The organism is Cytobacillus sp. MT66 (assembly GCF_058792595.1).
In genome coordinates, this window is the sequence record NZ_JBXAFB010000007.1 from 1 (window position 1) to 57671 (window position 57671).

Below are 57671 nucleotides of genomic sequence, written 5' to 3' on the forward strand. Positions count from 1 at the left end.
GCTACGCATCGTTGCCTTGGTGAGCCGTTACCTCACCAACTAGCTAATGCGCCGCGGGCCCATCTGTAAGTGATAGCAGAAGCCATCTTTCAGCTTTTCTGCATGAGCAGAAAAGTATTATCCGGTATTAGCTCCGGTTTCCCGAAGTTATCCCAGTCTTACAGGCAGGTTGCCCACGTGTTACTCACCCGTCCGCCGCTAACCTCTGGGAGCAAGCTCCCATTGGTTCGCTCGACTTGCATGTATTAGGCACGCCGCCAGCGTTCGTCCTGAGCCAGGATCAAACTCTCCAATAAAGAGTTGATATAGCTCACTTTTTAGTCCCATACGGGACAAATGTTTTACGTTGGCGTTTCTGTTTCGTTTAGTTTTCAAAGAACTTAGCTTCTTAAAAGCGACTTTATTAATATATCACTCACAGCACTTAATGTCAACATTTTTTTAAAAAGGTTAAATTTAAGCAACTGATAAATGATGACTTGAATTATTATAACAACCTAGGCTTTTCATGACAAGTACTTTTTTAAAATAATATTCTGTTGTCTAACTATTTTATAATTTCCTCTATAAATAACTGTCTATTCTTTTCTAAATGAAAGATTTCTTCTGTTTTTATCAATTTGACTAATGGTCTGGTTGGAGACTTGTCATCAATAAAAATAATTTCAGCAACCTGTCCATCTGAGAGCTTAACCTTGCTTCCAATAGAAAATGTCATAATACCCGATCCCAATGCCTGCATTGCTTGGATATCATATTTTCCGAACATATCCTGCATCATCATTTCCAATACCTTAAAAGGTGATTGTTTTTGACGATAAAGTCTGTTGGATGTCATAGCATGGAAGGTATCAGCAACAGCAATAATTCTGGCAAATCTATTTATCTTATTCCCTCTTTCGCCAAATGGGTACCCGCTCCCATCTAATCTCTCATGGTGCTGGAAAATACCTATTTTAATGCTGTCTCTTAACAATGAAATAGATTGGACCATTTTATAGCTATAAACTGTATGCTTTTTAATCTCTTCAAATTCCTGTTCTGACAGCTGGCTGGTTTTATTTAAGATGACTGGCTTTATTTTTGCCATCCCTGAGTCAGACAGACATCCGCCAATGGCCAGCTGTGCAATGTCTCCTCTTTTAAAACCTAATTTCTTCCCGATAAACGCACTAAGAAGTCCAACAGCAATTGAATGCTGGTATAAATACTCTGCTTCGTTAGATAAACGATGAAGAAAGAATATCTCTGAAGGAAAGGATAAAGATTTTTCTACAAGCGGAAGCATAATGCCTCTAATTTTTGAAATATCAATTGGGAGCCCTGATTGCCAATTTTTAAACTCGCTTTTAAACTCCTTTGCTCCCATTAAAAATAACTCTTCTAACCTTACTTCTTCAAAAGAGGCTGCTTCGTGCTCTGCTGGTTTGCCTTCTTCAATCTTTTCTTTTACTGTAATTGGCGAGCCGTTGACAAGCAGCTTTTCTACCGCAATCTCTTTAATTAAGAACGCTTTTAAGACCTTAATTATATCAGCAGTTAGAACCGTTTTTTTATTAACTATTGGCCGATTGGTCAGACTGTATACATCCTCAGATAGGATGCATCCTTCCTGAATTTCTTCAATTTTTATCCGCATGGTTTCCACTCCATTATCCCTGAGCCTTTTATACTATATTACTCCAATTTACACAAAAAAAGGAACACAAATTTGTGTTCCTTCCTTGAAACTATTCTTTTACTCTTCACTGTCTGTGTCTATTAGCTCTTCTTCCGGAAGAGAATCGGCATTTTCAATTGGTTTTGTCAATTCTTCTTCCTTGTCTTCTTCTTTTTCAACCTTAGCAACAGTAGACACTTGCTCTTCCGTTGATTCATCCAGACGAATAAGCTTAACACCCTGCGTATTACGCCCCATCGTTGAGATATCGTTTACATCCATACGGATTAGGACGCCGCCTGTTGTAATAAGCATTAAATCCTCTTCCCCTGTTACCACTCTCATTGAGACTAGTTCACCGTTTTTCTCAGTAACGTTGCAGGTCTTGATTCCTTTTCCGCCTCTGCCCTGAATACGATACTCCTCAGATGGAGTACGTTTGCCATAGCCATTTTTCGTGACAATGAGGACTTGGCTGTCTTCTTCAAGAACTTCCATTCCAACTACTTCATCGTTATTACTTAAGCTTATTCCTTTTACTCCCGTTGCTGTCCGACCCATGGAACGGACGTCTTCTTCGTGGAAACGGATCAGCATGCCATTTTTCGTACCAATAATCATTTCTTTTTGGCCGTCAGTCAGGCGAACAGATATAAGCTCATCATCTTCTTTAAGATTTAATGCAATTAACCCATTATTTCTGATATGTGCAAATGAAGTTAAAGGGGAGCGCTTTGAAATCCCCTGTTTTGTTGTAAAGAACAAGAACCAATCATCCACAAATTCCTCAATTGGGATAATGGCATTTACCCATTCATCCTTTTCAATTCCGCCTAGAAGGTTAATAATCGGGATTCCTTTGGCCGTACGGCTAAACTCTGGGATTTCATATCCCTTTGACCGATAAACCTTACCCTTGTTCGTAAAGAAAAGGATTGTGTCATGGGTAGATGTAGTCATCAAATGCTCTACAAAGTCATCTTCATTTGTCCCCATTCCCTGTATTCCACGGCCACCGCGTTTTTGCGAACGGTAGGTGGAAACTGGCAGACGTTTGATGTAACCTTTGTGCGTCAATGTAATGACGATATTTTCTCGAGGAATAAGATCCTCATCCTCTATATGTTCAATTCCGCCGGAAACAATTTCTGTACGGCGTTCATCATTGTATCTTTCCTTAATTTCCGTTAGTTCCTCACGGATAATTTCCAACACCTTTTCTTCATCCGCTAAGATTGCCTTTAGCTCTGCAATTAGCTTAACAAGGCTTTGGTATTCTTCTTCGATTTTCTCGCGTTCCAGTCCTGTTAAACGCTGGAGGCGCATATCTAAGATTGCCTGAGCCTGCTTTTCGGAAAGATTGAAATTGGTCATCAATCCTTCACGGGCAATATCAGTTGTCTGCGAGCTGCGGATTAGAGAGATTATCTCATCGATATGGTCAAGCGCGATGCGCAAACCCTCGAGAATATGAGCCCGTGCTTCTGCTTTTCGCAATTCAAACTCAGTTCTGCGGCGAATGACTACCTTTTGATGATTAAGGTAGTACTCAAGGCATTGTTTTAAACTAAGTACCTTTGGTTCTCCGTCAACTAATGCAAGTAAGTTAATTCCGAAGCTTGTCTGCATCGCCGTATGCTTATAGAGGTTATTTAAGATGACGCTTGCGTTGGCGTCTTTGCGGACCTCCATAACAATCCTCATTCCCCTGCGGTCCGACTCGTCGCGCAGGTCTGTGATGCCGTCGATCTTTTTATCTCTGACTAGCTCTGCGATTTTTTCTATTAACTTTGCCTTATTCACCTGGTAAGGTATTTCATTGACAATGATGGTTTCCCGTCCATTTGCCTTCTGTTCAATCTCAACTTTTGCCCGTATAGTAATAGATCCTCTTCCTGTTTCATAGGCTTTGCGGATCCCGCTCCGGCCAAGAATGATTCCAGCTGTCGGGAAGTCCGGCCCAGGGATAATATCCATAAGTTCCGGAAGTGTGATTTCAGGATCCTTACTGACCTCTAATACTGCGTCAATGACCTCGCCGAGCTGATGCGGCGGGATATTTGTTGCCATCCCAACAGCAATTCCAGAGGTGCCGTTTACTAATAAATTCGGAAAACGGGAAGGAAGAACCACTGGCTCTTTTTCCTCTCCATCGTAGTTATCCTGATAATCGATGGTATCTTTATTGATATCTCTTAAAAGCTCCATAGAGATCTTCGACATCCGTGCTTCGGTATAACGCATAGCGGCAGCGGAGTCACCGTCAACAGAGCCAAAGTTCCCATGCCCGTCCACTAGCATATAGCGATAGTTAAAGTTTTGAGCCATACGCACCATTGTTTCATAAACAGCGGAGTCCCCGTGAGGGTGGTATTTACCAATAACATCTCCGACAATACGAGCAGATTTTTTGTAAGGCTTGTCTGAATGCATGCCAAGGTCATGCATCGCATATAATATCCGGCGATGAACAGGCTTTAATCCATCCCGCACGTCTGGCAATGCACGAGAGACAATAACGCTCATTGCATAGTCCAGAAAGGATGAGCGCATTTCCTTGCTTATATTTATTTCTCTTATCTGAGGCTTTGGAGTTTCGGCCATTATTTGAACCTCCCTTATAAGTGAAGCAATCTTTTATTTATAAAGTTTCTGTTTTCTTATCCTAAAAACCAGGATAGCCTACTATCCTGGTCACTATGGAAATTAGCTATTTTAGCTTAATATAATTACAGGGTACTTCCTTTAAATATCCAAGTTTTTAACATATAACGCATTTTCCTCAATGAATTGACGGCGAGGCTCTACTTTGTCCCCCATCAGGATTTCAAACGTTTCATCCGCCTCAATGGCATCTTCTAGATTAACCTGTAAAAGAGTTCTTGTTTCAGGATTCATTGTTGTTTCCCAAAGCTGTTCAGGGTTCATTTCCCCAAGACCTTTATAACGCTGTACATTTGGCTTAGGCTGGCTTGGGAGACTGCCCATAACTGTTTGAAGCTGCTGTTCATTATAAGCATACTCAATCCTTTTTCCCTGCTGTATTTTATATAGAGGAGGCTGAGCAATATAAATATATCCTGCTTCAACAATTTGTCTCATATATCTGTAAAAGAAGGTTAATAATAATGTTCGAATATGTGCTCCGTCAACATCAGCATCTGTCATGATGACGATTTTATGATATCTTGCCTTTGAAATATCAAAGTCATCGCCAATTCCAGTGCCGCAAGCAGTGATCATAGCTCTTACTTCATTGTTTGATAGAATTCGGTCCAGACGGGCCTTTTCTACATTCAGAATTTTACCTCTAAGCGGAAGAATCGCCTGGAAGTGACGGTCGCGCCCCTGCTTAGCTGAGCCCCCCGCAGAATCACCCTCAACGATAAATAGTTCGGAAATGGACGCATCTTTTGATGAGCAGTCAGCAAGCTTTCCGGGAAGGCTTGATACTTCTAACGCACTTTTCCTTCTTGTTAATTCACGGGCTTTTTTAGCAGCTAAGCGTGCCCGTGAGGCCATAAGGCCCTTTTCCACAATCTTTCTACCTACCGATGGATTCTCCATTAGGAACTTTTCAAGAGATTCCGAAAAGACGGTATCTGTAATGGCCCGGACTTCACTGTTTCCAAGCTTCGTCTTTGTCTGCCCTTCAAATTGCGGGTCCGGATGCTTAACAGACACAATCGCAGTAAGTCCCTCGCGCACATCCTCACCGGATAGGTTGGAATCTGCTTCTTTAATGAGGCCGCCCCTGCGGGCATAATCGTTAATCACACGCGTTAAGGCCGTCTTAAAGCCGACCTCATGGGTTCCGCCTTCATAAGTGTTAATATTATTGGCAAAGGAATAAATATTGCTGGTGTATCCATCATTATATTGAAATGCTACTTCGATGGATATCCCGTCACGTTCACCCTGAATATCGATAGGCTCCTCATGGAGCGCTTCCCTTGAGCGGTTTAAAAGCTCTACATAGGACTTAAGGCCGCCCTCATATTGGTAGACTTGTTTTTTCCCTTCCGGGCGTTTATCCTCAATCGTAAGCTTTAGCCCACGGTTTAAAAAGGCTAACTCTCTTATACGATTGGCTAATGTATCAAAGTCAAATTCAACTGTTTCTGTGAATATTTCCGGGTCAGGGACGAAATGAGTAGTCGTTCCTGTATGGTCCGTTTCACCAATGACTTTAAGCTCTTCTACTGTGTTGCCCCGTTCGAACTTAATATAGTGTACATGGCCATCACGATGAACAAATACTTCTAATTCTGTTGAAAGTGCGTTGACAACAGAGGCACCGACGCCATGCAGGCCGCCGGAAACCTTATAGCCTCCGCCGCCAAATTTTCCCCCGGCATGAAGAACAGTCATAATAACCTCAACAGCAGGGCGGCCCATTTTCTCCTGGATATCAACCGGTATTCCCCGACCGTTATCAACAACAGTAATACTATTATCCTTTTCGATGTACACATTAATTTCTGAACAATAACCGGCTAACGCTTCGTCAATACTATTGTCTACTATCTCCCAAACAAGGTGATGCAAACCTTTGGCACTTGTTGATCCGATATACATCCCAGGGCGTTTTCTAACCGCCTCAAGACCCTCAAGAACCTGTATCTGAGTCGCATCATAGGACTGCTCCTCCACTGCCTTCTGTTCCATTGACACATCGATCACCTACACTTTCATTGACAATAATTATCTATATAAAAATCGGTCTGTAACGATTAAATAAAAATATCGCACAAGTTAAATCTGTTTTAATGCACTTAAGTATTATTAAAAATCTTGGGCAGCGGCTGATTTATCGGAACGCTTTTTTAGGGTTCCGGAAGCCAATGGGGAAAAATAGACTTCATTTCTGGTGATAACTACAGATTTATAAGACCCTTTTGAGAGGTTAATAATAGATTCTTTATGCTGCTCGATAAATTCCTCAGCAAGCCTGGAGGAGTTTATGCTTTGCTTATCAATAATTGCAATAATATCCTTGGATCGAACTAGAATATCTTCTCCGACATGGATGTACAAATGACCACCTCATTGAATCTTATTCATTTTTCCCGCTTCAACACTAAATGCTGCAGCTTCCTTCAGGGTCTGATGATCAATTCCTTCTACACTTGTCGTCGTAACAAAGGTTTGCACCTTCCCCTGAATCGTATTTAATAAGTGCGATTGGCGGAAATCATCAAGCTCTGAAAGCACGTCATCAAGAAGGAGAATAGGGTATTCGCCAATTTCAGAATGAATCAGTTCTATTTCCGCAAGCTTAAGGGATAAGGCTGTTGTCCTTTGCTGGCCCTGGGAGCCAAATGTTTGTACATCACGCCCATTTACAAAAAAGACTAGATCATCCCTGTGAGGGCCGAACAGGGTAACTCCGCGCTCTACTTCCCTTATTTTCACCTTTGCAAATTTATCCTCGTATCCTTTAATCATTTTCGACAAATCTTGCTCTTCTGATACATCTGCAGAGGCTTTATACTCTATTTTCAAAGTTTCTAGTCCCCTTGAGATCCCCTCATGAACCGGCATTGCCCAATTTTCAAGCAATCTTAGAAATTCAAAGCGCTTGGCCACGATTTTAGCAGCTGTCTGGATGAACTGTTCCGTTAATATTTCCAGCATAGTTTCATCAGTCTGCTTTTTAAGCTGAAGCAGCTTTAAGTAATGATTTCTCTGCTGCAGGATCTTTTGGTATTGGCTGATATCATGCAAATAGACAGGCGAAACCTGCCCAATTTCCATATCAATGAAGCGCCTCCTGACTTGAGGGCTCCCTTTTACAAGATTGAGATCTTCAGGTGCAAACATGACAACGTTCATATTCCCAACATATTGGCTTAGTTTCTGCTGTTCAATATGGTTGCATTTTGCCTTTTTCCCTTTTTTTGATATAACAAGCTGCATGGGCATGGACCCATGATCCTTTTCAACTCTACCTTCTATTTTAGCATATTCTTGGTCCCAGCGAATAAGTTCTTTATCGTTTGAGGTTCTATGTGATTTAGCCATGGCAAGAACATAGATAGATTCCATTACATTGGTCTTGCCCTGGGCGTTTTCCCCCAATATGACATTGACCTTGTCTTCAAAGGAAATCTCTAATTCCTCATAATTTCGATAGTTTTTTAATTGCAACTGTTTTATAAACATATTAATTGCATCCTCATCATTCGCTTCTTTTCAAGAATTAACGGTTTATAAACCGCTGATTTCCGCTGCAATCAGCTAATAAGAAAAGACCCAAATCCAGGGATTTCTACTTTATCCCCGGCTCTTAGCTTTCTGCCTCTTCTTTGATCCAGTTCTCCGTTGATATAGACCTCATATTCGCTTAAGAACCATTTGGCCATTCCGCCTGATGAAATGACGTCAGATATTTTAAGAAATTGGCCTAATGTAATATATTCTGTATCAATTTTAATTTCTGTCATCGTTTCACTCTTTCCATTGGTTTGATCTCTTGCCTTTAGTAAAACCAAATCAATTTTTAGAATGTGCTCCAATATTTTATTTTACTAAACTTTTTGCCAATACACAAAGAAAAGCTAAAATGAAAAGCTGCCGGTGGCGGCAGCTTATTTTTAGAAAGTAAAAAATATAAATGTTCAGCCCCGAGAAGTGTCTAGCGCAAGCGCATGCAAAAAAGGCTGCCTGTGCTCTTCTTAGTACGTTCTTACAGGTAAAATGAGCTGCAAGATTGATTCGTCATTCATTGGTCTAATAACAAATGGCCTCATAGCGCCAGTGAAACTGATTGTAATTTCAGATCCCTCAATCGTCTTTAGCGCATCCATCATAAATTTTGCACTGAATGAAATTTTCAAATCCTCACCTTGGACCGATTGGCCCTGCACTTCCTCAATAACATTTCCAATCTCAGGAGTGTTTGAAGAAAGCTCCACGACTCCATCCTCTTTCGTAAGAAGCTTAACAACGTTATTCTTGCCCTCTTTTGCTAATAGAGATGCACGATCAATCGCATGCAGGAAATCCTTCGTAATGACAACAATATCCGTTTTGCTTTCTGACGGAATCAGTCTTGAAGTGTCAGGATAATTTCCTTCCAGGAGTCTTGAGAAAAACAGTAAATGCTTCGCTTTAAACAAAACTTGATTTTCAGTAATAACAATATCTACTAATTCATTGCTGTCATCTAGAATTTTACTCAATTCATTTAAGCTTTTTCCAGGAATCACGACATTGTACTGTTCGTTTGTTTCTGTTTCAATCCTGGCCTTTCTCAGTGCCAGCCTATGACTATCTGTTGCAATACAGGTTAATTCGCCATTTTCCACCTTCCAGTTTACACCTGTCAAGATGGGGCGTGTTTCTGAGGTGGACACTGCAAATACTGTCTGGCGGATCATCGCTTTTAGCAGGTCGGTCGGGACTTTAAAGATATTTTCTTCAGTGATTTGCGGCAGCAGCGGATATTCCTCTGCATCCTGCCCGTTTAATTTAAATTCTGATTTTCCAGAGCGAATAACAGCCTGCAGCTGATTTTCTATACGGATCTCCACTGTATCAGTAGGAAGTTTTTTAATGATTTCACTGAAGAATCTTGCTTGGAGAACAATGGATCCAGTCTCTTTAATTTCAGCAATTTCATCTCCAGCCTCTTCCTTTGGGATAAATGATTCGATAGAAACGTCTGAATCACTTCCTGTTAAGGTAACCCCTTCTGAATCAGCAACAATTTTTATTCCTGTTAAAATTGGAATGGTTGTACGGCTGGATACAGCCTTCATGACATCCTGCACGCTTTGAACTAAGCGGTCCCGTTGGATTATAAATCTCATTTCTTAATCCTCCGTTTTTTTAGCATTTATAGTTATATTTTTCTTTTAAAAAAATAATAGAAGTACTAGTAGGGCCTGTTAATATGTGGATAACTGCCTTTTTCGAAAGGAAACACAGCCTATCCACATGTGGACAGACTGTGTGTAATTCATGCAGAGTTATACACATCAGATTTTCAGAATTTCATTTATTTCTTGGAGCTGCCTTTGCAGCTGAGCGTCTGTTTGCAATAATTTAGAGATTTTTTCGTGGGCATGGATAACTGTCGTATGATCTCTACCTCCGAATTCCTCTCCAATCTTCGGCAATGAAAAGTCTGTTAATTCTCTTGATAGATACATGGCAATTTGTCTTGGAAATGCAACAGATTTAGTTCGCTTCTTCGCCTTGAAATCTTCAAGTTTGACATTATAGTGTTCTCCAACCACCCGCTGAATATCAAGAATCGTAATAACTTTCGGCTTTGAGCTCGGGATGATATCCTTTAGGGCTTCGGCAGCCAAATCTGCATTGATATCTTTATTAATTAAGGATGAATAAGCAACCACGCGAATGAGTGCGCCTTCCAATTCCCGTATATTGGTATCAATTTGATTGGCAATATAAAGCATGACTTCGTTTGGTATGTCTAAACCTTCCGCTTTTGCCTTTTTCCTAAGTATGGCGATCCTTGTTTCCAGGTCTGGAGGTGTAATGTCGGTGATTAGCCCCCATTCAAACCTTGACCGCAGGCGATCTTCCAATGTTGGAATTTCCTTTGGAGGACGGTCACTGGAAATGACAATCTGCTTGCTTTCCTCGTGAAGCGTATTAAAGGTATGGAAAAATTCTTCCTGGGTTGATTCTTTTCCAGCTAAAAATTGAATATCATCAATAAGGAGCACATCTACTTTACGATATTTGTTTCTGAACTCCTCTGCTTTATTGTCCCTAATGGAATTAATAAATTCATTCGTGAATTTCTCTGATGATAAATAGACAACCTTTGCGGACGGGTTGTGGTCTAAAACGTAATGGCCAATAGCATGCATAAGGTGGGTTTTGCCAAGCCCAACTCCCCCATAAATAAATAAAGGATTGTATGCTTTTGCCGGAGCCTCTGCAACTGCCAAGGATGCAGCATGAGCAAATCGGTTTCCTGAACCAATGACAAAGGTATCAAAGGTATATTTCGGATTGAGCATACTTCCCAGCAATTCATGCTGGTCCTCTTCCTTTTGAACTTTTTTTGGCGGATTAGGCAAATCATGTTCCTCATCTCCGCTGTTTTGGGGAATGATAAATTTTACTGCTAAGCTTTCTCCAGTAATATCATAGAGAATTTCAGCGATCAGTTGGGAATATCGCTGCTCCAGCCAATCACGCGCAAACTCATTCGGGGCTGTAATCACTAAAGTATCGCCTTGCAGCGAATGAGCTTTTGTTGATTTCATCCACGTTTCGAAACTCGGTTTGCTGATTTTTTTCTCTATATTGGCCAGAGCTTTATTCCAAAGATCCGCAATGTTCTCCAAATCATGACCCTCCTTTGCTCATTTCCTTTTGAAACGAACGGTACTTTATGATTGGATTTGTTTTCTTCCAAAGAAAAATATAGGTTATACGGCTGTACAACCTATACTTTTTAAACCGCCAAAGCGGAGTTTGTATTTTTATTCAAAGCTGTAAATGTGGAAAAGAATATAATAAGGAATAAAAACGGAATTTCGACAATATCCACCAGATGTGGACAAGTTTTATTAACTGGTGTGGATTTATTATCCACAGGTTATCCACATTCTGTGGATAATATAGTTATGCACAAGAGTTTATTAAGTGTGAAAACACAAATATGATAACAGATAATCCTAATAAGTTCAACGGTTTTTATGATATTGTCCACAAGCAAAACAGCGTGTGGATAGAAATTGTCCACATATAGTGGTTGTGTGAAAAAGCTGTCAATATCTGTTGTGGATAATAAAAAAATGTCGATTAAAATATCCACAACGGAAAAATGGGGATAAGGGGGGTTTTAGAAAAATAATTTTTTTCCATATGACAAGATAAAGAAAATAAGGTAAAATCACTAAGTGGGATTTTTTAGTCGTAGTTGACAATATTCCTATAACATCTTTATAATTAGTAAGACTGTCCTTAAAAGCTATCCTCAGGGAGGTGTCATATAGTGAAAAGAACTTATCAGCCAAGTAAACGTAAAAGAAGTAAAGTTCATGGTTTCCGCAAGCGCATGAGCACTTCTAACGGTCGTAACGTATTAGCTCGTCGCCGTCGTAAAGGAAGAAAAGTATTATCTGCCTAGGCCACTGAAATGTCAGTGGCCTTTTTTTCCAGGTAAGAATATACAACTTTCTACTTCGAAAACTGTCCAGCTCTATGCGCCAGCGGCGAGACGACTTCGCTCACCTCCCTACGATAAGTCAAACACGAATGCGCTGTCGCTCTTCGTGTTTCCTTTATCTCGGTCGGAGGGCTCCAGTCCATACGCCGCTAAACGGGCGCATTCCGCTTTTCTTAAAAGGAGGGTAATTGGCGTGAGGAAGGAATATAGGGTTAAAAAAAATAATGAATTTCAAGAGGCTTTTAAAAAGGGAAAATCATTTGCAAATCGTCAATTTGTAATCTATTCATTAAAAAAACCGGAGCAGAGCCATTTTCGCATTGGTCTGTCAGTTAGCAAGAAGATCGGAAATGCAGTGACAAGGAATCAGGTTAAAAGATATATCCGCCAAGCCTTTCTTGAGCTGGAAAATGATATTGAACATGATTATGATTATATCATTATTGCAAGGAAGCCAACCGCTGATATGGGATTTCATGACATAAAGAAAAGCCTGATACATGTTTTAAAACTTTCAAAGGTATTTAATAGACCCAAAAAAGGCAATAATGCATTACCGGAGATCTAAGAAATTTGTCTCTTTTTTGACGCCTTTATTTTAAAGACATAACATAGCAAAAATGTTAAAATACATATTAGGTTTCCATAATCTTCTGTAATTTTAAGGTCCCTCTTTTTAAAGAGAATGAATAATGAATGTAAGCCTTTATTTAGAAGTGGACAAGCATGGGAAAAAAACAAAGCAGCGAGGAGGAAAAAACGTTTGAAAAAAAGAGTATTTCTTGTAATCGGCCTTATTTTTATCATCTCAGTTTTATCAGGCTGTACACAGGTTAATGAACCGATTACTTCTGAAAGTGAAGGCTTTTGGAACCAGTATATTGTCTATCCGCTTTCACTATTTATTATAAAATGTGCCGAATTTTTTGGCGGCAGCTTTGGTCTGTCAATTATTGTAGTAACACTTATTATCCGCCTGCTAATCCTGCCATTAATGATTAAGCAGACAAAAAGCTCGAAGGCTATGCAGGCACTGCAGCCAGAAATGCAAAAATTAAAAGAAAAATACAGTTCAAAGGATCAAAAGACACAGCAGAAGCTCCAGCAGGAAACTATGGCATTGTTCCAGCAGCATGGGGTGAATCCATTAGCAGGATGTTTCCCATTGGTTATTCAAATGCCTATTCTAATTGGTTTCTACCATGCAATTGTTCGTACACAAGAAATTAAGGCTCATGATTTCTTATGGTTCCAGCTTGGTGCTCCAGATCCATTTTATATTTTGCCGTTAATTGCTGGTGTAACTACTTTTATTCAGCAGAAAATGATGATGGCTGGAACAGCTAATCAAAATCCGCAAATGGCTATGATGCTGTGGCTGATGCCGATTATGATCATTATTTTTGCGATTAATTTCCCTGCAGCACTTTCCTTGTACTGGGTAGTGGGGAATATCTTCATGATTGTCCAGACTTATTTTATTAAAGGACCGGAAATTAAGGCAGCAGCCGCCGGGAAATCAGGAGGAGCAAAAAAGTGAAACAAGTAACTGCAACGGGAGTTACGGTCGAGGAAGCAGTAAAATCTGCTCTGGAACAGTTGCAAACTACTGAGGATCGAGCAGAAATTACGATAGTCGATGAAGGTAAAAAAGGGATTTTTGGAATTTTTGGATCCCGTCCAGCTGTTGTGAAAGCAGTCATGAAAATTAATCCAATTGAAGAAGGAAAGAAGTTTTTGCTTGATGTAAGCGAGAAGATGGGTGCATCTATTATAGTTGATGTCATTGAAGATGGACGCAATATCGAATTCAATCTTTCCGGCGAGAAAATCGCTCTTTTAATTGGAAAGCGGGGACAAACACTCAATTCCCTGCAATATTTAACACAGCTGGTTATGAACCGCTTTTCTGAGCAATACTTAAATGTCCTTGTTGATGCCCAGGAGTATCGGAAGAGAAGGAATGATACGCTCATCCAACTGGCAGGGCGGCTGGCACAAAAGGCCATTAAGACAGGACAGGATATTTCTTTAGAGCCAATGCCATCTTATGAAAGAAAAGTCATTCATACAGCACTGGCAGAAAACAAAAGGATCAAGACTTATTCGCATGGAAATGATCCGCATCGTTATCTAGTAATTTCGCCAAATACCAAATAAATAAGACACTAAAAAGACCTAACGGATGTTGGGCCTTTTTTTTATGGTTCGGAAGACATTCGGAAATGTATTCGGAATGTCTTCGGAAGGGAGTGTCCCAAATATTAAGCTATACGGATTCTCCATCTTCATAGTCCAGAAACAGCGTTTTATTGTTATTCACATGTGGATAAGTTAAAATAAAGCATAATTTTATTTTTAAGTGTGGATAATGGTAAGGCTAAAAAATCAACGAACAATGTGGATAAGTCAAATCTAAGTTCTTTTTAAAAGAAAAATGATGTGATATTCTATTATTTTGGAGAAATAAAAATAGTTCATTCGTTATTTCATAGATTGGATTCAATTTTGGAATGGAGAGAGGTGGGAAAATGGAACTTGATACAATAGCTGCCATTTCAACGCCAATGGGCGAGGGAGCTATCGCCATTGTACGGTTAAGCGGTGATAAGGCCATTGCCATAGCTGATCAGCTGTTTAAAGGCGTTGGGGGTAAAAGGCTGTTAAATGTTGTTTCGCATACGATTCACTATGGGCATATCCTTGATCCAAAAACGGAGAAGGTAGCTGAAGAAGTTATGATTTCAGTAATGAAAGCGCCGAAAACCTTTACAAAAGAGGATGTTGTTGAAATCAACTGCCACGGCGGACTAGCATCTGTAAATCGCGTCCTGCAGCTGTGCTTAAGCCATGGAGCAAGATTAGCTGAGCCCGGTGAATTCACAAAGAGGGCCTTTTTAAATGGGCGCATTGATTTGTCTCAGGCTGAGGCTGTAATGGATTTAATCCGTGCTAAAACAGACCGGGCGATGAATGTGGCCCTTGGACAGATGGATGGGCGATTATCGAGATTGATTCGAAGTCTGCGCCAGGAAATTTTAGAGACTCTAGCCCATGTGGAAGTGAATATAGATTATCCAGAGTATGATGATGTGGAGGAAATGAGCCATCATCTTTTATTAGAAAAGTGCACTTTGGTTAAAGAGGAAATTGAAAAGCTTCTGCGCACCTCACAGCAGGGGAAAATTTTGCGTGAGGGACTGTCCACGGTCATTGTCGGGCGTCCGAATGTTGGAAAATCTTCCTTGCTCAATAGCCTAGTGCAAGAAAATAAGGCGATTGTTACGGATATCCCAGGAACTACGCGAGATGTCATTGAAGAATATGTGAATGTGCGCGGTGTGCCGCTGAGGTTGCTTGATACAGCAGGAATCCGTGAAACAGAGGATATTGTTGAAAGAATCGGCGTAGAGAGATCAAGAAAGGTCCTTCGCGAGGCGGATCTAATACTATTAGTTCTTAACTATGCAGATGAATTGACGCAAGAGGATGAAAATCTGTTTAAGGCAATTGAAGGCATGGATGCCATTGTTATCGTAAATAAGGCCGACCTTAATCAAGTGATAGATATGGAACGTGTAAAAAAGCTTGCAAGCAGCCATAAGCTAGTGACAACTTCTCTTTTAGAAGATAAGGGCGTTGATGAGCTTGAGGAGGCCATTGCAGAGCTATTTTTTGAAGGTTCAATTGAAGCGGGGGATATGACGTATGTCTCCAATTCCCGGCATATTGCCCTTTTGAATCAGGCCTTGCAGTCGATTGATAGCGCCCTGAATGAGATTCAAATGGGTACACCGATTGACATCGTTCAGATTGATGTAACAAGAACATGGGAATTGCTCGGGGAAATCATTGGCGACAGTGTCCATGAAAGCTTGATAGACCAGCTATTCTCGCAGTTTTGTTTAGGGAAATAAATTTGAAAAGGAGGCAGCATCATGCCATATGAAGCAGGAACATATGATGTCGTCGTAGTTGGAGCGGGTCATGCTGGCTGTGAGGCTGGCCTTGCCTCAGCCCGGATCGGCGCAAAAACACTAGTTATTACAATCAATTTGGATATGGTTGCCTTTATGCCTTGTAATCCGTCAATAGGCGGCCCTGCAAAAGGAATTGTAGTCAGGGAAATTGACGCACTGGGCGGGGAAATGGCAAAGAATATTGATAAAACCTATATCCAAATGCGTATGCTCAACACCGGAAAAGGCCCAGCAGTGCGGGCTCTAAGAGCTCAAGCAGATAAATTTATGTATCAGCATGAAATGAAAAAAGCGCTGGAGCAGGAACAGAATTTAACACTCCTTCAGGGAATGGTTGAAGAATTAATTATTGAAGACGGCGTTTGTAAAGGAGTTATTACAAAAACAGGAGCTATTTACCGCTCCAAAGCAGTCATCCTTACAACAGGCACCTTCTTAAGAGGAGAAATTATTTTGGGCGAACTGAAGTATTCAAGCGGTCCAAATAATCAGCAGCCTTCCATTAAACTTTCTGAGAACCTCGAGGAAGTAGGTTTTGAATTAAACCGTTTTAAAACAGGTACGCCTCCAAGGGTGAATAGTCATACGATTGATTACAGCAAAACAGAAATTCAGCCAGGGGATGAAACGCCAAGGGCTTTTTCCTATGAAACAACCAAGTATATAACCGATCAGCTTCCATGCTGGCTAACTTATACAACAGAAAAAACGCATCAGATTATTGATGCCAATCTTCACCGTTCGCCCATGTTTTCCGGAATGATTAAAGGGAAAGGGCCGCGTTACTGCCCATCCATTGAGGATAAAGTAGTACGTTTTCATGATAAACCGCGCCATCAGATATTTCTTGAGCCTGAAGGAAGAAATACAGAAGAAGTATATATCCAGGGCTTGTCAACGAGCCTTCCCGAGGAAGTGCAGCATGAGTTGATTAGAAGTGTTCCAGGCCTTGAAAATGCACAAATGATGCGTGCAGGCTATGCAATTGAATATGATGCAGTCACGCCAACTCAGCTATGGCCAACGCTTGAAACCAAAAGGGTGAAAAACCTTTATACAGCTGGTCAAATCAACGGAACATCCGGATATGAAGAAGCTGCCGGCCAAGGCTTAATGGCAGGAGTTAATGCTGCTTTAAGAATTCAAGGAAAAGAGGAAATTATTCTAAGCCGGGCAGATGCATATATCGGGGTTATGATAGATGATTTAACCACAAAGGGGACTGTCGAGCCTTACCGTTTATTAACATCCCGTGCGGAATACCGCTTATTGCTTCGCCATGATAATGCAGATTGGCGCCTGACTGAGCTCGGCTATTCCATTGGCCTAATCAAGGAAGACCGCTATCAGGCATTTATTGCGAAAAAGCATGCGGTAGAAGAGGAAGTCAGCCGTTTGAAAAATATCATCATCAAGCCATCAAAGGATGTTCAGGAACTCATCAATAGCTTAGGCGGCAGTGAACTAAAGGATGGAATCCGTGCATCCGATCTGCTTAAGCGCCCTGAAATGACCTATGAACATATTTGGCAGCTCATCCCCGGCGAAGAGCGGCTTGATCATGAAATAGAAGAGCAGGTTGAAATTCAAATAAAATATGAGGGATATATTCATAAATCATTGCAGCAGGTAGAGCGCCTGAAAAAAATGGAGGATAAGAAGATCCCGGAAAATATTGATTATGATGCCATTAATGGCATTGCTTCAGAAGCAAAACATAATTTAAAAGAGGTAAGACCGCTATCCATCGCACAGGCTTCGCGGATTTCTGGCGTGAATCCTGCTGATATTTCAATTTTGCTTGTCTATATTGAACAAGGACGGATTGCAAAGGTTACGAATGAGTAAGATGTGATCATTTGAGACGGAAAGGATTGTCCAATGAATACAGAACAATTTAAAGATATGCTTGCGGCAAAGGGAATTGCCCTTTCACCGCAAGCAATCAGCCAGTATGAAGCATATTATTCGCTGCTGGTTGAATGGAATGAAAAAATGAATTTAACGGCTATTACAGATAAGCCTGAGGTGTATTTAAAGCACTTTTATGATTCGATTACAGCTGCATTTTATTTTGATTTTAATCAGCCCCTGCATATTTGCGATGTTGGAGCGGGAGCGGGCTTTCCGAGCCTTCCTATTAAAATTGCCTTCCCTGAATTAAAGATAACGATTGTCGATTCACTAAATAAACGCATTGGCTTTTTAGAACACTTAACAAAAGAATTAGGATTAGAACATGTGCAGCTGGTACATGACCGTGCGGAAACCTTTGGGCAGAAAAAGGAGCATCGGGAAAAGTATGATGTTGTGACAGCTAGAGCCGTTGCCAGACTGTCGGTTCTTAGTGAATTATGCTTGCCTCTTGTCAAAATTGGCGGAACCTTTGTTGCGATGAAAGGGGCTAGTGCCAAGGAGGAGTTGGATGCTGGAAAAAAAGCTTTGACGATCCTGGGGGGCAGCCTTGAACAATCTCATACTTTTAAATTGCCGGAAGAAGAAAGTGAGCGGAATATTTTAATAATCAAAAAAGAAAAGGCAACTCCGAAGAAGTACCCGAGAAAGCCAGGTACTCCGAACAAAACTCCTATTGAATGAGGTTACGATTTTTTAAAACTTGTGGCATAATGAAAAGTAAATGGCCATTTTGTTTCTTAAAAGAGTAAAAAAGCTATTTTTTATTGAATAATGCAATCTATTCGGCAGGATTTGTCAATTATATATAGAATATTTAACTTTATTAAGCAGAAGTCTCCCACTTCTGTAAATGGTGAGATGTATAAAAGGCAATAATTTAAGAAGGAATATATCCTTGGCTTAATAAAGTTAAAGCCTCCAGCGGATGCCTCAGGTTTTTTAGAGGAAATGATTGGGTTAATGCCCGATAAAAATCTGGGCGCAAATCCACAAAGGCGGATTTGATTTAGGGAGTTTCGTAAAGGTGGTGCAGGGTGATGAAGCATTCTTTCTCACGCTTTTTTGGCCTAGGCGAAAAGGAAGAGCAAGCAGAAACAGAAAAGCTGCAAGAACAATTAGAGGAAGAGAAGATTGGGGATTTCGAAGAGATTCGCAAAATACCAATTGAACATATTGTTCCAAACCGTTTTCAGCCAAGAACGGTATTTGATGATGAAAGAATAGAGGAACTGTCACGGACAATTCATACACACGGCATTATACAACCGATTGTTGTACGGGAACTGGAAAATGGCCAATTTGAAATTATTGCCGGTGAACGCAGATGGCGCGCAATGAAAAAGCTTGGCTGGGAGGAAGCTCCAGCCATTGTAAAAAACTTAAATGATACGGAAACCGCATCAGTGGCGCTAATTGAAAACTTGCAAAGGGAAGAATTATCGCCGATTGAAGAAGCGATTGCCTACGGAAAGCTGCTTGAGCTTCATAATCTTACCCAGGAGGCTTTGGCTCAGCGTTTAGGTAAAGGTCAGTCTACGGTTGCAAACAAGCTCAGATTATTAAAGCTCCCTGAGCCTGTTCAGGATGCATTATTATGTAAGGCAATTACAGAGCGCCATGCAAGATCTTTAATCCCGCTTAAAGATCCGGAAAAGCAAGTGAAACTGCTGAGTGAGATTATCGAGAAAAATTTAAATGTAAAGCAAACCGAAGATAGGGTTGTTAAGCTTCTAGAGCAAAATAACCCAAAACCAAAGCCAAAAAGAAAAGCATTCAGCAAGGATATGAGAATTGCCGTAAATACCATTCGTCAGTCATTATCGATGGTGAGTGACAGCGGAATTAACTTAGACTCATCTGAAGAGGAATTTGAAGATTTCTATCAAATAACTATTAAAATTCCTAAGAAGTAGACTACTTTCATAATAGAGAACATCAAATGAGAAATTAAAACGATCTCTTTCGTTTAATTTCTCTTATTTTTTTCTTAAAAAAGTACTTTTCATGATAAAATAGAGTACATGACTGCAGAAACTCTTTTACTTGATTAATAGAAGGCTATTTTAAGATGAAAGTAGGTGACATCGTGGGCAAAGTGATTGCAATTGCGAACCAGAAAGGCGGAGTAGGCAAGACGACTACTTCGGTGAACCTCGGTGCTTGCTTAGCATACATAGGGAAGAAGGTTTTATTGGTAGACATCGATCCTCAGGGGAATGCCACCAGTGGGGTTGGAATAGAAAAGGCTGATGTGGATCAGTGTATTTATGATGTGTTGGTAGATGATGTAGAGGCGCCAAAGGTAATTCATCCAACACGGGTGGAAAATTTATATGCGATTCCTGCCACCATCCAGCTTGCTGGTGCAGAAATTGAACTAGTGCCAACAATCTCAAGAGAGGTGCGGCTTAAGAGGGCTCTTGAAGAAGTCAAAGATGACTATGATTATATCATTATCGACTGTCCTCCATCATTGGGATTGCTGACGTTAAATTCTTTGACTGCTTCCGATGCAGTTATTATCCCAGTTCAATGTGAATATTACGCTCTTGAAGGGTTAAGCCAGCTCCTTAACACGGTACGGCTCGTTCAAAAACACCTGAATAACGATTTGAAAATAGAGGGCGTTTTGCTTACCATGCTCGATGCCAGAACGAATTTAGGTTTGCAGGTCATTGAAGAAGTGAAAAAGTATTTCCAGGACAAGGTTTATAAAACCATTATTCCGCGGAATATCCGGTTAAGTGAAGCACCAAGCCATGGAGAACCAATTATTACTTATGATCCAAAATCACGCGGAGCTGAGGTTTATCTAGAATTGGCAAAGGAAGTGGTTTCGAATGGCTAAAGGTTTAGGAAAAGGACTTAACGCTTTTTTTACAAATCTTGAAGTAAAGGAAGAAGCTGTTCAAGAGATAAAAGTAAAGGAGCTAAGGCCCAATCCTTATCAGCCGCGCAAAATTTTTGAAGAGGAATCGATTGAGGAGCTAAAGCAATCGATTCAGGAACACGGAATTCTTCAGCCCATTATTGCGAGAAAAAGCATTAAAGGTTATGAAATCGTTGTTGGTGAAAGAAGATATCGTGCAGCAAAAGCTGCGAAATTAGAAACTGTTCCAGTCATCATTAGGGAATTGAGCGAACAGCAAATGATGGAACTTGCTGTATTGGAAAATCTGCAAAGGGAAGATTTAAGCCCAATTGAGGAGGCGGTGGCCTATCAGCTTTTATTAGAGAAACTGAATATTACGCAAGAAGAGCTTGCCAAGCGTCTAGGGAAAAGCCGTCCTCACATTGCTAACCATATCCGACTTCTGTCACTGCCGCCCAAGATCCAAGAGTTAATCTCTGAGGAAAAAATTTCTATGGGCCATGGCCGAGCACTTTTAGGATTACGAAACAAAGAAAAACTAATGACTTTAGCAGATAAAGTGATAAAGGAAGGGTTAAATGTCCGGCAGCTTGAATACTTGATTCAGCAATTAAATGATGTTTCACGTGAAACGAAAAAGCCAGAAAAACCGCAAAAGGATGTATTTGTTAAAGAACAGGAATCCATCCTTAGAGAGAGATTTGGAACGACTGTTAATATCAGGCAATCTAAAAATAAAGGGAAAATTGAGATTGAATTTTTCTCAAAGGAAGACTTAGAGCGGATTTTAGATATGCTGGAATTAAATAAGCATTCCTCTTAAGCCATCTTTTTCGATGGTTTATTTTTTTTGCTGGAATTTACAAAAATAAGATTGTCTGAAATACGTTAAAGTGTTACTGTAAAACACATCGAATACGAATTTTTTGAAAATAAGGTGAATGAAATGTTTTTACTTGGAACAATCGTGAATGGAGTATTAATTATTATTGGTACTTTATTTGGGAAGCTGCTGAACCGGATTCCGGAAGGGATGAAAGGAACAGTGATGCATGCGATTGGTTTGGCTGTGATGGTTCTTGGACTGCAAATGGGCTTTAAAAGTGACAACTTTTTGATTGTTATCCTAAGCTTGGTCTTTGGTGCTGTAATTGGAGAATTTTTCGCTTTGGAGGATAAGCTGAATTCACTTGGGAATTGGCTGGAGAGGAAGATTGGATCTAATGGACAAGGCAGTATTTCACAAGGCTTTGTTACAGCGACTTTAATTTTTGTTATCGGAGCTATGGGTATTATTGGCGCTCTGGACAGCGGAATCAGGAATGATCATGATGTTCTTTATACAAAGGCTATTATAGACGGCTTTACTGCACTTATATTGACAACAACACTTGGAATTGGTGTTTTGTTTTCAGCTGTGCCGGTGGTGATCTATCAGGGCCTGATTGCCCTTTTTGCTACGCAAATTGATCAGTTTGTTCCGCAGGTCCTAATGGACAGCTTTATCAAGGAAATGACCGCTACAGGCGGTGTTATGATCTTTGCAATCGGGCTAAACCTTACTGGAATAATCAAAATCCGCGTAGCCAACCTGCTCCCAGGTATACTAGTAACCGGAATCATCGTAACGATTATGCATTACTACGTGCAGTTTTTTTGATTTAGGACTTTAAAGCACCGGGGGACAGTCCCCCGGTGCTTTAAAGTGATACAGAGATCTAGGTTGTTTGTTCCTCGTTTAGGTCCCAGTTCAGGGTGGTCAGGAGACTTTTTCTTTCGATAGACCTGCTTGCTTCGTGAATTCCGCTGGCAATGGTTTTGGCCATATTTAAGACAAGATGCAAACGGGTGTTTTGGAGTACGAAGAACTCCATAAAGCCGCTCACATTTACTATTCCAGTAATATGCATATGGCCAACCTCAGGCAGATCTTTGTTTACTCCTGCTCCAGGCTTTACAGGGCCTTCTCCGATTTGAATGACTCCGACACTTTTCATGCGGCCTAAACAAGCGTCAATCCCAATAATAAAGGGATTTATATGCTTCCTTTTGATATCACTCAGCTGATCAGCTAAGTTCACCGCGTGGATAGGGTTTTCCAGGGTTCCGTACACGTAAAAGGGGGAAATGTCCTTCTCTTTAAGCAATGTGCCTACGAGTGGACCCAATGAATCACCTGTTGAACGGTCTGTTCCGATGCATACAAACACAATTGGCCGCTGACTTATACCCAAAGGCATATGTTTGCCGATTTCAGCTGCCAGCTGCTTGGCTGCTGCCGGCTCATCATGCATGATTCTTGGTGAGCTGGCTTTATTATGATCGAATAATTGAGGTTTGAATTTCATTGGTTACACCCCTTTTGATTAGTAGTAACAGTATACGGAAATATTTACTAATCTATACATCTCTTTTAAATTAACGGGAATCGGTTGTTCCTTTATCCATTTTTGAGCCTAGGCAAAGGGTCTTTGAGTTGGAAAATTAACAGGGAAGTAAAAGTTAGAACAGGTAAAAAACTGTAAAATGGCAGGGGAACTTGTTAAAATGAATTTGTTTAATGATTATTAAAAATCTAGGGTTAGTGATAGATGATATTTTTTAAAGAAAGAATACATATAAAAAGTGCGAAAATATGGAGGGGTAAATGTGGAACAAAAGGAATTTAATCTGAATGATATTGTGGAGATGAAAAAGCCTCATCCATGCGGAGTCAATCGCTGGAAGATTATTCGCATGGGTGCAGATATCCGGATTAAATGTGAAGGATGTGCCCATAGTGTGATGATACCCAGAAGAGAGTTTGCAAGGAAAATGAAAAGGGTCCTTGTTAAACATGAGGAATAGCAGATACACCCACAGATAGCTTCTTGCGCTTTTCAATCCTACTATCTATAATTGTGAGGGGCTTATAGGAATAGCGCAAGGCGCACGCGCCTAAAAGCGGGACAATTCCCGAATCGGACTATTTATATTTTCTTATTAAGAATTGATAGATATTTTAATAATAGAGGAGTGGCAATAAATGGCCTTAACAGCTGGGATTGTAGGTTTGCCGAATGTCGGAAAGTCTACATTATTTAATGCAATTACCCAGGCGGGAGCGGAATCTGCAAACTATCCGTTCTGTACGATTGATCCAAACGTCGGCATTGTCGAAGTACCAGATCAACGCCTGAATAAATTGACTGAACTTGTTCAGCCAAAAAAGACGGTACCAACTACATTTGAATTTACGGACATTGCGGGAATTGTGAAAGGCGCAAGCAAAGGAGAAGGGTTAGGGAATAAATTCTTATCCCATATTCGTGAAGTAGATGCCATTTGCCAAGTTGTCCGCTGCTTTGCAGATGATAATATTACGCATGTTGCCGGGAAGGTTGACCCGATATCTGATATTGAAACGATTAATTTGGAATTGATCCTTGCAGACCTTGAGTCTGTTGAAAAGCGCATCAGCCGGGTAGAAAAGATGGCTAGACAGAAAGATAAAGACGCCATGGCTGAACATGAAATCCTTGTGAAGCTTAAAGAGGCCTTTGAAGCGGAAAAGCCTGCCCGTACAGTTGAATTTACAGAAGAGCAAATGAAGATTGCCAAAGGACTTCATCTGTTGACCATTAAGCCTGTTCTTTATGTAGCTAATGTAGGGGAAGATGATGTTGCAGATCCTTCCTCTAATGAATATGTTCAGAAGGTCAAAGAATTTGCCGCACAGGATAATGCAGAAGTCATTATCATCTGTGCAAAAATTGAGTCTGAAATTGCTGAGCTTGAAGGAGAAGAAAAGGAAATGTTCCTTCAGGAGCTTGGCATTGAGGAGTCAGGTCTTGATCAATTGATCCGTTCTGCATACCATCTTCTTGGACTGGCAACCTATTTCACTGCTGGCGTTCAAGAAGTACGCGCATGGACCTTCAGAAAAGGAATGAAAGCACCGCAATGTGCAGGAATTATTCACTCCGACTTTGAAAGGGGATTTATTCGTGCAGAAACGGTTTCTTATGAGGACCTATTAGCAGGCGGAAGCATGAACGCTGCGCGCGAAGCTGGAAAGGTTCGCTTAGAAGGAAAAGATTACGTTGTACAAGATGGGGATGTTATTCATTTCCGTTTTAATGTGTAGACTCTGTTAAGGATTAATGTTGATTTAATAATCTAGTTGATTGGAACAAAAGGCGCGTAGACTCCTGCGGGAGAAGCGTGTTCAGGGGAGACCCCGCAGGAGCGGTAGCGACGAGGAGGCTCCCGAACCGCCCTAAGGTGCGCGAAACGCCTGGGTGGAAGTCAACGGCTATATTTAACATGCCATGTTTAAAATTAAGCTCTGCAGTATATTCACTGCAGAGCTTTTTGCATTGACATTGCAATATCAATAATTATATGCTATACTTTCAACTTGTGAGTAATGAATAATTGCTCCTTGCCCGTTAAACGCGGGCCGTTTAGTCCAAAAGGAGGTGAAAGTGATGAAAAAGTACGAAGTTATGTACATCATCCGCCCAAATATTGAAGATGAGGCAAAGAAGGCTCTTGTTGAGCGTTTTAATGCGATCTTAACTGAAAATGGAGCGGAAGTATTAGAATCAAAAGAGTGGGGCAAGCGTCGTTTAGCATACGAAATCAATGATTTCCGTGACGGCTACTACCAACTTATGAACGTTAATGCTGGTCCTGAAGCTATTGATGAATTCTCTCGTTTAGCTAAAATCAGTGAAGACATTATCCGTCATATCGTTATTAAAGACGAAAAATAATAGACAAGCACTTTAACCAAAATGTTCCATGTGGAACATTGGCAAAAGGAAGGAGTTGATTCTGATGATGAACCGTGTTGTTCTTGTCGGACGTTTGACAAAGGATCCTGATTTAAGGTACACACCTAATGGAGTAGCTGTGTCTTCGTTTACGCTTGCTGTAAATAGAACGTTTACAAACCAGCAAGGGGAAAGGGAAGCTGATTTCATTAACTGTGTTGTTTGGAGGAAAGCTGCTGAAAACGTAGCAAACTACCTGAAAAAAGGCAGTCTTGCAGGTGTTGACGGCAGAATTCAAACGCGCAGCTTTGAAGGCCAGGATGGAAAACGGGTATATGTAACAGAAGTTTTGGCTGAAAGTGTTCAATTCCTTGAGCCGCGTAACAGTTCTGGCGGCAGAGGTGAAGGCGGAGGTTTCAGCTCTCCTAAAGAACAGGATTCTCCTTTTGGAAATAACAACAATCAGAATCAACAATATAATCGTAACAATCAAGGGTATACGAGAGTGGATAATGATCCATTTGCAAATGACGGCCAAATCGATATTTCAGATGATGACCTGCCATTCTAATATCCGATAAGCAACGATTTATAAATAAAAAAGGAGGGAAATGAACATGGCTCCAGGAGGACGTAGAGGAGGACGTGCAAAACGTCGTAAAGTTTGCTATTTCACTGCAAACGGAATCACACACATCGACTATAAAGATGTGGATCTTCTAAAGAAATTCATCTCTGAGCGCGGTAAAATCTTACCTCGCCGTGTAACAGGCACAAACGCTAAATACCAACGTAAATTAACAATTGCTATTAAGCGTTCTCGCCAAATGGCTTTACTTCCATATGTTTCAGGTGAATAATAATTGTCAAAAAAGCACACTTCGGTTGTGCTTTTTTTTATGCACATATTTAGTTTTTAAATAATGGCGGTAAAGTTGAACATCCCCTTCATTCTAGTTAAAATATACCTTATGGGATTAAGGAGTGTTGAAATGAAAAATGTGCATAAACTGACTGAAGGAGCATTGCTGCTGGCAGCCTATACTGTTTTAGTGCTGATCACAGTCTATTTACCTATTATTGGCATGGTGAGCAATTTATTTTTAGCTGTCCCGTTTATTCTATTTGCGGCTAAAAATACCAAATTGAATTCTTTTGTCTTTTTTATAGCTGCTGTTATCCTTTCGGTGATTGTCGGTTCGGTATTTGCTCTTCCGCTAACCCTATCGTATGGATTAACAGGACTGGTAATCGGCTATTTCATCCAGACTGGCAAAAGCAGATCTGCAGCCTATCTTGCTTCTACTCTTGTCTTTCTCGTTACTCTTTTGCTGCAGTACGCTGTCGCAGCTGTTCTGTTTAATATGAATATCATAAAAGAGTTAATGAGTTCGGTAAGAGAGTCTTTTGACATGTCAAAAAATATGCTGGAATCACTGGGGCAAAATGTGGATGAGCAAATTTGGGAGCATTTTGATGCCATGTTTCAAACCATTGAAACATTAATGCCAAGTCTGTTTGTACTGACTGCCTTATTTGCTGTTTTCTTAATTGAGATTGTTTCCCTTCCAATTGTAAAAAGATTTGGTGTAACGGTAAGCAGATGGGGACCGTTTAGGGAGCTAGTTTTGCCAAGAAGCATCCTTTGGTATTACTTAATTACTATCATTTCTTCCTTTGCTTTTAAGCCTGAAGAAGGAAGCTACTGGTACATAGCACTGGTTAATCTTGGGTTTATCCTTCAAATGCTGATGGTATTACAGGGGTTATCGTTTATTTTTTACTATAGTTTTAAGAAGGGCCTGTCGAAAGCAATACCAGTGATTGCATTGGTCCTAACATTTATCATCCCGTTTTTCCTTTCTATTGTCAGGATATTAGGTATAATTGACTTAGGGTTTGATTTAAGAAAGAGAATGGAAAAAAGTTAGTGAAATTTGGGAGCTGAAAAAATGCCTGCTTATTTAGAAAAGCGGTCTCTTCGCTATCCTATCTTTGGGTTGATAGGCATAACCATAGTGCTTCTCGGATTGTTGGCGTACTATAATTGGATATTAAGTCTGATTGGCATAGTGCTCGTTATCTATCCATTTTACTCAATGTTTAAAAGGGCTGAGCAGCATAGAAAAGAGACAGAAGAGTATATATCCACTTTATCCTACCGGGTAAAAAAGGTAGGCGAAGAGGCGTTAATGGAGATGCCCATTGGGATTATGCTTTTTAATGATGACTATTATATTGAATGGACAAATTCCTTTCTATCTTCATGCTTTGATGAGGATTCCCTGGTAGGAAGGTCACTCTATGATGTCGGTGATTTTCTGATTCCTCTTATTAAGCAGGAGGCAGAGACAGAAATTATTACATTGCATGACCGGAAATTCCGAGTCATTTTGAAAAGTGAAGAGCGTCTGCTCTACTTTTTTGATATAACTGAGCAGGCAGAGATAGAGAAGATGTATCAGGAAGAACGTTCGGTACTCGCGATTATCTTTTTAGATAACTATGATGAGCTCACTCAGGGGATGGATGACCAGACAAGAAGCGGTCTGAATAATACAGTAATCTCTATCTTGAACAAATGGGCAAATGATAACGGAATCTTTTTAAAGCGAACATCCTCGGATCGATTTATTGCTGTCTTTAATGAACATATTCTTGGCACTCTTGAAAAAGGGAAGTTTTCCATCCTGGATGAAGTAAGAGAGACAACCTCTAAGCTGAATGTGGCTCTCACTTTAAGCATTGGTGTAGGAGCGGGTGTGTCTTCTATACCGGAGCTTGGCGCGCTTGCTCAATCTAGCCTTGATCTGGCTCTGGGCAGGGGTGGGGATCAGGCTGCTATTAAGCAGATCAACGGAAAGGTCAAATTTTATGGAGGGAAAACAAATCCGGTTGAAAAGAGGACAAGAGTTCGGGCAAGAGTTATTGCCCATGCCTTAAAGGAGCTTATAGGTGCAAGTGACAAAGTTATTGTCATGGGGCATAAAAATCCGGATATGGATGCAATAGGGGCCTCTATCGGGATACAAAAAATTGCCCAAATGAATCAAAAGGATGGTTATATTGTTGTTAATCCCCAGGAAATAGATATTGGCATACGAAGACTAATGGCAGAGGTGCGGAAGAATGAAGCGTTATATTCGAGGTTCATTAGTCCGGCGGAAGCTTTGGAAATAGCTACCGAGGATACGCTATTAGTTGTTGTTGATACACATAAGCCTTCTATGGCGATTGAGGAAAGGCTGGTTCATGAACTTGACCATGTTGTAGTCATTGACCATCATCGCCGCGGTGAGGAATTTATTCATAATCCGCTTCTGGTCTATATGGAGCCTTATGCTTCATCTACGGCTGAACTTGTCACAGAGCTTTTAGAGTATCAGCCCAAGCACGGGAAAATTGAAATGCTGGAAGCCACTGCTTTATTAGCTGGAATCATTGTCGATACAAAAAGCTTTTCCCTAAGAACCGGGTCCCGCACCTTTGATGCTGCTTCCTATTTGCGTGCACAGGGGGCAGATACCGTATTAGTCCAGAAGTTCTTAAAAGAAGATTTAGATACATTTATAAAACGTGCAAAATTGATTGAAAAGGTGTATTTTTACCGTGAAGGCATTGCTATTGCTAAGGGTGAACCAGATATAGAATTTAATCAGGTTCTTATCGCCCAGGCAGCAGATACCTTATTAGCGATGGATGGTGTGATTGCCTCCTTTGTGATTACAAAGAGGTCAGAACACTCGGTTGGCGTCAGTGCCCGTTCCCTGGGCGATATAAATGTGCAAGTGATCATGGAGAGTCTGGAAGGCGGAGGGCACCTGACAAACGCTGCAACCCAGCTTAAGGACACCTCCTTAGACGAAGTAGAAGAGCGCCTGCAAAAGATAATTGATGAATATATGGAAGGGAGAAAAAAAGAATGAAAGTTATTTTCTTAAAAGATGTGAAGGGCAAAGGGAAAAAAGGCGAAGTTAAAAACGTTGCGGACGGCTATGCACAGAACTTCCTCATCAAGCAGGGATTAGCTGTAGAGGCAAGCCAAGCCAATGTCAGTTCATTAAACGCACAAAAGAAAAAAGAGGAAAAGCTTGCAGCAGAGGAACTGGCAGAAGCTAAAAAGCTAAAGGAAGTTATGGATAATATTACACTTGAATTCTCAGCAAAGTCCGGCGAGGGCGGCCGTTTGTTCGGCTCAATTACAAGCAAACAAATCGCTGAAGAGCTGCAAAAAGCGCATAAAATTAAAATTGATAAACGTAAAATTGAGCTTTCAGATGCGATTCGTTCACTAGGATATACAAATGTTCCTGTTAAGCTTCATGCAGAAGTAACTGCTACATTAAAGGTTCATGTTAAGGAAGCAAACTAAATTTGGAAATCCCTTTTTTCACTGAAACATGTTAAAATAAAGATGTCGGAAATGTGATCGGTTGCTGCTGGTCACATTTTTTCTAGTCTTATAAAGCAAATAGAATTGATATAGATAATTTTTGAATGATATCCTCTAACAAATAAAGGAGGTTTTACAGGTGAGTGAATTATTTGCAGATCGTCTCCCACCACAAAATATTGAGGCGGAGCAGGCGGTTCTCGGTGCCATTTTCCTTGAGCCTTCTTCTCTCACTCTAGCTTCTGAAATCCTAATTCCTGAAGATTTTTATCGTGCATCCCATCAAAAGATTTTTAATGTGATGCTCAAATTGAACGACCAGGGCAAAGCGGTCGATTTAGTAACAGTAACGGAAGAACTTAGTGCAGCGAAGCTGATAGAAGATACAGGCGGTGTCAGCTATTTAAGTGAATTAGCTGGCTCCGTTCCTACTGCAGCTAATATTGAATATTATGCGAGAATCGTAGAAGAGAAGTCTTTGCTGCGCAGGCTGATCCGGACGGCTACCGGAATTGCTCAGGATGGCTATTCACGTGAGGATGAGGTCGAGTCACTATTAGGCGAGGCTGAGAAAAAGATCCTTGAAGTTGCCCAAAGAAAGAACGCAGGTGCTTTTCATAATATTAAAGATGTACTTGTCCGGACCTATGATAATATTGAAATTATGCATAACCGGAAAGGGGATATTACCGGGATTCCAACTGGCTTTGCGGAGCTGGACAAGATGACAGCGGGATTCCAGCGGAATGATTTAATTATTGTCGGAGCCCGTCCATCAGTGGGTAAAACGGCGTTTGCCTTAAATATTGCACAAAATGTAGCTACAAAGACAAATGAAACGGTTGCCATTTTTAGTTTGGAGATGGGGGCGGAGCAGCTTGTCATGCGTATGCTGTGTGCTGAAGGCAATATCGATGCGCAGAGACTGCGTACCGGTTCATTAACGGATGAGGACTGGGGAAAGCTGACGATGGCGATGGGCAGCCTTTCGAATGGGGGCATATTCATTGATGATACTCCAGGTGTCCGGATTCAGGATATCAGGGCTAAGTGCCGCCGCTTGAAGCAGGAGCATGGACTTGGCATGATTCTTATTGACTATTTGCAGCTGATTCTAGGGAGTGGACGTTCCGGAGAAAACCGCCAGCAGGAGGTTTCGGAAATTTCCCGTTCATTAAAGGCGCTTGCCCGTGAATTGCAGGTTCCTGTCATTGCCTTATCACAGCTGTCCCGTGGAGTGGAGCAGAGACAGGATAAACGGCCGATGATGTCTGATATTCGTGAATCAGGGAGTATTGAGCAGGATGCGGATATTGTAGCTTTCCTATACCGTGATGATTATTATGATAAAGAATCGGAGAACAAAAATATTATCGAAATCATTATTGCTAAACAGAGGAATGGTCCTACTGGCACTGTTTCGCTGGCGTTTGTTAAGGAATATAATAAATTTGTAAACTTAGAGAGACGCTTTGATGATGCATCCGTGCCGCCTGGCGCTTAATTGGCTATATGAAAAGGGTTTGATTTATTCGGCAATACTGCTGTAAAAAATCAAGCCCTTTTTATTATTTTCATATTTTCATATTTAAACGAATGATAAATAATAATTCGCTATAAATATTCGTGTTTTATTGACGCGTGCGCATTTTAATTGCTAAAATGAACAGTGTTGTTAGAGAAAAATTAAATAGAAAATGTCGGAGGTGCTTTTAGTATGACATCTGTTGTGGTTGTTGGAACGCAGTGGGGAGATGAAGGCAAGGGGAAAATTACTGATTTTCTATCTGAAAATGCTGAAGTAATTGCGCGGTATCAGGGAGGAAATAATGCTGGCCATACAATTAAATTTAATGGCGTGACCTATAAACTTCATTTAATTCCATCCGGAATCTTTTATAAGGAAAAGGTTTGTGTCATTGGAAATGGAATGGTTGTGGATCCAAAGGCTCTGATAAAAGAGCTTGCCTATCTGCACGAACAAGGCGTCACAACTGATAACCTCCGTATAAGCAATCGTGCCCACGTGATTTTGCCGTACCATTTGAAATTGGACGAAGTCGAAGAGGAAAGCAAAGGGGCAAATAAAATTGGCACAACCAAAAAAGGTATTGGTCCAGCCTATATGGACAAAGCTGCCCGTATTGGCATCAGAATGGCCGATTTATTAGACCGTGAAGTTTTTCAGGAAAAGCTTGCGCGTAATTTGGAAGAAAAGAATCGCTTATTTGAGCGAATTTATGATACTGAAGGCTTTAAAATCGAAGATATACTAGATGAGTACTACCAATATGGCCAGGAGATTAAACAGTATGTATGTGATACGTCTGTTGTTCTCAATGATGCTCTTGATGATGGACGAAGAGTACTGTTTGAGGGTGCACAAGGGGTTATGCTTGATATTGATCAGGGAACCTATCCTTTTGTTACATCTTCCAATCCGGTTGCAGGCGGCGTGACAATTGGCTCTGGAGTAGGACCATCAAAAATCACCCATGTTGTTGGTGTATGCAAAGCCTATACAACACGGGTAGGGGATGGGCCATTTCCAACTGAACTGAATAATGAAATTGGAAATCAGATTCGCGAGGTTGGCCGGGAATATGGAACTACAACTGGACGTCCGCGCCGCGTCGGCTGGTTTGACAGCGTGGTTGTCCGTCATGCACGCCGCGTCAGCGGGTTAACAGATCTTTCTCTTAACTCTATTGATGTGCTGACAGGGATTGAGACATTGAAGATCTGTGTGGCATACCAGTATAAAGGTGAAGTTATTGAGGAGTTCCCTGCAAGCCTGAAGGTGCTCAGTGAATGCGAGCCTGTATATGAAGAATTGCCAGGCTGGACGGAGGATATAACAGGCTGCAAGACGCTGGATGAGCTCCCAGCTAATGCGCGCCACTATCTAGAGCGGGTTTCTCAGCTTACAGGCATTCCGCTGTCTGTTTTTTCCGTCGGACCTGACCGGACACAGACAAACGTCGTCAGAAGCCCTTGGAGACAAAGCTAATTTTATGCCTTGCTGCAGCTCTAACAATGTTAGGGCTGTTTTTTTTTTATAAAAAAGCCTTGCGCACACCATAATTGTTATGTTAATATAGAAAACGTTGTTGCAAATGACTTATAAATTAGAGCCATTAGCTCAGTCGGTAGAGCATCTGACTTTTAATCAGAGGGTCGAAGGTTCGAGTCCTTCATGGCTCACCATTTTTAGGCCCGTTGGTCAAGCGGTTAAGACACCGCCCTTTCACGGCGGTAACACGGGTTCGAATCCCGTACGGGTCATGGCGAATGGCAGTTGGTAACAAGCTGGCAAGGACGGCTTAAACTGACTGCCATTATTTTTTTTGCCTTAAAGTATGACAAAAAAATCCCTTTTTTGTTACATAATTGTAATATTAGAGGCGTTTACCACATTTAAAATCCAACATCCAATTCAAATTCTGCTTTTTTAGTTATTTATCCTCTATTAATCCCTTCAGTGCTTGAAAACACAAAGAATTCAATGATCCTTTATTCCTTTTCTTTCGACAAAAATACCGACTTTTTTGTGCGTAAATGGGAGAATTTTGTCACCAATTATACATTTATGTTACATTATTGAGTCTAACAGTCTATTTTACTCCTTTTATGATAAAGTAGAGAAGGTCAAAATATTGGAAAAAATACTAGTAACACTTAAGCTAGTTTACTTCTAAGAATCTAGGAGGAAATAGCCTTGCATGACGCAAATAACCCATACAAGTTAAAGAAAAGCTTTACATATAAAAACTTCATAAAGAAATTTAAAGGTGCAGCCATTGCTGCAATTGCCGCAACCGCTATTCTAACAGCAGGAGTCACATCTTACGCCAATGAAACCTTAACAACCGTCTACTATGTGTATGTTGATGATCAATATGCCGGCACCGTTTCCGACAAAGAAGCGATTGAAAAGTTGGCTGAAGAGAAATTAGAAGCATCAAAAGCTTCATATGGTGACTTAAGTCTTTCCCTCGGCACTAAAATTTCCTATGTTCCGGAACATGTTTTCCAATCTGATTTAAAAGTCAATAATGCCCAGGTGGAGAAAAAGGTATCTGAGGAGTTAAATGTACAGGCAGAGGCAACGGCTCTTGTCATTGACGGCAAGCAAGTGGCATTTGTTGAAAGCGAAGATCAGGCAAACCAAGTGATCAAACAGCTTAAGACAAAGTATGTATCTGAAGAAACGCTAAATTCTGTTGAGGATATCAAGGCGGCTAATCCAGAGGACCTTCCCCCGCTAAAGGAAAATGAGACTCGTATTTTAGATGTCCATCTTTCAGAGGAAATTGCCTTCGCTAATGAAAAGGCAGATCCAAAAAATATCCTGACGGTTGAAGAGGCTGTCAAGCTTCTTGAAAAGGGCTCATTGGAAGAGGCTAAGTATAAGGTCAAAGAGGGAGATGTGCTTGGCAAAATTGCCAGTGCACATAACCTTAAAACGAAAGAGCTTCTGGCCATTAATCCTGGCTTAACAGACGATTCTCTTTTACAGATTGGACAGGAGCTAAGCGTAACGGTACTAAAGCCTTATGTCCAGGTAATAATTGAGAAGGAACAGTTTAAGAAAGAAACCATCCCGTTTGAAAAAGAGGTGGAAGAGACTGATTCCATGTTCAAAGGCGACACAAAGGTCAAGCAGGAAGGAAAAGATGGCGAGCGCGCAGCCACTTATCATATATCCGAGCAGAATGGCGTTGAAGTTAAAAAGGACGTTATCAAAGAGGAAATCCTTAAAGAACCTGTTAAAAACATTGTCTTAAAAGGGACAAAGGTCATCCCTTCACGCGGTGACGGCAGCTTTATCTGGCCAACGGCAGGGGGCTATATTTCGAGCAAACAGGGACAGCGATGGGGCAGACTGCATAAAGGTATTGATATTGCAAGGCCAAGCAACCGCACAATTAAAGCAGCAGATAATGGGAAAGTGGTTTTTGCCGGATATCAGCGCAGTTTTGGAAATAAGATAGAGATTGATCATCAAAACGGCTATAAAACCATTTATGCACACCTTTCTTCCATTGATGTGAAGGTTGGACAAACGGTATCAAAGGGCTCTAAAATCGGTATAATGGGTTCTACAGGGGACTCAACAGGAGTACACCTTCATTTTGAAATCTATAAAAATGGCAATCTGCAAAATCCGTTAAATTATGTTCGTTAAGTCTCTAGCTTTTGCTAGAGACTTTTCCTCTTTTTAGCGCAAGTCTGCTAATATATACTAGTTTGTAAAAGATGAATTCCTATTGGTAAAGTGGTAAAGTAAAATGGAATATCTATTGCATTTTTCAAAGCCATTTGGAAATTCGGCAAACTGCTTGGAAGCTCCCGAATTAAATATACAATTAAAAGGAGAAAATTTATGGATAAGAAAATTCTAGTAGTCGATGACGAAAAGCCAATTGCAGATATACTTCAGTTCAACCTTAAAAAGGAAGGCTTTGAAGTGGTTTGTGCATACGATGGAAATGAAGCCTTAGATAAGGTTGAGGAAATAAAGCCGGACTTAATCATTCTTGATATTATGCTGCCGCAAAAGGATGGTATTGAAGTCTGCCGCGAAGTGAGAAAGAAGTATGAGATGCCTATTATTATGCTGACAGCAAAGGACTCTGAGATTGATAAGGTTATCGGCCTTGAACTAGGTGCTGATGACTATGTCACGAAACCGTTCAGCACCAGGGAATTAATTGCCCGCATAAAGGCCAATTTAAGACGCCATCAGCAAGTTGCTGCAAATGCTGCTGAAGAGGAAGAAACAAATGAAATCACAGTGGGATCTCTTACGATACATCCAGACGCATATATTGTTTCAAAACGCGGTGAAACCATTGAACTTACGCATCGTGAGTTTGAGCTCCTTCATTATTTAGCTAAGCATATTGGTCAGGTAATGACGAGGGAACACCTGCTTCAAACGGTTTGGGGATATGATTATTATGGCGATGTACGCACAGTCGATGTCACAGTGAGACGGCTGCGGGAAAAAATTGAGGATAACCCAAGCCATCCAACCTGGATCGTAACGAGAAGGGGAGTTGGGTATTATTTAAGAAATCCTGAACAGGAGTAAGGTCATATATGCAAAAGGTTGGTTTTTTTCGTTCCATTCACCTGAAATTTGTCATTATATATGTACTTCTTATTTTAGTTGCGATGCAAATCATCGGGGTTTATTTTGTTAGGCAACTGGAATCCACTTTAAAGGATAATTTTAAAACGACGATTCAGGACAAGGTTAATTTGCTTGCCTTTTATTTAGAAGAGCAAATGACGAAGGAAAGGCTTCCTGATGAGGAAGGTCCGACGCTTGAAGAGGATGTTTATAAATTATTAAGAGATTATAATTCCGAAGACATTAAAGAGGTTCGTGTGATCGAGGCTGATACATTAAAGATTATCGGCACATCAGACCTTGGCAACCAGGGTGTTGTTGGCCAGAGGACAACTGATAACTTAATCCGAATGACAGTCGCAACTGGCCAGCAGGCAAGCGAGGATTTAATTGACCGTTATACGGGCAAGCGCTTATGGGTGCTTGTTACCCCAATTAAAAAGGGCGGGGAAGTACTAGGCGCAGTATATCTTGTCGGTAAAATTGAAAATGTGTTTGAACAGATGAATCAGATCAATAGCATTTTCATATCTGGAACGGCGATTGCTCTGGCGATAACGGCCGTATTAGGCGTTTTGCTCGCCCAAACGATTACACGGCCTATGTCTGATATGCGAAAGCAGGCTCTTGCGATGGCGAAGGGGAACTTCTCGCGCAAGGTAAAAGTATATGGCAATGATGAGATTGGCCAATTAGCCATGACCTTTAATAATCTGACAAAGAGATTGCAGGAGGCACAAGCGACAACAGAAGGCGAAAGGCGGAAACTTTCTTCCGTGCTGTCATATATGACAGATGGGGTTATTGCCACCGACAGAAAGGGCCGGGTTATTTTAATTAATGATCCCGCAGCAAAGATGCTGGATGTTTCACATGAAACAGTATTGTCTACTTCCATTGTTGCGCTTTTGGGCCTTGAAGATGAATATACATTTGAGGAGCTGCTGTCTGAACGAGATTCAGTTATTTTAGATTACAGCAGCCCGTCGAATCCGCTTATCTTAAGAGCAAACATTTCAGTCATTCAGAAGGAAACTGGGTTTGTGAATGGACTGATTACCGTTCTGCATGATATAACCGAACAAGAAAAAATTGATAATGAACGCCGCGAGTTTGTCGCAAATGTTTCTCACGAGTTAAGAACTCCTTTAACAACAATGAGGAGTTATTTAGAGGCATTGGCAGACGGAGCCTGGCAGGATGAAGAAATTGCTCCGAACTTCCTTCATGTGACACAAACAGAGACAGAGCGGATGATTCGCCTTGTCAATGATCTTCTGCAGTTATCGAGAATGGACAGCAAGGACTACCGCCTGAACAAAGAATGGGTCAATATTATCGCCTTTTATAACCGGATTATTGACCGCTTTGAATTAACAAAAAATCAGAATGTGGTCTTTGAACGGAAGCTTCCGAATGAGGATGCTTATGTTGAGATTGACGGGGACAAGCTGACGCAGGTGCTGGATAATATTATATCTAATGCTCTTAAATACTCCCCAGAAGGCGGAAAGATAACCTTCCGTGTCGACGAACAGGCGAATTTTGTCGTCCTTAGTGTTTCTGACCAGGGAGTTGGGATTCCAAAAGAAAATCTTGAAAAAATATTTGAACGTTTTTACCGTGTGGACAAAGCAAGGACAAGAAAGCTTGGCGGTACAGGTCTTGGTCTGGCAATTGCCAAGGAAATGGTCGAAGCTCACGGCGGAAAGATTTGGGCGACAAGCAGGGAAGGAAAGGGAACAACGATTTCTTTCAGTTTGCCCTATGTTCGAACCGAAGAGGATGATTGGGAATGACATATGAGAATTTTAAATCAATCATACTGACCGTTTTAGTCTGTATCAGCATCCTTTTGACCTGGAGCATATGGACCTATCAGCCAAGCTATGAATTTTTGGAGAAGCCTGATACGGTTCAGGAGGTTTCCATTGGCCCGAAAAAGGATGTTAAGAAGATTGTCAAACCAGATCGAATGTTTTTTCATTATACGAAGGACAAGCATCTCGGAACCGTCGACACGGGTGAGATTGATAGATTGCTCAATGATATTAGCAAATGGAATTTTACCAGCATTGAGGATGTTTCCGACCAGGTCAAGAACTTTTCAACCTTTGTCCATAATCCCGGGAATGCTGTGATTCACTTTTCTGATTCTGTTCCGATGGAACTTTACCGGACAATTATTGATGTCAAAGATAAGGACTTTCCTAATTTCTTTTTTGATCGGATTGTCATCGATGTGGAGAATATTCAAAAGGAGCAGGGGTATGTCTATTTTGTTTCAGAAAAGGAAAGACGGGCTTATAAGAGCCATGTAGCCTCTTCTTTTGTTAACAACTTTAAAAATGGTTTATATAAGAATGCGGAATTTAGTCCCAACTTTGCCGATTACTTTTCGTACCGGGCAGCAAATGAAACATTGCTTTTTCTGCCTGCAGGTGAAACAGACATTTCTAGCTATCAATACTTATTAAACCCATTGGATTCAGAGAAATTTAAGTTTGCCTTGTTCAAGGACCCTGGCGTTGTTCAAAGAAACTATCAGCCATGGGGTGAAGAATATACAAATGGCTCAAGCCTGCTCCGTATTTATCAGGACAAAAATATTCTATCTTATGTAAATCCTGTCGGAGGAAATGATACTGGAGACTTTTCAAAAAGCTTGCTGAAAAGGAGCATTGACTTTGTAAATGAGCACGGCGGGTGGACAGATAATTACAGGTATGTTGAGATGGATGAGGCAAAGCACAAAGTATTGTTCCGTCTTTATGACAGCAAGGGATACCCAATATTCAGCGAAAATAATATCTCTGAAATCAGCCAGACCTGGGGTCAAAATGAAATAAATGAATACATCCGCAGCAACTTCTATCTTGGACTGCAAATGGAAGCAACCAGCACGATTCTCCGTTCGGGTCAGCAGGTAATGGAATATCTAGAGAGCTTGAAAGGGTTTGATAGAGAAAAGCTGCAGGATGTTGTTATTGGCTATACAATGACGAAGGATCCGCAAACAAGGGTGATCTATTTAGAGCCTTCTTGGTATTACCAATATGACCATTCATGGAAACAGGTCACAGAAGATGAACCGGGAGGAAGAAATCGTGGATTGGAGTAAAATCAAGACCATATTTATTTTGACCTTTCTGGTTTTAGATATTTATTTGATGTATGAATTTTTTAAGGTAAAAGACTCAAGCCAATATGAATATGTGACGGAGACTTCCTTTGAAAAGCGGCTAATCGCTGATGAAATACAGTTTGGGGAACTGCCGAAAAACCACTTAAAAGATATGTATTTAAGCGCAAAGCCGAAGAACTTTAATAGCGAAGTATCGGAAGAACTTAAGGTTTCCATCCTGAAAGGACAGAAAGTCAAAGTAAATGATGGAACAGTATTGGAGTCGGTTCTCGACGAACCCTATGAGGTTGGGGAAAAAGGGGACCTCGCTGAACTTAACACCTTTATTAAAAACAATGTTCTATATGGCGACCATTATCGCTTCTGGAAAAAGGAAGGAAATGTAGCGATATATTATCAGCAGTTCAGGGATAAGGTTTTTTATAAGAATGCCAGCGGAGAACTGACGATCTATTTTAATGATGAAAATGATATTGTCTCATACAGGCAAACCCTTCTTGCTGAAATTGAAGAGCTGTCTGAAGAGGAAAAAATTATTCAGCCGATGAAGGCGATTGAAACACTGTACAAAAATGGTTCACTAAGGCCAAAAAGTAAAATTACGAATGTTGAACTGGGGTATTTCACTTTTGTGGATACAAGTACGTCTCAGGTTTTAACTCCAGCTTGGCGGTTTGTCATAAATGATGAAGAAAATATTTTCGTCCATGCCTTTGAGGGACAGATTATTCAGCTCAACAACGAAAAGAAAAATAAAGTGGAGTGAGGGAAATGTCTTTGCAATTCAGCGTCCTCGCGAGTGGGAGTACTGGGAATGCGATTTTTGTAGAAACGGAGGAACATTCCTTTTTGGTGGATGCCGGTTTAAGCGGGAAGCAAATGGAAGCATTATTTCAACACATTGGCCGGGACGCAAGGAAGCTTTCGGGAATTTTAGTAACACATGAACATAGCGACCACATTAAAGGTGTTGGGATTTTGGCTAGAAAGTATAAACTGCCAATCTATGCAAATGCAAAAACATGGAAGGCAATGGATGGATTGATTGGAAATATATCTACAGAACAGAAGTTTACTTTTGATATGGAAACAGTCAAATCATTTGGCTCTTTAGATATCGAGTCATTCGGTGTATCCCATGATGCAGCAGACCCGATGTTCTATGTTTTTCATCATAGCGGGAAAAAATTTGTGGTTATTACAGACACAGGATATGTCAGTGACCGGATGAAGGGGCTTATCTCCAATGCCGATGCTTACGTTTTTGAAAGCAACCATGATGTGCAGATGCTGCGGATGGGGCGCTATCCGTGGAGCATTAAAAGAAGAATCTTAAGTGATGTCGGCCATGTATCTAACGAGGATGCTGCTATCGCCATGAGCGACGTAGCAGGCGATCAGACAAAACGCATCTACTTAGCCCACCTCAGCCAGGATAACAATATTAAAGAATTAGCCAGAATGTCTGTTGCCCAGACGCTCGAAAGCAGGGGAATCCTTGTTGGCGAACAATTCGAGCTATACGACACAGACCCAAAAGTACCAACAGCCCTGACGGCTGTATAATGACTCAGAAGGAATGAAAAGCTGTAAACATGCAGCTGATCATTCCTTTTTTTATAATTAAGACAACAATAATTTTGTATATAAAATAGAGTTGATTGGAGTGGAGGGGGCGAAGACTCCTGCGGGATGAACGGGTCTGGGGAGACCCCGCAGGAGCTTTAGCGACGAGGAGGCTCCCCGGGCCGCCCGCGGAAAGCGAAGCCCCCGGAACGGAAATCAACGGCTGAAAGTGCCAGCATTATTTTTTAAAGAAATCGTGCCAACCTATGACTAAATTCGTAAGATTGTTTCTGTCAATAGCTTTTCAATAGATTCTTAAAAAAGAGCGAGTATAATAATCAGTAAGAAGGAACAATAAAACTTAGCACTTATCTTTTTGCTTCAGCCTTAAAAATAAGGCAGTTACATTATAAGGAAAGGATTGGTCGATGATGGGTTACTATGATGATCATGAATCCCAGTACCGCCAGAAAAGGCAAAAGGGAAATCGAGGCGGATATTTTTTAGCAAGTCTTGTTGGAGCTATCTTGGGTGCCATTCTTGTAATTGTGGCTGTGCCTGGAATTGCAAACAATAATGTACTTCCATTTTCATCAGAGGAAGAGCCGGCAAGCCAAAGCACAGATCATACGCAAGCTACAGAGAATCTCCCAACCCAAAATGTATCTGTTAACGTGGTTTCCGATGTAACAAAGGCAGTGGATAAAGCGGGAGATGCAGTTGTTGGTATTACAAATATCCAGACCAGCAGTTTTTGGGGTCAGGGTGAAATGGACGGAGAAGCAGGCACTGGTTCCGGTGTAATCTATAAAAAGGCCGGCAAGGAAGCCTTTATTGTCACAAACCATCATGTGGTTGAAGGAGCAAACAAATTAGAAGTGACATTGGCTGACGGAACAAAAATCCCTGCAAAACTATTGGGGAGCGATATTTGGACTGATTTGGCTGTTCTATCAGTAGATGCTTCCAAGATCAAAACCGTTGCTGAGTTTGGAAACTCTGATGCGCTTAAGCCTGGGGAACCTGTTATTGCCATCGGAAACCCGCTGGGTCCAACATTTTCAGGATCTGTTACACAGGGGATTGTTTCAGGACTAGAGCGAACTATTCCGATAGATATTAACCAAGATGGTATTATTGACTGGAACTCTGAAGTTTTACAAACCGATGCTGCCATTAATCCGGGAAATAGCGGTGGCGCTTTAGTGAATATTAAGGGACAGGTAATTGGGATCAACTCCATGAAAATTGCCCAAAATGAGGTAGAAGGAATCGGCCTTGCTATTCCTATCAATTCAGCACAGCCGATTATTGCAGACCTAGAGAAGTATGGAGAAGTTAAAAGGCCTTATATGGGTGTTGACTTAGTATCTGTGAATGAAATATCCAGATATCATCAGCAGGAAACATTAAAGCTTCCAGCTGATGTAACCAGCGGTGTGGCATTAAGACAAGTAAGGCCAAATTCTCCAGCAGCTCAAGCTGGTTTGAAGGAACTTGATGTTATTGTTGAAATGGATGGCGAACCAATTAAAGATATCGTCGACCTTCGGAAGCATCTATATACGAAGAAAAAAATCGGCGATGAGATGAAGATTAAACTGTACCGCAATGGAAAAATGACAACCGTCGCTATGAAACTTGGAGGAGAAACTTTCTAAGCTGTGGAAAACAGGATGGCGCTTATGCTTTCCTGTTTTTTTGTGTTCTGTTAAGATGGAATGTGGATAACTGGCTGGATGAATTCTATCCCCAATTCAAATACTAATCTTAAGAAAACATAGGGTAAAAAGGAGTTAATTAAAATGATTTACAGCTGTGAAGAACATATTGATATAGCCATTGATACGATTGTTGATGAGTATGAAACCTTTCCGTTAATGTCAAAGGTTTCTAATGAGGGAGAGTTATCAACAACCTGTGAATTCTGTCGAAATAAGGCGGTATATGTTGTAGCGAACGAGTGATCTCACACAAGATGTGGATAGAAATTGTGAATATGTGGATAACTTCTGTGGATATCTTGTTCGTAAAGTGAGGATTACTTGTGAATATCTCAATTATTACAGTAGGAAAACTTAAAGAAAAATATTTAAAAATGGGAATAGATGAATATCTAAAAAGATTATCTGCCTATGCAAAAATGGATATCATAGAGGTTCCAGATGAAAAAGCACCGGAAGAATTGAGCGAAACGGAGATGCTTCAGGTCAAGCAAAAGGAAGGCGAAAAGATTTTAGCCAAGATTAGTACAGACGCCCACGTTATTGCCTTAGCAATCGAAGGAAAAATGAAATCATCCGAGGAACTGGCAGACGGCCTTGATAAGCTTGCTACTTATGGGAAAAGCAAGGTCGCCTTTGTCATCGGCGGATCCCTAGGTTTAAGTGAAGAAGTCTTAAAACGGGCAGACGAAAAACTAAGCTTTTCTAAGATGACCTTCCCGCACCAATTGATGCGGCTTATATTAGTGGAGCAAATTTATCGAGCGTTTCGTATCAACAGAGGTGAACCGTATCATAAATAAATGCGGTTTGAAATTAATGCTTTAGGGATGTGACAAGATGAAATATAGTAAAACAATCATGACAAAATTAATAAATGAGCATCGTGAATTGCATGATGAACTAAAGAGGATAAAAGTCGAAATGGGCTTAGAGAAAAATTTAGCCATTAAAGCGCTGTATCATTCAGCTGTAGCAGATAATGGTCCATATATGAAAGACTATCAAGCAATAGATCGCTTGCATTAATAGTAAGGCCCTGTTTTGCTTTTGTCGCAGAGCAGGGTGTTTTTTTGATTTGACCTTGAATTACATGATTAATTACACATCTATAAAACAATTAATGGATGAAAGAGGAATTTGAAGATTAGGGGAGATGTATTATGACAAACGATATGGTGCTAAGACAAGTGGAAGTGGTTCGAGCTATTACACTTCAAAAGGTGGAATCTATTACAGAAGATGTGGCTGATATTATGCCTAAGGGATTTAACAATACGATCCGTTGGAACGTTGGTCATATTTTAATCGTTCAGGATCAGCTTGCTGCGAACTTTGCGGGACTGCCGCAGCAACTGTCTCCAGAATTTAACACTCTATTTGGCAATCGGACGAAACCAAGTGAATGGCAAATAGAACCTCCAACGCTGCAAACCTTATCCTATGAATTAAAAAGGCAAACTGCCTACATTAAGGAAACTCTCGGTAACCGTCTGCATGAAAAGGTAAAAAAACCCTTTGTACGGCTTGGTTTTAAGATGGAAACAATCGGAGAAATTCTAACGTTTAGTTTACACCATGAAGGAATGCATACGGGAGCTATTTATGCGATTCAACGGGCAATTGAAGGTTCCAACAATTGAAGAAGCAGCAGTGAGGATGGCAAGATAAGCACTTTTTATAAACTACTGTATTTAATTTTCACCTTTAATTTTGGGATTTGGGGAGACAAACTTACTTTCTAGTTCATAAAACTGTTTAGTTGCTATATGGAAAAACTGTAGAAAGTCCCCCAATTTTCTTGTCTAGCAAACTGAGGATAGATGGACATAAAGTTAATTATGATTGGAGTTTGATCAAGACGCGGGTATCTGTCAAATAAAAGCCTATCCCCGTATCGAATAGCTGTTAACGCAAGCGGTAATTCCCGTCTAAATATTTCATTGCGTTTTTTTGACATATTTTGGCTATATTCTCCTTGATCAACATGTAAATAAACATAATAATATAAGGAATTTCCATTTGCTTTCCATTCACCCAATACTTCATCTCTCATGGTATTGATTTTATCCCAGGCATAATGAGTTCCAATTGTTAAAAATAAATCACCTGTTAAATCAGAATGAGTTAATGTGTAACGTCTTGGTATGACAGGATCTGTAGCGGTAATACCCCCCTTGTATTCCACAGATAATTTTTCAGGAATGAATACGCTCAAGCAATCAACTCCCATTGGTTTTTAAATCATTATGCTAATCTTCATTTATTAATTCGTAAAATTCATAAGTAGAATAAGTCCTTATTAAGCTGCAGTATTTGGACTCAGAGTAAACAAAAATTCCCCTTTGTATTCTAATTAATGGGTAATTTATAATATAATAATCCTATAATTTTGAATTTTACATCCAATTTTAACTAAGTATTTTATTAGTTAATGATTATGGAGAAATGGGGAAAGCATGATCACAATTATTGGTGCAGGAGTATCTGGGCTATCCGCAGGGATTTATTTGCAGATGAATGGCTATGAATCTGAAATATATGAAAAGCACTATATACCAGGTGGGGTCTGTACGGGTTGGTATAAAAATGGATATTATATTGACGGCTGCATTCACTGGCTAATGGGTACCAAAAAGGGAACAGGCTATTCAAAAATGTGGGATGAGTTAGGAGTTCTAGAAGATATCCCAATTATTCAAAAGGATGTTTTCTTAACCGTAGAGCTATCTAATGGAGAAATATTTGAAATTACAAACGATCTAAAGCAGTTTATTAATCAATTGCATGTTATTAGTCCAGAGGATGCCTCTTTTATTAGAGATCTTGAGAACTCATTGAAAGCATTAAGTAAAGCAAACATATTTTTTGAAAAACCTGATGATATTGCAACGATATTTGATAAAGTAAAAAATGCAGTCCAATTAGGATCATCCCTTAAAGTTTTTTCAAAATACTCTAAGATAACTATAGGAGAGTTGACAAAATCATTTAATTCGAAATACCTGGCTGAAATTATCCAAGAAGTTATGGGAATAGATGATTTTGCTGCAATCGCTTTATTTACCACATTAAACAATTTTTTTATTGGAAATAGCGGAATCCCTCAGGGTGGGTCATTAGCTTTGGCAAAAAGATTAGCCCAACGATATCAATCAATGGGCGGAAAACTTCATTTGAACATGCCTGTTGATCGAATTATAACTCAGAATGGCAGGGCAACAAGTATAGTGGTTAAAGGGAATGAGATCGAAACGGATCTTGTTATTTCTGCTGCTGATGGATATATTACGTATACAAAACTTTTGGATAATGAGTATATGAGCAGTCAAATTAAGGATTTATATAAACATAATAAACCCTTCAAACCATTAATTATAGTATCGTATGGTTCAAATGATCAGTTAGAGGAAATTCCGGATGTGATTAGTTTTCCCTTAAAAAAAGTGATCGATGTTGGAGGGGAAAAGATTAACAGAATAAAACTTAGAAATCATAATTATGATCCAACTTTAAATAAGAAAAAAGGTGCAGTCATTCAGGTCAACTTATTTTCAAATTGGGAATTCTGGAATGACCTCTATCATGATTCAACATTATACAATGAAAAGAAAGATGAAATAGCTGCTGAAGTTCTTGAAGCTATTGAATGCCACTTTCCAACACTAAAAGGAAGACTTACTTGTGTTGATGTAGCTACTCCTAAAACCTTTTTCCATTTTACCTCCGTTTGGAAAGGAGCATTTGAAGGATGGCTGCTAACTCCAGATAATGTGACGACAAAACTTAAAAAGCAAATTGAAGGATTAGAAAATGTGTTTCACATTGGTCAATGGACGACCCCTGGGGGTGGCGTCACCATTGCAGTTAAAGATGGAAGGGATATAGCCAGGATTATTTGTCGGAGAAATAAAAGGAAGTTCAAAACATAATATCACTAAAAATGTATCTTTAATGAGCCTTGTAAGTTTATTAGGTTTAACTTCTGTAATTAACCCAGCCTTCACAGAGGGCTGGGTTTCATTGTTTACAAACATTAAAAAAAAAACAACATTAAATTAACATTCAAATAGTTTAATAGAATTAAAGTAAAGGAATCTATTAGGGGGATTATTTGATGATTAATAACAAATTTGTGAAAAAAGGAGCTGCTTTAGCACTTGCTCTAGCGATTACAGTTCCAGCATTATCACCAGCAGCAGTGTATGCCCAGGAAGATATAAAAATAGAAGCTGTTAAATTTAATGGAATGAATGCACCATCTACTATTGAAGAAATGGTAAAGACGTATACAACTGCAACAGTTGATGTGAAATATAGCAATGGAGAAGTAAAAACCTTTCCGTTGTCCTACAATTACCTTTTTAAATCGGAAGATAAGGTAGCAACTGTAAAAGGGGAAAAAATCCCTGCAGGGACACCTATTGATGTAAAAGGAAATCCAATTAAGGATCCAAGCAGTACAGAAGGAAAATACTTCGTTTCAGATGCTCCAGATTCAAACAGCTTAATGCTTCCTATTAATGGAAAACTTTATATGATTACACATTATGAATACCAAACCATTGATGCTGCTGGTAAATCAGCATATGGTTTAGTTCCTGCATCTATGTCTTTGACAGAATTGAAACAGGACAAAAAAACAGGTGAACTGGAACCTGTAAAAGTTGAAAAGATTGATTTTTCAGCAGTGGATGGACTTTGGATCCCATGTAACGGATCATTATCTCCATGGAATACACATTTAGGTTCTGAAGAGTACGAACCAGATGCACGTCTTTTCTTAGATACAACTTCAAAAGTCAGAAGCCAAGTTGAAACATTTGCTCAATTCTATTTTGGAGATAAAGCAAAAGCTAATCCTTATTTCTATGGCTACACTCCAGAAATTACAGTAAATAAGAATGGAAAAACATCAGTTGTAAAACATTACAGTACAGGACGTTTCTCTCATGAGCTAGCTAAAGTAATGCCTGATAACAAAACTGTATTTTACGGCGATGATGGTGGTAATACAGGAATGTTTATGTACGTGGCTGACAAAGAAAAAGATTTATCAGCAGGTACATTATATGCTGCTGCATTTAAACAAACTGGAACTGAAAACGGTGGTTCAGGAGATTTGCAGTGGATTAATTTAGGACATGCAACGGATAAAGAAGTGAAAAAAATTATTGATAGCGGCATTCAATTCAATGATATTTTTGAAGCTTCAGACGCGCCTAAAGAAGGTTTTACAGCTATTAAAACATACTCAAATGAAGGAAAAGTTGAGTATTTAAAACTTAAACCTGGCAAAGAAAAAGCAGCAGCCTTCCTTGAAACACGCCGTTACGCAGCAATGCTTGGTGCGACAACTGAATTTAACAAAATGGAAGGGATAACACTAAACGAAAAGGATAGTAAAGTATATATTGCTATTTCCGATCAAAGTAAAGCCATGGAAAAAGATTCAACAGGAAAAGATCCAGCAGACCATATTCAATTACCAAAAATTAAAGCTGGTGTAACTTATCAATTAGATTTGCAAGGTGCTCAAAAGGATAGCGAAGGAAAGCCTATTAACAGCTCTTATGTAGCACCATCCATGTCCGGATTAGTCGTTGGTGAAGATTTAAAAGAAGCTGATTCATTTGGTAACACTGCAAATGTAGATAAAGTAGCCAATCCTGATAACCTAAGCTATTCTGAATCAATGAGAACACTCTTTATTGGTGAAGATAGTGGGGCACACACAAATAACTACGTTTGGGCTTATAATGTTGATACGAAAGAATTAGATCGTGTCTTATCTGTTCCAGCAGGTGCAGAAGCAACTGGATTATTTGCTGCTGATGATCGCAATGGATTCTCATACATTTTTAGTAATTTCCAGCATCCTGGTGATGAAGTAGAAGGTAAGTCAATTACAGCTGTTAATAAGGATGAATTACTAAAAGCAGTTGACGAACAGATTGGTATTAATAAAACAGGCGGTATTGGTTATATTTCTGGACTGCCTTCTTTAACAAACATGCCTGAAAAAAAACCTATTAATAATGAAAAACCAAATAAAGAACCAAAACCAGGAAAAAAAGTCTATTGGGACGGATTATTAATGAAGAAGGGTCAAATCGGCCGCATTAAAATTGAAAAGCCTATCAATCTTTGGGAACGTGATGAAAATGGCAAACTTACTTTTGTCCGCACGTTAAAACCAGGTGAAACCTATCGTGTCTATTCTAAGGATGATCTGCATTCGGGTCAATTTGGCGTGGGCGGAAGCCGCAACATCACCGATATAAAAGGACATGTCAAATATGAAACTCCATCCAAACAAAAGCTTGAACAGCTGAATAATTAAGACAATAAGAGTAGCCCTGTAAGTAACATTACAGGGCTTTTTCTTAAGCCTGAAATAGGTGCAGTCAATCAAAATGAAATTCCCAATTTTAATGTATGAAATCCTCATTTGAAACAAAAAATAAAAATGCAATTTTAGTACTTAAAGGTAGCCAGTTTGACCGAAGAGTAAAGAATTGTATTTTTGAGGAATCTAATTTAAAGGAGGCAGCTTTCATGAGGACACTGCAAAGAATTGCCTTAACATTGGTGATCATTGGGGCAATTAATTGGGGATTAATCGGATTCTTTAATTTTGATTTAGTAGCAGCTTTATTTGGCGGACAAGACGCCTTTTTATCAAGAGTCATCTACAGTCTTGTTGGGCTAAGCGGTTTAGTCTGTTTGACCCTATTATTTAAGCAATGGGAAGAGACGGATTCTAGAGCAGAAGTTAATAATAGGCAAGACTATGGCAAACTTAATTATGGTACTGAATTTGGCGAGGAAAATGAAATAGCTGATTTCAAAAAAAGAGAAGACGAATAAAAAGAAATAAGAAGCTAACAACCATATAAGTTGGAAGCTTCTTTTCATTTTTGCGCAGTTTATTATTAGTTCTTTGTTAAGTCTCTGTGCTCCTGTAATAAATGAAAGGCAGATTGAACCATCCATTTTATACCGATTTTAATGGCTTCTTCATCGACCATAAATTCAGGGTGGTGCAAGCCGTGGATGATTCCTTTTTCTTCATTTCCTGAGCCTAGCCATACATAGCATCCCGGTACTTTCTTTTGGTAGTAGGAAAAGTCATCTCCGCCCATCGTTGAATCCGAGAGAATCGTATTTTCCTCTCCCACAATGGATACAGCTGCAGAGCGAACGATTTCTGTGATTCTTGCATCATTGACAACGGCTGGAATTAAAAATTGATAATCAATTTCAACCTCTCCGCCGAACCCTGTTACTGTATTGGTAACCATCTTTTTGAATACCTGGTAGATTTTTTGTCTGACTTCTTCATTAGAAGTTCTGACGGTTCCTTTCAAAATTGCCTTATCAGGGATGACGTTATTGGTGGCTCCTGCTTGGAAGGAGCCGATGCTGACAACGGCAGATTCCTTGGCAGATACGGTGCGGCTCACAATTGTTTGGAGCTGGCTGACAACGGCACTGCCGATCATAATTGGATCAATTGTGTTTTCCGGCAAAGCAGCATGTCCGCCTTTTCCCTTTATGGTAAGGATAAAATCATCACAGCTGGCCATGAAGGATCCCTCTTTTATCCCCATTGTTCCCGTAGGAATATCAGGCGAGTTATGCAGACCGATAATTGATTGGACTCCTTCTAATAACCCCTGTTCAATCATAGAAACGGCTCCGCCTTCAGTTTCTTCTGCCGGTTGGAATAAAAGGCGGACATTCCCAGGCAGCCTATCACTTAGTTCTTGTAAGATGATTCCTGCTCCTAAAGTAATCGTTGTGTGGACATCATGGCCGCACATATGACTGACCCCATCTATTTTAGAACGGAATGGGAGGGTAGATGCTTCTTGAATTGGCAGTGCATCTATATCAGCCCGTAAAGCAATCGTTGGTCCCTGTCCTTTTCCAGTTACTTCACCAGCGGTTCCTGTTATTAAATTGGCTGGGATTTGAGCAATTCCAAATTCTTTTAACCAGCCATTTATGCGTTTGGTTGTTTCAAATTCCTGACTGCTAAGCTCGGGATTCATATGAAGCTCTCTGCGGATTTCTATTAGCTTTGGAAACAGCAGATCTATTTTTTCATCAAGTATTGCGGCAAGTTCTTTATTAAATACATTATTCATAGCGGATCTTCTCCTATTTTAAATGTCCTAAAAATTCTTTTGTTCTTTCATGCTGGGGTGCTTCGAAGATTGTTTTGGGTGGCCCTTGCTCAATAATAAAGCCTCCATCCATAAAGATAACGCGATCGGCCACTTCTTTGGCAAACCCCATTTCGTGTGTAACAATGACCATGGTCATTCCTTCCTTAGCTAGTTGTTTCATAACATTGAGTACTTCTCCAACCAATTCAGGGTCAAGAGCAGAGGTAGGCTCATCGAACAGCATAATTTTTGGCTCCATAGCTAACGCCCTGGCAATCGCCACCCGCTGCTTTTGTCCGCCGGATAAACGGTTAGGATACTCGTGCGCCTTTTCTTCCAGTCCTACTTTTTTTAGAAGCTCCAGACCTTTTTTCTTTGCCTGATCTTTAGTCATTTTTTTCAATAAAACAGGTGCTTCGTTAATATTTTCCAACACAGTCATATGGGGGAATAAATTAAATTGCTGAAAAACCATGCCGATTTCTTGGCGAAGTTTATTTAATGAAGATTCTTTTGACTCTACTATTCTACCATTAATCGTGATTGTACCGAGATCAGCTGTTTCTAAATGATTCATGCAGCGCAGAAACGTGCTTTTACCTGAGCCGCTGGGTCCAATAATAACTACGACTTCACCAGGAGCAACATCTAAATCTATGCCCTTTAAAACTTCTAAATTATTAAATTTCTTTACGATATTTTTACATGAAATCATTCGTAAGCACCAACTTTTTTCTCAATTTTCCCTACAATATAAGACATAATAGTCGTTAAGAATAAGTAGATTAAACCAACCAATAGAAAAACTTCCATATATAAATACGTGCTGCTGATGATTTGTTGACCTGTCCGAAGCAAATCATATAAAGCAATGGTTGATACGAGGGAGGACTCTTTTATTAAAGCTATAAATTCATTTCCTAGAGGCGGCAGCATTCGGCGGAACGCCTGAGGAATGATGACACGTCTCATGGCTTGGCTTGAACTTAATCCAAGTGATCTGGCTGCTTCCATTTGTCCTTTATCAATGGACTGTATCGCTCCCCTTGCAATTTCCGCAATATAAGCAGCAGCATTAAGTGATAATGCAATGCAGGCTGATACAAACGGCGGCAACGTTAGGGAACTGAATACAGATGGAATAGCAAAGTGAATTACAAATAATTGCAGTAATAGGGGAGTGCCGCGAATGACCCAAATATAAAAGCGGCTCAGCTGTGATAGAAGGGGGTTCGATGAAACCCGGCCAAGTCCGACAAAGATTCCTATGATACTTCCAAAAATCACACTAATTACGGCGATTTCAATTGTGACTAATGCCCCTTGTAAAAGGTAAGGCAAATAGGTTGCCGTAAAGGACAAAAATTCGCTCATTGTTTAAACCTCTCCTTTTAAAAGTAAAAACGGATAAATCGGATCAACGATTTATCCTATATCTGTCTGTATTATTGTTTTGTAATATCTGAACCAAACCATTTTTGGCTGATGTCACTTAATGTTCCATTACTTTCAAGCGTTTCGACAGCCTCTTGCAAGGATTCCCTAAGCTCGGTATCACCTTTTCGAACGGCAATTCCCATAGGCTGAACATTGAATGCCTCGCCTGCTACTTCAAATACCCCGGGTTTTGTCGTCATATAATATCGGCCAATCATTTCGCCAACAACTCCAGCATCTACACGCCCAAGTCCCATGTCATTAAATACATCTGTAGTCAAATCATATTTTTTTACTTCTTTAATCCCGTCAATGGATTTTACTGCTGTTTCACCGGTTGAGCCCAATTGGACACCCACATTTTTTCCTTTTAAGTCATCAATTGTTTTAATATTTAAAGGATTGCCGGCTTTAACAGTTAACACTTGTCCAACGCCAAAGTATTCCACGAAATCGACTTTTTTCTTTCTTTCATCCGTTACATTCATGGAAGAGAGAATGATGTCAAAACGTTTCGCATCTAAGCCGGGAATAATTCCATCCCATGCGGATGGGACGAATTTGACTTTCACCCCAAGTTCCTTTGAAAGTGCATTAGCAAAATCAATATCAAAACCGACTAACTCATTTTTTTCATTACGGTATTCCATTGGCGGAAGTGTATCATCTAAACCAATGGTAATTTCACCTTTTTCTTTAATTTCAGCAAGTGTATTACTGGCAGATGAATTTTTTTTCTGTGTGTTTTTCGATGTGTCAGGCAGGTTAGGCTGTGTGCCGCAAGCCGCAACCATTAAAGCAAGTGCAGCAATAAATAGTAATGATAATGCTTTTTTCAAGGCTGAATCCCCCTAATATAGCTTTAGTGCTTTATTTATTTAGCATAGTAAAGTATTTTGATATAACTATTCTATTAAAATAATAATGGAAAAGCAAGATGATTTTATGAAAGTTAGCATTTTTAAAATATTGGAAAATAATAAATGGGGACGATGTGGGGGATATGTAAAACAGCGTATTAAAAAAGCTGCACTAAAGTAAATCATGCAGCTTTATTCATTCTTTTGATGTTTTAGATACAAAGACCAAACTGGAGTGCAACTGCAGGTATCTAGTTCCCTTGTAATTTATTAATCTTTCTAGCCGGCAAGCACCAGCCAAACCGATGTGAAGCAACACGTAAGATTAAGATCATAACAAAAATAGCATATAATAGATAGCTATCCTCTGCCCATCCCATACCGATGATAAATCCAGCAATTATTCCCCAAAAAATATATATATCCTTGCGAAATACCATTGGTTTCTGGTTAGCCAATACATCGCGAATAATGCCTCCTCCTGCTCCGGTAATTGCAGCAGAAAACATAGTAGCCAGTAGTGGCAGATTCATCATATGTGCTTGCAGCCCGCCTTGAACAGAAAAGGCAGAGAGTCCGATAGCGTCAAAAAGATTCCATTCATTCAATCGATGAACGGCATCGTCTGGTAAAAGAAATACAATCGTAATGGTAATAAGCGCAATAATAAATAGAGTAGTCTGCTGCCATAATTGGCTAATTGGAATCCCAGTCAGCAGGTTCCTAATAGCCCCTCCGCCAAAGGCAGTAATTAATCCTAGAATATAAATACCGATGATATCATACTTTACTTTCATCGCAGTAATGGCTCCGCTTATCGCAAAGGCAATGGTCCCAATCACGTTCAATACATCCCAAACCATAATAAACCCTCCAATCAATAAGTCCATAACAAAGGACAGAGAAACCTGTATGTCTCCTCTGTCCTTGTACCTGAGAGTTTATAACCTATTGTTGGAAGGTCTACCCCTTGGGTGGCTTGAAGCGCTCTCCAGAGATGCGTCCCATTGTGGTCCTTTTGCCTGAGAGATTCATCTTTTTTAAAAGATTTTCCCCTTCGGCGCCGTCTATACACACGGTCTCTCCCACAGCAGTCTTTCGCAAGTATTTTTTTTGATATTTATACAGTAGAGGACGACTGCTTGGTTTGTCAATAACCAAATGACGAATACGGTATTTTCCCTAATTATGGACATATATATGTTGAGAAATGGCGCTTTTATCCTTAATAAGGCGGTGAAAACATCATGAATCAGCATATAGCACGTATAACACAGATTTTAAAGGTCCTCACAGAAGAATCTCCTGCCAGCAAAAACCCTATCGGATTTAGACTAACTCCCCTCCTGCTGGAGATGGACTGGACAGTCAAGCATATCAGCCATCTCCTTGAAAAAGAAGATCAGAATAAAGAAGATCTTAAACAATATCTTTCCATTCTATATCGAGATGATGAAGCGGCTGACCCTTTAATACGCAGCTGGGTTCGGGCAGCTAGGTGGATGGATAGCCCCCAACTGCAAGAAATAGTCAGAAGAAGGCAGCTTTATCAGTCTTTAAAGGAAGAGTTAACAAGTATGGTTCCGGACGTTCAGAGCATTTTTGGAAAGTATGAAACCCGATATATTATCCCTCCATTATTCAGGGGCAAGGAAAGGAATGATGCGTAAATATGTCATGGAACAATGAATCCAGAGTGGATATGAATGTGTATTCCCAAGGGGAAGTTGATAAATGGGCCTATAGCACCTGCAATATTTGTTCTATCGGCTGCGGATGCTATATAGCTGTTAAGAATAATAAAATTGTAGGGATTAAGGGAAATGCCGAACACCCTATTAATAGAGGAAGATTAGGCCCAAAAGGAGAAAATCAATGGTACGCGAATAACAGTCCAGATCGGCTGCTTACGCCATTAATCCGCAAAGACGGTACGCTTGAGCCAGCCTCATGGGAAGAGGCACTTAACGTGCTAGTTCAAAAAACAAAGGAGGCCTTAGAGCGCCACGGGGGGAATGGGGTGGCGATTTATTCCACCGGCCAGTCCACGATTGAAACCTATTACACGATTGCGAAGATCGGGAGAGCAGGAATCGGCTCTCATCTATTAGATGCCAATACTAGACTGTGTACGGCTACAACTGAATGGGCTCTTCTTCAGTCCTTCGGTGCTGATGGCGTTCCTGCTTCCATGGAAGATGTCGATTTGACCGATACGCTAATGCTCTTTGGACATAACCCAGCCGAAACTGGAACAGTCCTGTTTGAAAGAATCATGAAGCGAAAACGTGAGACCGGCTATCCGTTCATGATTGTTGTAGATGTAAGGAAAACTTTGACCGCAAAGGAGGCAGATTTATTTTTACAGTTAAATCCCGGTACCAATTTAGCTTTGTTAAATGGAATTATTCACCTTGTGATAAGAAATGGCTCTCTTGACCACGAATTTATGCAAAATTATACAATTCATTTTGATGAGGTGAAAAGATCAGTTGAGCTATGGACGCCTGAGCTTACTTCTCAGGTAACAGGGGTGCCGGTGGAACAGATCAAGAGGGCAGCTGAAGTGCTTGGAAGGACACCTTCTCTAGTATGTACCACTCTTCAAGGTGCCTACCAAAGTGTTGACGCTACAAGTTCGTGTGTGGCGATTAACAATTTGCATTTGATGAGAGGGCTTATAGGCAAACCGGGAAGCGGTCCCTTCCATATGGCTGGCCAGCCAAGTTCTTCTTCCAATCGAACGGTAGGAGGGGTAGGTACCTACCCAGGAAACCGGAACCCAGATAATCCTAAACATATTGAAGAAATCGCCCATTTGTGGAATGTGGAAGAGAAGCAGCTCGAAGTAGGGCCAGAGAAGGGCATTGAGGAAATTATTTATTTAATGGAGCAGGAAAAGATAGGGCTCTTTTGGAATATTAATACGAATCCCATGGTTTCCCTTCCTAATCGAAAGCGTGCAAAGAAGGCCTTTGAGAAAACCTTTGTAGTTGTACAGGATGCATTCTTGACCGAGACGACAGAAGTGGCCGATCTCGTGCTGCCTGTCGCTATTTGGGGAGAAAAAGAAGGGACAATGGAAAATACGGACAGGACGATTAATCTGTTAACCAAGGCTGTGGACCCGCCAAATGGAGTTCTGTCTGACTTTGAAATCCTGCTTGAGTTCGCAAAGCGAATGGACTTCAGGGATAAGGAAGGCAACCCGCTGATTTCATATAATACTCCAGAACAATGTTTTGAAGAGTGGAAACGGGTCTCTAAAGGGAGACCGAGTGATATGTCCGGCATTACCTACGAAAAATTAATGAAATACAATGGCCTCAGATGGCCCGTCAATGAGGAGCATCCTCTGGGAACCCCAAGGTTGTATACGGATTTAAAATTTCATACAACCCCAGATGATGCGCAAAGTTATGGGAAAGTGCTATTTACAGGAAGGCCAAGGACAAGGGAAGAGTTTGAAGATCTTCACGCCAATGGCAGGGCCATCATGTATGCTACCCACTATGTTCCGCCGGCGGAGCACCCTAGCGGGGAATTTCCGTTTTGGTTAACGACAGGCCGTCTTGTGTGGCATTGGCATAGCAGGACGAAAACCGGGAGATCACCCTATCTTCAAATGGTCGCTCCTCAAGGGTATGCAGAAATAAATATTGAAGATGCTCAAAATTTGGGGCTGATTCCGGGAGAGGTTGTCAAGGTTTCTTCACCAAGAGGGAGCATTAAGGTTCCTGCTAGAATTGTGGATACGATCAAAAAGGGTGTGGTGTTTGTCCCGTTTCACTTCGGTACATGGGAAAACAATGAAGCGGCCAATGAGCTAACCGCTGATTTTACAGACCCTCTATCCAAGCAGCCGACCTTTAAGCATGCTTCCTGCCGAATTGAAACACTTAGGAAGCGATACCAAATCAGCTCATCCGTCACCCTTTTGCATGTTGCGGATGAAAATCGATTAACATTGGAAGAGCTGGCAAGAGTCAATCGAATGATGCCACCCTATAGAGCAGATATTGGCAAGGTGGTGGAGGTGCCGCTATCAAGAGTTAATGTGGAAATACCACCGTATATGCCATATCGGAGCATAGAAAAATTCCCATCGTTTAAACAAGCAAATCTTCCATATACACGGCTTGATCTTGAAAAAGGATAGGCCTTTTCCTTTTTAAAGTCCAGATAATTTATTCTCATATTTCTCGATTAATTGGGGGTTTTAGGTATGATTCCTGAAAATGAACTGCGGTATCATCACTGGGCGAATGTCCGGCTTTTGAAACAAATTAGCCATCTGGATAGCGAAGTGTTTATTAAAAATGTAAAAAGCGTTTTTCCGTCTCTTTCAGCAGTTTTTGAACATATATACAATGTCGATCAGCTGTGGATACAGAGGATGCTGGGAACTAATGACATAAGCCAAGGGATTAAGTTTGAGACGCCACTTATAGCCGTTCAGTGCTTCGAAAGAAACTTTCAACAGCTGATGGAAATTAGAACTAAAGGGGGGATGGTTTACTATCAAAATTCGAAAGGCAAGCCATTTCAAAACAAGATTGAGGAGATTTTGAGGCATCTTATCAACCATGGGACTTATCACCGCGGAAATGTGTCCGCTATCCTCCATCAATTAGGCGAGAAAAGTATTTCTACCGATTACATCTTTTTTTTAAGAGAGACGGAATAACATTGTTATGAGGAGAGCTTGAAATTGAATATATCACGATTGGATCACCTCGTTCTTACAGTGAAAAATATCGAAATAACCTGCCTGTTTTATGCTAGAGTCCTAAATATGAAAGTAGAAGAATTCGGCGGCGGAAGAAAGGCATTAACATTCGGGACGCAAAAAATCAATTTGCATGAGTATGGAAAGGAATTTGAGCCAAAG

Annotated in this window: 54 protein-coding genes, 2 tRNA genes, 1 rRNA gene and 2 riboswitches (1 of these 59 running past the window's edge); of the genes, 41 read left to right on the forward strand and 16 right to left on the reverse strand. The window is 40.4% G+C overall.

Annotation, left to right across the window (positions count from 1 at the left end; all coding sequences use genetic code 11):
• From AC1Q59_RS13775 to dnaA, 9 genes are all read right to left on the reverse strand, one after another.
• Window positions 1-296 (reverse strand): 16S ribosomal RNA (locus AC1Q59_RS13775); the annotation flags it as partial.
• 251 nt (window positions 297-547) lie between these two features.
• Complete coding sequence (locus AC1Q59_RS13780) at window positions 548-1639, reverse strand: HD-GYP domain-containing protein (protein ID WP_492366423.1); 1092 nt, start codon at window positions 1637-1639, stop codon at window positions 548-550.
• A gap of 99 nt (window positions 1640-1738) precedes the next feature.
• Complete coding sequence (gene gyrA / locus AC1Q59_RS13785) at window positions 1739-4264, reverse strand: DNA gyrase subunit A (RefSeq protein WP_492366424.1); 2526 nt, start codon at window positions 4262-4264, stop codon at window positions 1739-1741.
• A gap of 141 nt (window positions 4265-4405) precedes the next feature.
• Window positions 4406-6328, reverse strand: a complete 1923-nt coding sequence (gyrB, locus tag AC1Q59_RS13790) for a DNA topoisomerase (ATP-hydrolyzing) subunit B (protein ID WP_492366654.1) — start codon at window positions 6326-6328, stop codon at window positions 4406-4408.
• Window positions 6329-6445: 117 nt separating this feature from the next.
• Window positions 6446-6697, reverse strand: coding sequence for an extracellular matrix regulator RemB (gene remB / locus AC1Q59_RS13795; protein WP_492366425.1), 252 nt, complete (start codon window positions 6695-6697; stop codon window positions 6446-6448).
• A gap of 9 nt (window positions 6698-6706) precedes the next feature.
• Window positions 6707-7825, reverse strand: a complete 1119-nt coding sequence (recF, locus tag AC1Q59_RS13800) for a DNA replication/repair protein RecF (protein WP_492366426.1) — start codon at window positions 7823-7825, stop codon at window positions 6707-6709.
• 71 nt (window positions 7826-7896) lie between these two features.
• Window positions 7897-8106 (reverse strand): S4 domain-containing protein YaaA, encoded by a 210-nt coding sequence (yaaA, locus tag AC1Q59_RS13805; RefSeq protein ID WP_492366427.1) that lies wholly within the window; start codon window positions 8104-8106, stop codon window positions 7897-7899.
• A gap of 231 nt (window positions 8107-8337) precedes the next feature.
• Window positions 8338-9474: a DNA polymerase III subunit beta gene (gene dnaN, locus AC1Q59_RS13810; RefSeq protein WP_492366428.1), complete on the reverse strand. Its 1137-nt coding sequence runs from the start codon at window positions 9472-9474 to the stop codon at window positions 8338-8340.
• A 168-nt stretch (window positions 9475-9642) separates the two neighbouring features.
• Window positions 9643-10989 carry a chromosomal replication initiator protein DnaA gene (gene dnaA / locus AC1Q59_RS13815; protein ID WP_492366429.1) on the reverse strand — a complete coding sequence of 449 codons (1347 nt, stop codon included), beginning with the start codon at window positions 10987-10989 and terminating at the stop codon, window positions 9643-9645.
• Between the two features lie 653 nt (window positions 10990-11642).
• On the opposite strand from dnaA, the gene rpmH reads away from it, so the two are divergent.
• The 11 genes from rpmH to AC1Q59_RS13870 all read left to right on the forward strand — a co-directional run bounded on the left by rpmH (window position 11643) and on the right by AC1Q59_RS13870 (window position 22245).
• The gene (rpmH, locus tag AC1Q59_RS13820) at window positions 11643-11777 is read left to right on the forward strand and encodes a 50S ribosomal protein L34 (RefSeq protein ID WP_492366430.1); all 135 of its coding nucleotides are present in this window, start codon (window positions 11643-11645) and stop codon (window positions 11775-11777) included.
• Window positions 11778-12009: 232 nt separating this feature from the next.
• Window positions 12010-12384 (forward strand): ribonuclease P protein component, encoded by a 375-nt coding sequence (gene rnpA / locus AC1Q59_RS13825; RefSeq protein ID WP_492366431.1) that lies wholly within the window; start codon window positions 12010-12012, stop codon window positions 12382-12384.
• Between the two features lie 195 nt (window positions 12385-12579).
• Complete coding sequence (gene spoIIIJ / locus AC1Q59_RS13830; RefSeq protein ID WP_492366432.1) at window positions 12580-13356, forward strand: YidC family membrane integrase SpoIIIJ; 777 nt, start codon at window positions 12580-12582, stop codon at window positions 13354-13356.
• Window positions 13353-13976, forward strand: a complete 624-nt coding sequence (jag, locus tag AC1Q59_RS13835; RefSeq protein ID WP_492366433.1) for an RNA-binding cell elongation regulator Jag/EloR — start codon at window positions 13353-13355, stop codon at window positions 13974-13976. Before spoIIIJ ends, jag begins: the two co-directional genes overlap by 4 nt.
• A 371-nt stretch (window positions 13977-14347) precedes the next feature.
• Window positions 14348-15733, forward strand: coding sequence for a tRNA uridine-5-carboxymethylaminomethyl(34) synthesis GTPase MnmE (gene mnmE / locus AC1Q59_RS13840; protein WP_492366434.1), 1386 nt, complete (start codon window positions 14348-14350; stop codon window positions 15731-15733).
• A 21-nt stretch (window positions 15734-15754) separates the two neighbouring features.
• A complete protein-coding gene (gene mnmG, locus AC1Q59_RS13845; protein WP_492366435.1) occupies window positions 15755-17644 on the forward strand; it encodes a tRNA uridine-5-carboxymethylaminomethyl(34) synthesis enzyme MnmG in 1890 nt (629 codons plus the stop codon).
• Window positions 17645-17677: 33 nt separating this feature from the next.
• On the forward strand, window positions 17678-18394 hold the full coding sequence (gene rsmG, locus AC1Q59_RS13850) for a 16S rRNA (guanine(527)-N(7))-methyltransferase RsmG (RefSeq protein ID WP_492366436.1): 717 nt from the start codon (window positions 17678-17680) through the stop codon (window positions 18392-18394).
• Window positions 18395-18750: 356 nt separating this feature from the next.
• Window positions 18751-19626 carry a nucleoid occlusion protein gene (gene noc / locus AC1Q59_RS13855; RefSeq protein WP_492366437.1) on the forward strand — a complete coding sequence of 292 codons (876 nt, stop codon included), beginning with the start codon at window positions 18751-18753 and terminating at the stop codon, window positions 19624-19626.
• Between the two features lie 173 nt (window positions 19627-19799).
• The gene (locus AC1Q59_RS13860) at window positions 19800-20561 is read left to right on the forward strand and encodes a ParA family protein (RefSeq protein ID WP_492366655.1); all 762 of its coding nucleotides are present in this window, start codon (window positions 19800-19802) and stop codon (window positions 20559-20561) included.
• A complete protein-coding gene (locus tag AC1Q59_RS13865) occupies window positions 20554-21408 on the forward strand; it encodes a ParB/RepB/Spo0J family partition protein (RefSeq protein ID WP_492366438.1) in 855 nt (284 codons plus the stop codon). The genes AC1Q59_RS13860 and AC1Q59_RS13865 overlap by 8 nt, the downstream gene beginning before the upstream one ends.
• Before the next feature lie 123 nt (window positions 21409-21531).
• Window positions 21532-22245 carry a DUF554 domain-containing protein gene (locus AC1Q59_RS13870; protein WP_492366439.1) on the forward strand — a complete coding sequence of 238 codons (714 nt, stop codon included), beginning with the start codon at window positions 21532-21534 and terminating at the stop codon, window positions 22243-22245.
• Between the two features lie 58 nt (window positions 22246-22303).
• On the opposite strand, the gene yyaC is transcribed toward AC1Q59_RS13870, so the two are convergent.
• Window positions 22304-22933 (reverse strand): spore protease YyaC, encoded by a 630-nt coding sequence (gene yyaC / locus AC1Q59_RS13875; RefSeq protein WP_492366440.1) that lies wholly within the window; start codon window positions 22931-22933, stop codon window positions 22304-22306.
• 301 nt (window positions 22934-23234) lie between these two features.
• Here yyaC and AC1Q59_RS13880 point away from each other — a divergent pair, with 301 nt between their 5' ends.
• The 23 genes from AC1Q59_RS13880 (at window position 23235) to AC1Q59_RS13990 (ending at window position 43952) form a co-directional block, all read left to right on the forward strand.
• Window positions 23235-23432 (forward strand): DUF951 domain-containing protein, encoded by a 198-nt coding sequence (locus AC1Q59_RS13880; RefSeq protein ID WP_492366441.1) that lies wholly within the window; start codon window positions 23235-23237, stop codon window positions 23430-23432.
• Between the two features lie 178 nt (window positions 23433-23610).
• A complete protein-coding gene (gene ychF, locus AC1Q59_RS13885; RefSeq protein WP_492366442.1) occupies window positions 23611-24711 on the forward strand; it encodes a redox-regulated ATPase YchF in 1101 nt (366 codons plus the stop codon).
• 343 nt (window positions 24712-25054) lie between these two features.
• Complete coding sequence (gene rpsF, locus AC1Q59_RS13890) at window positions 25055-25342, forward strand: 30S ribosomal protein S6 (protein WP_492366443.1); 288 nt, start codon at window positions 25055-25057, stop codon at window positions 25340-25342.
• Between the two features lie 64 nt (window positions 25343-25406).
• A complete protein-coding gene (ssb, locus tag AC1Q59_RS13895) occupies window positions 25407-25913 on the forward strand; it encodes a single-stranded DNA-binding protein (RefSeq protein WP_492366444.1) in 507 nt (168 codons plus the stop codon).
• A 46-nt stretch (window positions 25914-25959) separates the two neighbouring features.
• On the forward strand, window positions 25960-26202 hold the full coding sequence (gene rpsR, locus AC1Q59_RS13900; protein ID WP_492366445.1) for a 30S ribosomal protein S18: 243 nt from the start codon (window positions 25960-25962) through the stop codon (window positions 26200-26202).
• A 132-nt stretch (window positions 26203-26334) separates the two neighbouring features.
• A complete protein-coding gene (locus tag AC1Q59_RS13905; protein ID WP_492366446.1) occupies window positions 26335-27273 on the forward strand; it encodes a YybS family protein in 939 nt (312 codons plus the stop codon).
• A 21-nt stretch (window positions 27274-27294) separates the two neighbouring features.
• Entirely contained in the window at window positions 27295-29268 is a 1974-nt protein-coding gene (locus tag AC1Q59_RS13910) for a DHH family phosphoesterase (RefSeq protein ID WP_492366447.1), read from the forward strand.
• Entirely contained in the window at window positions 29265-29714 is a 450-nt protein-coding gene (gene rplI, locus AC1Q59_RS13915) for a 50S ribosomal protein L9 (protein WP_492366448.1), read from the forward strand. The genes AC1Q59_RS13910 and rplI overlap by 4 nt, the downstream gene beginning before the upstream one ends.
• A gap of 160 nt (window positions 29715-29874) precedes the next feature.
• Window positions 29875-31239: a replicative DNA helicase gene (dnaB, locus tag AC1Q59_RS13920; protein ID WP_492366449.1), complete on the forward strand. Its 1365-nt coding sequence runs from the start codon at window positions 29875-29877 to the stop codon at window positions 31237-31239.
• A gap of 213 nt (window positions 31240-31452) precedes the next feature.
• Window positions 31453-32745, forward strand: a complete 1293-nt coding sequence (locus AC1Q59_RS13925; RefSeq protein WP_492366450.1) for an adenylosuccinate synthase — start codon at window positions 31453-31455, stop codon at window positions 32743-32745.
• Between the two features lie 121 nt (window positions 32746-32866).
• Window positions 32867-32942, forward strand: a tRNA-Lys gene (locus AC1Q59_RS13930).
• A gap of 6 nt (window positions 32943-32948) precedes the next feature.
• Window positions 32949-33020: transfer RNA gene (locus AC1Q59_RS13935), tRNA-Glu, on the forward strand.
• 433 nt (window positions 33021-33453) lie between these two features.
• Window positions 33454-34923: a peptidoglycan DD-metalloendopeptidase family protein gene (locus AC1Q59_RS13940; RefSeq protein ID WP_492366451.1), complete on the forward strand. Its 1470-nt coding sequence runs from the start codon at window positions 33454-33456 to the stop codon at window positions 34921-34923.
• A gap of 198 nt (window positions 34924-35121) precedes the next feature.
• Window positions 35122-35832: a response regulator YycF gene (yycF, locus tag AC1Q59_RS13945; protein ID WP_492366452.1), complete on the forward strand. Its 711-nt coding sequence runs from the start codon at window positions 35122-35124 to the stop codon at window positions 35830-35832.
• A gap of 8 nt (window positions 35833-35840) precedes the next feature.
• Window positions 35841-37673: a cell wall metabolism sensor histidine kinase WalK gene (walK, locus tag AC1Q59_RS13950; RefSeq protein WP_492366453.1), complete on the forward strand. Its 1833-nt coding sequence runs from the start codon at window positions 35841-35843 to the stop codon at window positions 37671-37673.
• Window positions 37670-38995, forward strand: a complete 1326-nt coding sequence (locus AC1Q59_RS13955) for a YycH family regulatory protein (protein WP_492366454.1) — start codon at window positions 37670-37672, stop codon at window positions 38993-38995. The genes walK and AC1Q59_RS13955 overlap by 4 nt, the downstream gene beginning before the upstream one ends.
• Window positions 38982-39785: a two-component system regulatory protein YycI gene (locus tag AC1Q59_RS13960; protein ID WP_492366455.1), complete on the forward strand. Its 804-nt coding sequence runs from the start codon at window positions 38982-38984 to the stop codon at window positions 39783-39785. The genes AC1Q59_RS13955 and AC1Q59_RS13960 overlap by 14 nt, the downstream gene beginning before the upstream one ends.
• A 5-nt stretch (window positions 39786-39790) precedes the next feature.
• Window positions 39791-40585, forward strand: a complete 795-nt coding sequence (locus AC1Q59_RS13965; protein ID WP_492366456.1) for an MBL fold metallo-hydrolase — start codon at window positions 39791-39793, stop codon at window positions 40583-40585.
• A gap of 431 nt (window positions 40586-41016) precedes the next feature.
• The gene (locus tag AC1Q59_RS13970) at window positions 41017-42246 is read left to right on the forward strand and encodes a S1C family serine protease (protein ID WP_492366656.1); all 1230 of its coding nucleotides are present in this window, start codon (window positions 41017-41019) and stop codon (window positions 42244-42246) included.
• Between the two features lie 144 nt (window positions 42247-42390).
• A complete protein-coding gene (locus AC1Q59_RS13975; protein ID WP_492366457.1) occupies window positions 42391-42552 on the forward strand; it encodes a CxxH/CxxC protein in 162 nt (53 codons plus the stop codon).
• Window positions 42553-42632: 80 nt separating this feature from the next.
• Window positions 42633-43112: a 23S rRNA (pseudouridine(1915)-N(3))-methyltransferase RlmH gene (rlmH, locus tag AC1Q59_RS13980; protein WP_492366458.1), complete on the forward strand. Its 480-nt coding sequence runs from the start codon at window positions 42633-42635 to the stop codon at window positions 43110-43112.
• Between the two features lie 37 nt (window positions 43113-43149).
• Window positions 43150-43338 (forward strand): hypothetical protein, encoded by a 189-nt coding sequence (locus tag AC1Q59_RS13985; RefSeq protein ID WP_492366459.1) that lies wholly within the window; start codon window positions 43150-43152, stop codon window positions 43336-43338.
• 134 nt (window positions 43339-43472) lie between these two features.
• On the forward strand, window positions 43473-43952 hold the full coding sequence (locus tag AC1Q59_RS13990) for a DinB family protein (RefSeq protein ID WP_492366460.1): 480 nt from the start codon (window positions 43473-43475) through the stop codon (window positions 43950-43952).
• A gap of 122 nt (window positions 43953-44074) precedes the next feature.
• Here the strand turns inward: AC1Q59_RS13990 and AC1Q59_RS13995 are convergent, their stop codons facing one another.
• Window positions 44075-44527, reverse strand: coding sequence for a staygreen family protein (locus tag AC1Q59_RS13995; protein WP_492366461.1), 453 nt, complete (start codon window positions 44525-44527; stop codon window positions 44075-44077).
• A 241-nt stretch (window positions 44528-44768) separates the two neighbouring features.
• Here AC1Q59_RS13995 and AC1Q59_RS14000 point away from each other — a divergent pair, with 241 nt between their 5' ends.
• The 3 genes from AC1Q59_RS14000 to AC1Q59_RS14010 all read left to right on the forward strand — a co-directional run bounded on the left by AC1Q59_RS14000 (window position 44769) and on the right by AC1Q59_RS14010 (window position 49179).
• Window positions 44769-46241, forward strand: coding sequence for a phytoene desaturase family protein (locus AC1Q59_RS14000; RefSeq protein WP_492366462.1), 1473 nt, complete (start codon window positions 44769-44771; stop codon window positions 46239-46241).
• Window positions 46242-46426: 185 nt separating this feature from the next.
• The gene (locus tag AC1Q59_RS14005; RefSeq protein ID WP_492366463.1) at window positions 46427-48652 is read left to right on the forward strand and encodes a PhoX family protein; all 2226 of its coding nucleotides are present in this window, start codon (window positions 46427-46429) and stop codon (window positions 48650-48652) included.
• Between the two features lie 215 nt (window positions 48653-48867).
• Window positions 48868-49179: a DUF378 domain-containing protein gene (locus AC1Q59_RS14010; RefSeq protein ID WP_492366464.1), complete on the forward strand. Its 312-nt coding sequence runs from the start codon at window positions 48868-48870 to the stop codon at window positions 49177-49179.
• Between the two features lie 65 nt (window positions 49180-49244).
• Here AC1Q59_RS14010 and AC1Q59_RS14015 read toward each other — a convergent pair whose 3' ends face one another.
• The 5 genes from AC1Q59_RS14015 to AC1Q59_RS14035 all read right to left on the reverse strand — a co-directional run bounded on the left by AC1Q59_RS14015 (window position 49245) and on the right by AC1Q59_RS14035 (window position 53643).
• Window positions 49245-50462 carry a M20 metallopeptidase family protein gene (locus AC1Q59_RS14015; protein WP_492366465.1) on the reverse strand — a complete coding sequence of 406 codons (1218 nt, stop codon included), beginning with the start codon at window positions 50460-50462 and terminating at the stop codon, window positions 49245-49247.
• 13 nt (window positions 50463-50475) lie between these two features.
• On the reverse strand, window positions 50476-51198 hold the full coding sequence (locus AC1Q59_RS14020; RefSeq protein WP_492366466.1) for an amino acid ABC transporter ATP-binding protein: 723 nt from the start codon (window positions 51196-51198) through the stop codon (window positions 50476-50478).
• Window positions 51195-51857 (reverse strand): amino acid ABC transporter permease, encoded by a 663-nt coding sequence (locus tag AC1Q59_RS14025; protein ID WP_492366467.1) that lies wholly within the window; start codon window positions 51855-51857, stop codon window positions 51195-51197. The genes AC1Q59_RS14020 and AC1Q59_RS14025 overlap by 4 nt, the downstream gene beginning before the upstream one ends.
• 71 nt (window positions 51858-51928) lie before the next feature.
• Window positions 51929-52759 (reverse strand): transporter substrate-binding domain-containing protein, encoded by an 831-nt coding sequence (locus tag AC1Q59_RS14030; RefSeq protein WP_492366468.1) that lies wholly within the window; start codon window positions 52757-52759, stop codon window positions 51929-51931.
• Window positions 52760-53031: 272 nt separating this feature from the next.
• Window positions 53032-53643 (reverse strand): trimeric intracellular cation channel family protein, encoded by a 612-nt coding sequence (locus AC1Q59_RS14035; RefSeq protein WP_492366469.1) that lies wholly within the window; start codon window positions 53641-53643, stop codon window positions 53032-53034.
• 48 nt (window positions 53644-53691) lie between these two features.
• Window positions 53692-53780, reverse strand: a riboswitch (glycine riboswitch).
• Window positions 53781-53878, reverse strand: a riboswitch (glycine riboswitch). It abuts the riboswitch before it with no gap.
• A 149-nt stretch (window positions 53879-54027) separates the two neighbouring features.
• Here AC1Q59_RS14035 and AC1Q59_RS14040 point away from each other — a divergent pair.
• The 4 genes from AC1Q59_RS14040 to AC1Q59_RS14055 all read left to right on the forward strand — a co-directional run.
• Window positions 54028-54450: a hypothetical protein gene (locus AC1Q59_RS14040; protein ID WP_492366470.1), complete on the forward strand. Its 423-nt coding sequence runs from the start codon at window positions 54028-54030 to the stop codon at window positions 54448-54450.
• Window positions 54451-54452: 2 nt separating this feature from the next.
• Window positions 54453-56939: a molybdopterin oxidoreductase family protein gene (locus AC1Q59_RS14045; protein WP_492366471.1), complete on the forward strand. Its 2487-nt coding sequence runs from the start codon at window positions 54453-54455 to the stop codon at window positions 56937-56939.
• A gap of 66 nt (window positions 56940-57005) precedes the next feature.
• Window positions 57006-57467 (forward strand): DinB family protein, encoded by a 462-nt coding sequence (locus AC1Q59_RS14050; RefSeq protein WP_492366472.1) that lies wholly within the window; start codon window positions 57006-57008, stop codon window positions 57465-57467.
• A gap of 24 nt (window positions 57468-57491) precedes the next feature.
• Window positions 57492-57671, forward strand: partial view of a VOC family protein gene (locus AC1Q59_RS14055; protein ID WP_492366473.1) — the beginning only. Its footprint extends 216 nt past the window's final position; only the first 180 of its 396 coding nucleotides appear in the window; the start codon lies at window positions 57492-57494; its stop codon lies off the right edge, out of view.

Bases quoted from the DNA above. Each gene is read 5' to 3' on its own strand.
- AC1Q59_RS13780 (WP_492366423.1), bottom strand. From the start codon at position 1,639: ATGCGGATAAAAATTGAAGAAATTCAGGAAGGATGCATCCTATCTGAG.
- gyrA (WP_492366424.1), bottom strand. From the start codon at position 4,264: ATGGCCGAAACTCCAAAGCCTCAGATAAGAGAAATAAATATAAGCAAG.
- gyrB (WP_492366654.1), bottom strand. From the start codon at position 6,328: ATGGAACAGAAGGCAGTGGAGGAGCAGTCCTATGATGCGACTCAGATA.
- recF (WP_492366426.1), bottom strand. From the start codon at position 7,825: ATGTTTATAAAACAGTTGCAATTAAAAAACTATCGAAATTATGAGGAA.
- yaaA (WP_492366427.1), bottom strand. From the start codon at position 8,106: ATGACAGAAATTAAAATTGATACAGAATATATTACATTAGGCCAATTT.
- dnaN (WP_492366428.1), bottom strand. From the start codon at position 9,474: ATGAGATTTATAATCCAACGGGACCGCTTAGTTCAAAGCGTGCAGGAT.
- mnmE (WP_492366434.1), top strand. From the start codon at position 14,348: ATGGAACTTGATACAATAGCTGCCATTTCAACGCCAATGGGCGAGGGA.
- mnmG (WP_492366435.1), top strand. From the start codon at position 15,755: ATGCCATATGAAGCAGGAACATATGATGTCGTCGTAGTTGGAGCGGGT.
- rsmG (WP_492366436.1), top strand. From the start codon at position 17,678: ATGAATACAGAACAATTTAAAGATATGCTTGCGGCAAAGGGAATTGCC.
- noc (WP_492366437.1), top strand. From the start codon at position 18,751: ATGAAGCATTCTTTCTCACGCTTTTTTGGCCTAGGCGAAAAGGAAGAG.
- AC1Q59_RS13865 (WP_492366438.1), top strand. From the start codon at position 20,554: ATGGCTAAAGGTTTAGGAAAAGGACTTAACGCTTTTTTTACAAATCTT.
- AC1Q59_RS13870 (WP_492366439.1), top strand. From the start codon at position 21,532: ATGTTTTTACTTGGAACAATCGTGAATGGAGTATTAATTATTATTGGT.
- yyaC (WP_492366440.1), bottom strand. From the start codon at position 22,933: ATGAAATTCAAACCTCAATTATTCGATCATAATAAAGCCAGCTCACCA.
- ychF (WP_492366442.1), top strand. From the start codon at position 23,611: ATGGCCTTAACAGCTGGGATTGTAGGTTTGCCGAATGTCGGAAAGTCT.
- rpsF (WP_492366443.1), top strand. From the start codon at position 25,055: ATGAAAAAGTACGAAGTTATGTACATCATCCGCCCAAATATTGAAGAT.
- ssb (WP_492366444.1), top strand. From the start codon at position 25,407: ATGATGAACCGTGTTGTTCTTGTCGGACGTTTGACAAAGGATCCTGAT.
- rpsR (WP_492366445.1), top strand. From the start codon at position 25,960: ATGGCTCCAGGAGGACGTAGAGGAGGACGTGCAAAACGTCGTAAAGTT.
- AC1Q59_RS13905 (WP_492366446.1), top strand. From the start codon at position 26,335: ATGAAAAATGTGCATAAACTGACTGAAGGAGCATTGCTGCTGGCAGCC.
- AC1Q59_RS13910 (WP_492366447.1), top strand. From the start codon at position 27,295: ATGCCTGCTTATTTAGAAAAGCGGTCTCTTCGCTATCCTATCTTTGGG.
- rplI (WP_492366448.1), top strand. From the start codon at position 29,265: ATGAAAGTTATTTTCTTAAAAGATGTGAAGGGCAAAGGGAAAAAAGGC.
- AC1Q59_RS13925 (WP_492366450.1), top strand. From the start codon at position 31,453: ATGACATCTGTTGTGGTTGTTGGAACGCAGTGGGGAGATGAAGGCAAG.
- yycF (WP_492366452.1), top strand. From the start codon at position 35,122: ATGGATAAGAAAATTCTAGTAGTCGATGACGAAAAGCCAATTGCAGAT.
- walK (WP_492366453.1), top strand. From the start codon at position 35,841: ATGCAAAAGGTTGGTTTTTTTCGTTCCATTCACCTGAAATTTGTCATT.
- AC1Q59_RS13955 (WP_492366454.1), top strand. From the start codon at position 37,670: ATGACATATGAGAATTTTAAATCAATCATACTGACCGTTTTAGTCTGT.
- AC1Q59_RS13965 (WP_492366456.1), top strand. From the start codon at position 39,791: ATGTCTTTGCAATTCAGCGTCCTCGCGAGTGGGAGTACTGGGAATGCG.
- AC1Q59_RS13970 (WP_492366656.1), top strand. From the start codon at position 41,017: ATGGGTTACTATGATGATCATGAATCCCAGTACCGCCAGAAAAGGCAA.
- AC1Q59_RS13975 (WP_492366457.1), top strand. From the start codon at position 42,391: ATGATTTACAGCTGTGAAGAACATATTGATATAGCCATTGATACGATT.
- AC1Q59_RS13985 (WP_492366459.1), top strand. From the start codon at position 43,150: ATGAAATATAGTAAAACAATCATGACAAAATTAATAAATGAGCATCGT.
- AC1Q59_RS13990 (WP_492366460.1), top strand. From the start codon at position 43,473: ATGACAAACGATATGGTGCTAAGACAAGTGGAAGTGGTTCGAGCTATT.
- AC1Q59_RS14000 (WP_492366462.1), top strand. From the start codon at position 44,769: ATGATCACAATTATTGGTGCAGGAGTATCTGGGCTATCCGCAGGGATT.
- AC1Q59_RS14005 (WP_492366463.1), top strand. From the start codon at position 46,427: ATGATTAATAACAAATTTGTGAAAAAAGGAGCTGCTTTAGCACTTGCT.
- AC1Q59_RS14010 (WP_492366464.1), top strand. From the start codon at position 48,868: ATGAGGACACTGCAAAGAATTGCCTTAACATTGGTGATCATTGGGGCA.
- AC1Q59_RS14015 (WP_492366465.1), bottom strand. From the start codon at position 50,462: ATGAATAATGTATTTAATAAAGAACTTGCCGCAATACTTGATGAAAAA.
- AC1Q59_RS14020 (WP_492366466.1), bottom strand. From the start codon at position 51,198: ATGATTTCATGTAAAAATATCGTAAAGAAATTTAATAATTTAGAAGTT.
- AC1Q59_RS14025 (WP_492366467.1), bottom strand. From the start codon at position 51,857: ATGAGCGAATTTTTGTCCTTTACGGCAACCTATTTGCCTTACCTTTTA.
- AC1Q59_RS14035 (WP_492366469.1), bottom strand. From the start codon at position 53,643: ATGGTTTGGGATGTATTGAACGTGATTGGGACCATTGCCTTTGCGATA.
- AC1Q59_RS14040 (WP_492366470.1), top strand. From the start codon at position 54,028: ATGAATCAGCATATAGCACGTATAACACAGATTTTAAAGGTCCTCACA.
- AC1Q59_RS14045 (WP_492366471.1), top strand. From the start codon at position 54,453: ATGTCATGGAACAATGAATCCAGAGTGGATATGAATGTGTATTCCCAA.
- AC1Q59_RS14050 (WP_492366472.1), top strand. From the start codon at position 57,006: ATGATTCCTGAAAATGAACTGCGGTATCATCACTGGGCGAATGTCCGG.